Genomic DNA, 55,983 nt, shown 5'->3' on the forward strand with positions numbered 1-55,983 from the left:
CCCTTTCTGAGATCGATCGGTCGCCACGTCGAATCCACGAGGGTGGCGTCGAGCCATTCGGCCATCTCCTCGGCGTTACCGACGGTCGCCGACAGCGCGACGGTCTGGAGGTTCGGGTTGACGCGTCGAAGTTTGGCGAGCGTGACTTCGAGCGTCGGACCGCGGTGAGCGTCGTTGACGAGGTGGACTTCGTCGGCGACGACGCAGGAGAGGTCGTCCACCCACTTCGCGCCATTCCGAACGAGCGAGTCCACCTTCTCGCTCGTGGCGACGATGATGTCCTTCGAGGCGAGCCAATCGCCGTCGCTGTCGTAGTTGCCTGTCGAGACGCCGACGGAGACGCCGTACTGTTCGAACTCCTCGAACTCCTCTTTCTTCTCGCTGGCGAGTGCGCGGAGGGGAACGATGTAGAGGGCTTTGCCACCGCGGGCGACGCTCGAAAGCATGGCGAGTTCGGCGATGAACGTCTTGCCGCTCGCCGTCGGAATGCTGGCGACGATGCTCTCGCCGTCGGTGATTCCCGCCTCGACGGCCTCCCCCTGTGGCGGGTAGAGTTCCTCGATTCCTTGTGCCTGGAAGTGTTCGGGAACGCCGTCCGGCAAGCCCGTCAAATCGGCGACGTTCACGCACGCTCACCCTGCGTGCGCGGTGCGAGTCCGGTCATTACCATCGTTTGGCGCGTCTTACCGTTTAAACTGTCGGGTGCGTACGGTGGGAAGATACTTCGATCAACGACGAGCATCGGTTTCTCTCACCCCCGGCGACCGCTCCGTCATCCCTTTGAGGGCACACATCGGAGGAGTACGTATGAAGATCGAATACGACCGGAACACCTGTACGGGAATGTTCCAGTGTACCGCGGAATGGGATCAGTTCGCGGAAAACCGCGAGGAAGGCAAAGCTGACCTGCTTGACAGTGAAGAAGAGGAGGAAGGTATCTTCGTCCGCGACGTTCCCGAGGGAGAGGAGTTCGACGCCGAGATGGCCGCCCGCGTCTGTCCAGTGGATGCCATCAAGGTGTACGACGACGACGGTGAACAGATCGTCTGATACCGACGGACGGTCACTAGTTAGTTGGAAAATAAAACGATCGAAGGGGAGTGTTTCGAGTGGAAACGAGGGGAGTGCGGCGAGATATTTGTGCAGTCGAAATTTTTGTACCGCGAGATTTGACGGCGGTAGCGGGGTTAGCTATCGAACCGTGCCTGTTGCATGAACGGTTGGATGTCGTCGATATTGCCGAGTCGTGAATCGGACTGGAGGACGGCCTCCGTTTCGTCGATCGGGACCGAGAGGCTGATTTCCTTCGTCCGCCCGTAGCGACCCTTCGAGACGACGACGGCGTTGACGATACCGAGCATGTCGAGTTCGCTGATGAGATCGGTGACACGGCGCTGGGTGAGGATGTCGGCGTCGATTTCCTCACAGAGGTGTTTGTAGACGTTGTACACCTCACCCGTGTTGATGTTGTGGACGCCGTTCTTCTCCAGCGAGATGGTCGAAAAGAGGACGAGTTTCGACTGAGTGGGGAGCGTTCTGACGACTTCGACGACACGGTCGAGTTCGATCTTGTCCTGTGCCTTCCGGACGTGCCCCTCCTCCACGCGCTCGGCCTGGTCACGCTCGGCGAGTTCGCCCGCCGTCCGGAGCAAGTCGAGCGCGCGGCGAGCGTCACCGTGTTCCTGTGCCGCGAACGCAGCACACAGCGGAATCACGTCGTCCGAGAGGGCGTCCTCCTTGAACGCCACTTCCGCACGGTGCTGGAGGATGTCCCGGAGTTGGTTCGCGTCGTACGGCGGGAAGACGATTTCTTCTTCGCCAAGGCTGGATTTGACGCGAGGGTCGAGGAAGTCGGTGAACTTCAGGTCGTTGCTGATACCCATGATCGACACCCGCGAGTTGTCGAGTTCCGAGTTCATCCGCGAGAGGTTGTAGAGGGTATCGTCGCCGGATTTCTCGACCAACTTGTCGATTTCGTCCAGCATGATGACGACGACGCGTTCCTGATAATCGACGGCCTCGAAGAAGGTGTTGTACACGCGGTCGGTCGGCCACCCGGTCATCGGGACGGGCTCGATTTCCTCTGCGTCGGCTTCGAGTTCCTCGATTCGATCCTCGATTTCCGTAAGCGATGAGAAATCGATGTTTTCGAGTTGTTGGGACTCGGCAGCGACGCCATCGCGGATATCCTGTAGCTCTTCGATTCGGCCCTCGATTTCGGCGAGGTTGTTCTCGATGAACTTGTTGGCGAGTTGTGCGAGGACGCGATACTGCGTGTCGGTTATCTCGCAGTTGATGTACTCGACCTCGCAGGGTACCTCGTATTTCTGCGACGTGCGTTCCAGTTCCTGACTGACGAATTTGGCACTCGCTGTCTTTCCGGTACCAGTCTTCCCGTAAATCAGGATGTTCGATGGCGTCTCACCGCGGAGTGCGGCGACGAGGATGGTCGCCATGCGGTTGATCTGCTCTTTTCGGTGTGGTAGTTCGTGTGGCGTGTAGGAAGGTCGAAGTACTTCCTTGTTCTCAAAAATCGGCTCGCCACTGAGCAGGTCGTCGAACAGGCCGTGGTTGCCGTCCTCGTCCGAGTCGTCCAAGACGACATCATCCAAATCGATACCCTCGAAACCACGACTCGTGTGGCCGTCTCGTTCGTTCGGCGAGTCTGTATTTTCGTCTGACATACGTCGGCTGTGTACCCCTTTGTTTCCACTGGAATTGCACGCCGTGCGGAGAGAGACCGGAGGAAGCGGGGAATAGCGTCCCGATTTACTTCCCGGAGAAGCAACAGCGCGTCCAGTTGATGCAGATGAAAAAGAGGTACAGCACAGTACTAAAATCTTTCTCATCGATCGAATGATGGACGAAAAGGGGTTTTTGCCCGTTTCACGCTGAAACGGCATCGTTTCGGCTCGAATTAATGGGACCAGAGACAGAAGAGTTGATAGTTTGAGGGGGTAGTCGGAAGGGTAGATTAGAAGGGTGGATTAGAAGAGTAGATTAAAAGGGTAGATGGGAAAACAAGGTTGAAGAAATAAACAGAATTGGAACAAACTGGGGTGGAGGGGAGAAGGTGAAGGTGGAGAATGGTTAGAGGTTGGAAAAAGGATGGATGCTGAACGACGGAAAGGAATCGGCAAGTCGGTTGAGAGATACAAGGAAAGATAGAGACACCAAGCGGACAATTCGAGGTTCCCTTTTGGAAACGGGTTCGTACCCGTACGTTTCGACTGGAAAAGGAAGGAAAGTTAGAGGAGTGGGATCGGTATCGAAGATAATCGTGGAGATCGGTATCGAATTCAAACGGTGATGAGTCTCGATTCAAACCGCAACCCCTGTGTTTCGGGTGGAACGCGGAGAGGGATCGAGTGGCAAGGAAAGGCAGTATCGAGAAGAGGACATGAAATGGAAGGGTCGGATGGATCGAAAGAGGGTAAAACACAGCTCACGGTCAATGATAACACGTGTCTATGGACCCCCCCACCCCTTCGTTTCGGGTGGAACGCGGTCGAAGGTGGGTGGGGGGAGGGGCTAGTCTAGAACAGGAACCTTTATTACAACGTCTAGCTAACAATATCCGCAAACTAGAGTCTTTACTTTTCTAGAGGAAGGTATTCTTTGTAAGTTACCAGGTTCTGACACCCCACCACCCGCCTTTTCCCGTTTCCACCTGAAACGAAGGGGTGGGGGTGTCCGACACATCGTCAAATAATCATCACCTTCGCCATTCTCTCCAGCGCACTGTTTCACCCAGATGACGATCGGGTTCCTGCCGTTCTCGTCCTTTCCGTCTTCGTGGCTAGTGTCTGACCTCGTCCAATGGTACCATGGCACGTCATATTGCGATCGGTCGGATGCGCCACGCACGAGTCGTTGTCGACCCGAAGACAGATTCATTACCCGAAGAGGGGTTCAGCATCAATCGGCTTCGTCCGGACCACCTACATCACCCCCCACAAGTATCGCAACCCCTCTATTTCCAGTGGAAACCACATCCCGTAGACGAATTTCCGATGTCAGAGGTTTCGTGATGGCAATACAATGTGTCGATCATTTTCCACGCGCGGGAACCACTAACAACACGATCGATCGAACCAAGCATGGACGACCGAACCAAGCATGGACAACCGAACCAAGAGCAACAGCAGAGGTTTGTGCACGTACAAAATCCATATCGGCTGTCATTTGGCCACAATGGAGAGAAAGTTGTTCGAATGGAATAGGTTTTGTTTGGATAGAAAATCAACCATTCCGGCAATTCGCGTCCGTCGATTCCATCGTTTTTCGTTCGCAATCTCCTTCCCGTCGTGCCCTTTTTACACCATTTCTTTCCCACTTCCGTGAGTGAATTGTGTCAAGAGTTGTCTGACATAGGTTTAAGTGAATGGCGTAAAGTTCTACGCGCAACAGCCCCGTACGTCCGGCTCAATCTCGACAACGGTTTGTCTAGAGCGACTAACCGACACTGGGGTCTGGGAGGAAAAAGGATGGGATTGTTTACTGGTCTCAGGCAAAGTATTGCACGTGTGACCGACAAGCTCTTCACATCGGAAGAGCCGAAACGGATCGGTATCTATGGACCGCCAAACGCTGGAAAAACGACGCTCGCCAACCGCATCGCCCGCGATTGGACTGGTGACGCCGTCGGTCCGGAAAGCCACGTTCCACACGAAACACGGCGCGCACGACGGAAGGAAAACGTCGAAATCGAACGCGACGGTCGGAAAGTCACCATCGACATCGTAGACACGCCGGGTGTCACGACGAAAGTCGATTACGAGGAGTTCCTCGACCACGATATGGACAAAGAGGACGCCGTCCGTCGCTCCCGCGAGGCGACCGAAGGCGTCGCGGAAGCGATGCATTGGCTCCGTGAGGATGTCGACGGCGTCATCTACGTTCTCGATAGCTCGACTGACCCGTTCACGCAGGTGAACACGATGCTTATCGGTATCATCGAGAGTCAGGATCTGCCGGTGCTTATCCTCGCGAACAAAACTGACCTCGACGATTCGAGCGTCCAGCGGATTCGCAACGCGTATCCGCAACACGAGACGATTCCACTCTCCGCACTGGAGGGTGATAACATGGATGAAGTGTACACGAAGATCGCGGAGTACTTCGGGTGATCTCAATGCCAGAAGTGAAAAATACAGACGACGGCGTCCAAGTCGACCTCATCGGTGGTGAGCGGATGGCCGGGAAGACCAGTATGGAGAAGATCCGGATGATACTGGACGGTGTCCGTGATGGAAATATCGTTATCCTAGAGGAGGGGCTCTCCCCCGACGAGGAGAGCAAGCTTATCGAGGTGACGATGACCGAGATCAGCCCCGACGAGTTCAGTGGTATCGAAATCGAGACCTACCCGCGCTCGAAGACATCCGATGGTGGCTTACTCGGTCGGTTGATAGGTCGTGAGTCGACCGATTCGAAACTCACGGTTATCGGCCCCGCAAACCAGATCGAGACGCTTCACAAGGACGAGAATCTCATCAGCGCGCTTATCTCCCACAAATAATGCCCCACAAGTGCACGAACTGTGGACGGACGTTCGCTGACGGGTCGAAGGAGATGTTGTCCGGTTGTCCCGATTGTGGTGGCAACAAGTTCCAGTTCCAACCGTCGGGATCCGCCCCGTCTCCAGGCGAAACGAAGGCCTCCACGACGGGTTCGAACCCGAAGGCTGCGGCGGCTACCACCGACAATTCGACGGTAACCGACGACTCGACCGCCACCGACCCTCGATCCGAGACGGGCGCGGTTAGCCGCGCGACGAGTACCGTCAAAGGATGGGTCGGTTCGCGTAACCGCTCTGAACCTTCGGATTCAAGCGCTAACGAGCGACAACAGGGACAACCCGAACGCGAGCAGAAACCCTCTCAGCCGAGCGCGTCCGCACGTTCGACGCCACCTCAAAAATCGCCGACCGATTCTCCGTCCGATTCGTCAGCGGATTCGCCGACCGATTCACCGGCCGATCCAACCGTCGATTCGCAAACGGACTCTCCGTCCGATTCTCCGTCTGATTCGCCAGTCGATTCTCCGTCCGATTCGCCAGTCGATCCAACCGTCGATTCGAGTGAGGATCGGGCACAGGCGAGTGCCCGTTCCGAAATCGTTCCGGAGGACGAACTTCCGGAGCGTCCAGGTGCTGACGGAACGGGGACTGTCATCAAACCACCCGAGGACGACGACCAACCGAGTCTCGACGAACTCCGGGAGGAGCTCAACAGCCAATTCGAGAGCATCAAGGTGGTCGAACCGGGCCAGTACGAACTCAACCTGATGGAACTGTACGAACGTGACGAGTACATTATCGCCATGCGGGAGAACGGTCGCTACGTCATTCAGGTTCCCGACTCGTGGACCGGCCCGGTCGATAGCTGATTCTATTTAACAGCGTGCAATAGCAGGGATGGCGTCTTTGGACGGGCGTGATAGACACTGGTTGTATGAATCCATCCAAGCAACTCGCTCGGAGTCTCCTCTCGGAGTCGAAAGCGTACGGATACACGTTGACCGTTTGGGGCGGCGGCGCGATACTGATGAATCAGTACGGCTCACCGCGAATTCCGGAAATCTTCTGTTACGTCGCCGGTGCGCTGATAGCGTTCGGTATCCTGGCGAGCGTGACGTTCGAGAACCTGTTTTCCGATCCGAACTCGGATCACGACGAACAACTCATCGTCGCCTCGATGGTCCACGTCGTCGCGACGTTCGGCAACTTGCTGTTGGGCTACGGCATTTTGGCGACACTCAATCCGGGATTCCCGTCCGACTGGGGCTTTTTGATCCTCGGATTTTGGGGGACGCTCTGTTACAACCTGCTGCTTCTCCTCGAATCCGGGGTCGCCCGTCTCGTTACCTCGACGGTTGCGAACACCGAAGTCGGCACATAAGGTGTATTGAACCAGCGAACCTCTTTTTTCCAAAGCAACTACCACACCATCTTCCCAATCATCACACTGACCTTTCCGCTCCACTCGAAACGATGGGCCGTTCGATCCGTTCTCACACCTCATTCGTTCGCCGCAAGTTCGTTTCTCGTGAATTCGACACCGAGACGGAATCGACGCGACTGACGACGATCTGGAGTGGAAATGAAGGGGTACCGCGCCGAGTAGCCAGATTTTAAGCGTTCGAGTGGAAACAAACGGGTATGAACACTCCGACAAAAATCGTCCTCGGTACCGTCCTTCTGGCGATACTACTCTCGATCGTGCTCGTCGCACAATACGCGCTCGCGGCGTGATGTTTCGCGAACGTACCATTCCCCAAGACGTGACGGCGGTGCGGGAGGAGTATGCACCGAACGCGCTCGTCTTGGATTGCGAACGCGATTTCGAGACGCTCCCGATTCCGGCACGGGACGACCTCGCGCTCCTGACGGACGAACTGTGCCCGTTTTCGGCACCGGACGAGTGGCTACCCGACGACGCTCCCGAGCTACTACGCCGCTTCGCCGGAAACGACCTCGTGGTCGGCATGCCCGGCGACGGAAGCGTGGCGTGGACCCACCAGACTGACCCACCCGTCGTCTTCGTAAAAGCTCGGGTGCAAGGGTCTCCCGAGGAGTTCATCGATTTCCTGCTCGCGGAGGCGCTGGTCGAAGTCGGACTCGACATGCCCGAGCATTTCCTCGAATTCTTCGAGGAAGAGTACGCCGAATTCGCCGACGCGGTTCCGCTCGACGCGGCGAGCACGTACCAACTCGCCGTCGCTCTCTGTGATGCGTACATCGGTTTGCACACGCGAGAGGTGTTTGCCGATTGGGACGGTTCCCACCCCCGTTTGTTCGAGGCGTGGCAGGACGCGGGCCAGCGAATCGAACCGCGACTGGAAGGCATTACCCGCGAGGTGGCGATGGGACGAACTGACTTTTCGGACGCCGCCGAGTTCGCGTGTAGCGCCGTCAAACACGGTATCGAACCACCCGCTCCGTTCGCCGTCTTCGACACGCAGGCCTATCGCGAACACGGTGCGTCCTTCGCCGTGAAATGGGCCGAGAAGACGTTCGATTCGGAGTAACGAATTCGATCGGTTTCGCTCTGTGGTTTCGGTTCGGGGGATTTTATCCCGTATCCCATTCGAAAAATCCCAAATCGCTATCTTGCGTTTCGTCGCTCCCTCTCTCTATCTCGCCGCTGTTTTCTCTCCTCGCTATCTTTTTTTCAACTAGCGGCCTCGTCGCTATACTCTCTACACTGCATCCTGTCCCTGTTTCCCCGTCCGAACTTGATACGCGTCCTCTACGGGGAGGATGAATACCTTCCCGTCTCCGGGTTCGCCGGTGGTTGCGGCGTCACGAATCGCCTCGGCGACCTCCTCGGCGGGGATATCGGCGACGACGCACTCTACCTTCACCTTTTGGTGTAAGTCAACGACGTACTCCTCGCCGCGCCACTGACCGAGCTTGGCGGGCTGGTTCCCCCGTCCGCTGACGTTCGTGACGGTGAGGCTCGGGGCACCGACTTCGGCGAGTCCCCGTTTCACGTCTCCCAACTTGTCGGGGCGAACGATGGCCGTAACGAGCTTTATCTTTCCGCCGTTCGGTCGTCCACCATCCGTGCGGAGGCTTTCGGGAACGACGCCATGCGTGCCCTCGTGACCGAACTCGGGATAGGTTTCGACACCGTGTTCGCTCGCGTCCAACCCTTCCTTCTCGTGGTGCGGTGTGACACGCGCCTGACCGAGTTTTCGTGCACCGCCGAAGACTACCATGGTCGCTCCGACGATCCAAAGACCGATCACCGCGATGCCGGTCGCTTGCACTGCGAGTCCCGAGAGCACCGCTCCGAGGCTGAAACTCTGCCAGGTCCCGACTGCGACGAGCGGATACACCAACGTCCCGAGGATACCGGCCGATCCGTGTACCGGGAACACCGCACAGACGTCGTCGATTTGGAGCCGTTTTTCGACGAACTCGAACACGAACGGGAGTTGCGCACCCGCCAGCAGGCCGACGATGATCGCACCCGGCCACACGATGTCGTCGGCGATAGCCGTGATACCGACGAGTCCGGCGAGCAAGCCGTTTGCGACGTAGAGGGTATCTACCTTCCCGGTGCGTATCAGGGATACCGCTCCCGCGCCGAGCGTCCCCGCTCCCATCCCGAGCGTCGTGACGAGTGCGACCCGTCCGACCGTTTCGAATGCGGCCAGCGAAATCGTCCCGTTTTTCACCGAAAACACCGTCGCGGCGGTGCCGACGTTGAACCCGTACCATCCGAAGGCGAGGATGAGCGTTCCGAGGGCCGCGAACGTCACCGAGTGACCCGGAATGACGTTCGCGGTTCCGTCCTCATCGAACCGACCGAGACGCGGACCGATGATCCACGCGGCGGTCAATCCGGCGAGGCCACCCATCCCGTGAACGATCATCCCTCCCGCGAAGTCGTGAAACCCGAGCGACGAGAGGAAGCCACCCGCCCACGTGAACCCGACGACGACGGGATAGAAGACCCCCGCGAGAAGGATGGTGTACCCCACGTACGTGCGGAGCTTACACCGACCCGCGACTGCACCGCTGACGATCGTCGCGGCGGTCATAGCGAAGACCGCACCGAACAGCCAGTCGACCCACGTATTGACGTCGGTCGGGGCGAGGATGGCGGCGAACTCACCGACGACCGACCATGCTCCGGTCGCCCCGGTCAGATGACCGACGATACTCGAGAGTGCCGCCCCCACGAGAAAGAAGGTCATCACGCCGACGCTCCACGTCAGGAGGTTTTTCGTCAACTGGTTGGCGACGTTTTTCGAGCGGACCTGACCGGCTTCCAGCATGGCGAAGCCGGCGTGCATGAAGAAGATGAGGAACGTCGCAATGAGCACCCAGAGGAGGTTGATTCCCTGTGCGATGACTTCGAGGTCACTCATCCGTCTTACCCTCTGTCGGGATGATAACGAGATCGTCTGGAAGACTGTCCAGGAATATCGAATATTCTTGCCTGTCTGTGTTCTGTGTCATGGTACAACAGAGCAGGAGTATTCCATATAACGTTGGTTGTCAAAACTTTCGAATTATATGGGCTTCAATTGGACAAACGTCGCTCTTATTATCGCATACAATCGATTTAAGGTTGTAAGACGGTTGGAAATTGGGTACTCGTTGTTCCACTTCTGGACAAACGTTTCACGACCATTCAATATTTGCCGACCGTTTCCGTTCACTTCGACTCGCTCGATGCGCGTGAGATTTGGGGTTATTCGGCCGAAAACGTTCTCTATCGCGGCTTTAGGGGTTTCGGGAGTCTTCGGCTACGCGAGTTCGTCGGCGATGTCCTCCGCGAAGTAGGTCATAATCAGGTCCGCACCCGCGCGTTTGATCGAAAGCAGGGATTCCAACGCTGTCTCCTGAAGGTCGAGCCATCCCTTCTCGCTCGCGGCGTGCAACATCGCGTACTCCCCGGAGACGTTGTATGCGGCGACCGGATGGTCGTACTCCGCCCGAATGTCCCGCACGATGTCGAGGTACGGCAGTGCGGGTTTGACCATCAGGATATCCGCGCCCTGCTCGACGTCGAGTTCGACTTCGCGCATGGCTTCGCGTGCGTTGGCCGGGTCCATCTGGTAGTGCCGTCGGTTCCCGAACGCGGGAGCACCGTCCGCAGCGTCACGGAACGGCCCGTAAAACGCCGACTCGTATTTGGCGGCGTAGCTCATGATGGGGACGTCCGAAAAGCCCGCCTCGTCCAACCCGGTGCGAATCGCGCCGACCATTCCGTCCGTCATGCTACTGGGGGCGACCATCTCCGCGCCCGCCTCCGCGTGCGAGACGGCGACCTTTTGCAGGAGGTCGAGCGTTTCGTCGTTTTTCACCGTGAGTTGCGGGTCGTCGGCGGCGTGGTCCTCCACGATTCCACAGTGGCCGTGGTCGGTGTACTCACAGAGACAAACGTCGGTGATGACCATCGCGTCCGTCTCGTCCGTGATCCGGCGCGTCGCTTCCTGCACGACGCCATCTTCGGCCCACGCGCGACTCCCTCGCTCGTCCTTCGACTCCGGGATACCGAACAGCATCACGGAACGGACACCGGTCTCCAGCACCTCTCGTACTCGTGCGACGCTTTCGTCGATCGGCACGCGTTCGTGTCCGGGCATCGACTCGATCTCGACTCGCTCGTCCGTCGTCGCATCGACGAACACGGGCGCGATGAGGTCGCTCGCGTCGAGGGTCGTTTCGCTGACCAACTCGCGGATTCCGTCACGACGAAGCCGACGTGGACGGTCGGTGAGGTCCATATCCATGCTACCGGCGGAATCCCCAAAACCGCGTCGCTCCGGGAACGGGTCACAACGCATTTAGCCCATCCCGTCAATATCCGTTTTGATGCATATCGCCTCGCTCGTCGCGGTCGAGACGACCTTCCCGTCCCTCCTCATCCTTTCCGTCTTCGGCTTGGCACTGATGTCGTTCACCACGGATTCACGCTCGCTCCGAACGTTCGTCGCCGATTATGGCGTTTTCCTGCTCGCGGGCGGCGTCGCGCTCACGGCTGTCGCCGGAATCCTCCTCTTCCTGTTCGGCGACGAGACGCTCGCGAAACGATGGCTCCACCAGTACGGTCTGTTCGCCCTGTTCTTCATTTTCATCCTAGAAGGGGCGATGATGCTGTACTTCGCCCCGAGCGAAACCGTCGTCCCGATCGGCGTCGCCGTGCTCGCCAGTTCGTCTAGCGATTATCGCATGATCGTTCTCATCGTCGGCGTCGCGGTCGTCGCCTCGACCATCGGTCAGTATGCCCTGTTCCTCCTCGCAAAACGCGGCGGCCGCGAGTACCTCCTGGAAAAACCGTGGTTCCGGATCGACGATTCGTCGCTCGACCGCTTCGACCACTGGTTTCAGCGCTGGGGCCCGGTCGCGATTCCACTGAGCAACACGCTCCCGTTCACCCGCGGTATGTTGACCGTTCCGGCCGGGTTCGGCGAAATGCGGGATCGGAACTTCATCGTCCTCTCCGCCATCGGGTCGCTCTGTTTCGAATCGCTGCTCGCGATTTTCGGACCCAAGGCGTTCGCGGTGGCGATGAACGTCGCCTCCCAGTACATCTGACGACCAAATCCTCCCCCGTCTTTATTCTCTCAGTCTTATCTCTAAACTATCATTTTCTGTCCACAATCCCGACAACTGTCACTCGCTCTAAAACACACCGAGTGGGACGGGCTCGAATAGATATCGTCCCTATCGTACCATGGCGATAGACCTAACAGTACTGAAAGCGTATCTTTATCTGCGCCCGCGTACCGTTTGTCGCGTGCCATGCTACGAGCGCCGCGTGGGCGCACTTTCTCGGAAATCGTTCCCGTCGAGCGTCGAGCATCGCTTCTTTCCATACGGCTCCGTCTCGTGACCGACGAACATCTCCCCATGATGGTATTTCGAAGCGAAAGTATATTCGTCCCGGATTTCGAGGGAGGGATATGGAAACGATACGTGCCACCGAGTATCACGAACTCGTCAGCGTGGACGATCCACGAGTTTCACCTGACGGCGAGCGAGTAGCCTTCGTCCGTTCCGTTCCGAAGGACGACGAGGAGTATGAGGCGGCGGTGTATATCGTTCCGCTCGGTGGTGACGAACCGATGCAGTTCACCATCAGCGAGGGCGTGGACAGTAACCCTCGTTGGAGTCCGAGCGGCGACCGACTCGCGTTCGTCAGCACGCGCGGTGCGGACGACGACCGGCCGCAGCTGTGGGTGATGCCCACGGGGGGTGGCGAGGCCCGACAGGTGACGGACGTGGTGGGCGGCGTCTCACAGTTGGCATGGTCGCCCGACGGGACGAAAATCGCGTTCGTCCAGTCGAACACCGAGGACGACCGCGAGGAGGGGCGAGACATCTCGCTCGACGGCGAGGAGTACGAACCGGAAACGCCCGACCCCCGCGTCATCGACCGGAAAATCTACCGTGCAGCGGAGAACTATTTCGACGGCAAGCGGAGTCACGTCTATCTCGCGGATTTGGACGACGCTTCCGTCGCACGGGTCACGGACGGTGACTTCGACCACGTGGGACCGGAGTGGGGCGACGAGACGACGCTGTACTTCGGTGCGCGGCGTGAAGGCGACCCGGACGACAACATCATCGTCGACATCGTCGCCTACGACACTGACGCCGAGGAGGAGGAGACGCTCTTCCAAACCAGCGCGTGGGGCGCATCACTGACCGCGACGGCAGACGGTCGAATCGCCTACGCCTTCTCGCCCGAGGATAACGCGACGCTTCGACAGACCGAACTCAAGGTGTTCGACCGGAACTCCGGCGAGACGGTCACGCTCACCGAATCGTTGGACAGAACGCTCGCGATTGAACCACAGTGGAACCCGGACGAGGAACTGGTCTACTTCGGCACTCCGGATCAGGGAGATCAGGTCATCTGGCGCGTCCCGGGAGACGGAAGCGACGACCCACAGCGAGTCGTCGGCGACGGGCATATCACCGACTTCTCGATCGGTTCCGACGCCCTCGCGTACACGAAATCCGAGTGGGACCACCCCGGGGACCTGTTCGTCTCGACACCTGGCGGGGCGGAAACCCATCGGCTCACCCGCGCGAACGCCGACTACCTGAACGACCGCGCGGTCAGCCAACCGGAGGAACTCAGTTTCGAATCCGAAGCGGGCATCGAGATTCAGGGCTGGCTTCTCACGCCGCCGGACTTCGACGTCGACGAGCAGTACCCCTTGGTCGTCGAGATTCACGGCGGCCCGCACGCGATGTGGTCCACCAGCGGAACGATGTGGCACGAGTTCCAGACGCTCGCCGCCGCGGGCTACGTCGTCTTCTGGTCGAACCCGCGTGGTTCGACGGGCTACGGCGAGGACCACATGGCCGCCATCGAACGAGATTGGGGCGACGCGACGATGACCGACGTGATGGCCGGGGTCGACCTCATCGCGGAACGCGACTACATCGACGAACACGAGATGTTCGTCACCGGCGGTAGTTTCGGCGGCTACATGACCTCGTGGATCGTCGGACACACCGACCGGTTCAAGGGTGCCGTGAGCCAGCGCGGTGTGTACGAACTCAGCAGTTTCTACGGTTCGACTGACGCCTTCAAGCTCATCGAGTGGGACTTCGGGACGACGCCGTGGGAGGAACCGGAGTTCCTCTGGGAACGCTCCCCGGCCGCATACGTCGAGAACGTGACGACGCCGACCCTGCTCATCCACAGCGACAACGATTTCCGCGTCCCGGTGAACAACGCCGAGATGCTGTATCTCCTGCTCAAGAAAAACGATGTGGAGACGCGCCTCGTGTGCTACCCGCGTGAAGGCCACGAACTCTCACGCAGCGGCGAACCGGGCCACATCGTGGACCGACTGGAGCGGATCGTGCGCTGGTTCGACGGCTACTCCGAGTACAGCGACGCGCCGAAGGCGCTGGAACGCGGCGACGACGGCCTATCCGCCGCCGAGGAAGACGAGGACGAGAACGAGAACGGAGAAACCGGGTCGGATACCGAGGACGAATAACGACAACTGTTGTCGTACTGTGGTGCGTTTCGTCCGGGGGTAAAAACGCTCAAAATCGGACGCTTGCTGTCGATTTTTCACTGGAAACGAAGGGGTTCCAGCTACCGCCGATTGTCCCGATAACCAGCGATATCCCGATAACCATCGATATTGCCATCTTCTTTCGACTATTGACCGCTCCCTATCGGTTCCGTGGTCGGCTTCGTCAGGAAATACAGCGGTTGTTTTCGACCGCAGTCATTCGGTTTCGACACGAAAAGAAGGGGTTAGTCCACGATGATTTCGGAATCCTTCGGCTCGGCATCGGAACTCGGCTTCATCTCGTTTTCGTAGCGGTCTATCCAATCCGCGAAGCATTCGGGACAGAGGCGCTGGCTGTTGATCTGTGAGCGGTCGACTGTCAATCGAACTGTTCGAGCCAGCGCGTCCTGCAACGGCCCTCCACAGTCATCACACGGTTCTGGATCGCTCTCGTCGCTCATGAACGCTCAATGTTGCTCAGAGTATATAAAAATCGGCGGGAATAGGTCGGAAATCAGACGGCTGCCGCGGACTGCGATGCGTTCGTCGCCTGCTGGGGGCGCTGGCTCGACATCGCGGGCGAGTAGTTGGTCCCGTCGTGCTGAGAGGCGGTCGGGTTCGGCACGGCCGCTTGGGAGAAGAACAAGCGGATCTGTCCCAGCCACGGTATCTTCAACTCGGCCGTCCCACGAATCCAGCTCGGTTCTACCGGGTCGCTGATGTTGTACACTTGGTCGTACGCGCCGTTGTTGTCCCCTTTCGTGATGAACCCGGCGTGCGGTGCGGGACAGTAGCGCAGTTGCTCGCAGTTTTCCGCACCGCCGATGTAGTTCTTGTTGGCCTTATCGTACCAGTTCTCGTTCTTGTTCACCCAGAAGCGAGCGCGGTGAATGACCGGCGTCCGATCGCTCTCTCCGAATCTCTTATAGATTATGACGTCCCCGTAATCGTTGAACTTCTTGTAGCCCGTTTGCTGGCCCTCCTGATAAGTGACGACGCCCGTATTCCCGTGTGCCGCACTCGGCGCGAAACGGTGCTGGTCCATGATGAAGATCAGGTCGCCTCGATACATCTGTGGCTGCATACTGCCGCTCTCGACGGCGACCATCGGTGGCCACACGCCGCTGACCGCGAACAGTATGAGGCCGATTGCGACGACGACGGCGGCACTCTCCAACATCTCACGCAGAAAAACGACGGTCCCGTTGTCCGTTTCACGGAACCAGCGAACCCACGCCATCGGTCCTGATTCGTCCGGACCGAATTCCCGCATACCGTCCGACGACGACTCGTCTGGGGGACTCATTACGGCATGCTATTCTTTCACTGATTGTCAACCTTCTGGGTTGGTTCGCTACTCTTTTCCCCCATCCGCGTCTCTGCAGATATGTGCCACTGGAAACCCCGGCTCGCATCGTTCAGGAACTCACGAGCCGCGGGTACAACGCTGATTTGGAGGCAGTCACGCTTCTCGCGTCCGCTCCCGACCCCGGAGCGGCAGTCGAACGTGCAGTCGAATCCGCCCCCGAAGACGCCCTGAAACTCTCCGTCGGACACGTCCGGAGCGTTCTCGATGCCCCCTCGTCAACTGATACCAACCCCTCCGCTTCAGGTGGAACTTCGTCCATCAAATCGATAGCAAACGGGACGGATTCTCCAGTCGAAACGAAGGGGTCCATGTCACGAACTCTCACCGAGCAGTCGGTGGACATCGTCAACGACATGACGGGCGCGAGTACGGGAACCGGCGAATACGACGACTTCGTCACGGTGTTCCGCGACCGCTTTCAACGCCTCTCGGGTAAGCTTCGTGGCCGGGTGAACGCCCGCCCGACGAACGCCGTCGCCAGCATGCCCGGCGGCAGCGACGCCGCCATCGTCGGCATGATAAGCGACATTCGCTCGACGGCGAGCGGTCACTGGTTGGTCGAACTCGAAGACACGAACGGAACGTTCCCGTGTCTCATCATGAAGGACAAGGAGTTCGCGGGCGTCGTGAACGAACTCCTGCTGGACGAGACCATCGCCGTCGAAGGAACCCTCTCTGGTGACGCGGGTATCCTGTTCGTGGATTCGCTTCACTTCCCGGACGTTCCCCGAACGTATCGGCCATCGACCGCCGACCGCCACGTCCAAGCGGCACTCATCAGCGACGTTCACGTCGGGAGCCAGGAGTTCATGGCCGACGCGTGGCATCGGTTCACGAGTTGGCTCCACTCCGAGGAGGCCGAACACGTCGAATACCTGCTCATCTGCGGCGACATGGTCGAAGGCGTCGGTATCTATCCGAATCAGGACGAGGAACTCGACATCATCGACATCTTCGAGCAGTACGAACAGTTCTCGGAGTATCTGAAAGAAGTCCCGGGTGACCTCGAAATCATCATGATCCCCGGCAACCACGACGCGGTTCGCCTCGCCGAACCACAACCGGGATTCGACGACGAACTCCGCTCCATCATGGACGTCCACGACGCGCGTATCACGAGCAACCCATCGACGGTGACCATCGATGGCGTCTCGGTGCTGATGTACCACGGCGTCTCGCTGGACGAGGTCATCGCCGAGATGCCCGCCGAGAAGGCGAGTTACGAGGAACCGCACAAGGCGATGTACCAACTCCTGAAAAAGCGCCACGTCGCGCCGCAGTACGGTGGACACACGCGTGTCGCACCCGAGGACAAGGATTATCTCGTCATGGACGAGGTCCCCGACATCTTCCACACCGGCCACGTCCACAAACTCGGCTTCGGCAAGTACCACAACGTGCTCGCCATGAACTCCGGTTGCTGGCAGTCCCAAACCGATTTCCAGAAGAGCGTGAACATCAACCCCGACTCGGGATACGCACCCATCGTGGATTTGGACACGCTCGACGTCACCGTTCGGAAGTTCGCGTGATCCGTTCGTCCTTCGATTTCCAATCGAAATGGAGGGGGTGGTGTCCATTCTCACACGCATCGATACACTTCGACGGACCGTTCGAGCGGTCGTCGAACGACCGCTGAATGACCGTGGTATCGGCGAGACGATATTCCTCGTTCTGCCCGACCCGTCGATGCCAAACCCGTCTCTTGACGCTTCTACCCGGGACGAACAGATGTCGGATGAATTTGGGTGAGACTTGCGAAAATGTTCTTTTGTTCATCTTCGGAAATAGTAATCGTCGCTAATCATGACTGCACCAGATTCGGATGAGGTAAGCGGGACGGGCGATTCGAGCGCGACATCACGTCGGCGGTTCTTGGCGGGTGCCGCCGTGGCGGGTTCGGCGGTTGCGCTCAGTAGTACCGCGATCGCGATGAAATCGTCGGCGGCGGTCACGTTCGACGACCAAACGACGGGTGGAACGTCGGTGACTGTCAAATCGGCGACGCTCCCCGAGGGTGGGTTCGTCGCCATTCACGACGACCGCCTGCTCGACGGGAAAGCACTGGAGAGCGTCATCGGCGTCTCCGATAAACTCGACGCCGGGGCGCACACCGACATCGAAGTCAACCTGTTCGACGTGGACGGCGCCGACTTCGACGAGAAGATGCTCGAAGATGACGGGACGCTCATCGCCATGCCGCACGTCGATTCGAACGGCAACGGCGAGTACGAGTTCGTCTCGTCCGGCGGGAAAACCGACGGCCCGTACACGAAGGACGACAAGGCCGTCGTCGACGACGCGAAGATCACCGTCGATGACAACCCGATGGCGTCGGTCACCTTCGACGACCAGACCTCCGACGGCACGATGGTCACTGTCGATTCAGCGATGCTCTCCGACGGCGGGTTCATCGCCATTCACGACAGCAGCCTGCTCGACGGCGAGGTCCTCGACAGCGTCATCGGCGTTTCGAGCTACCTCGAATCCGGGTCACACGAGGACGTGTCGGTCTCCCTGTTCAACGTTCCCGGCAGCGACTCGGACATGTCGATGCTCGAAGAGGACGGGACGCTCATCGCCATGCCACATCTCGACTCCAACGGCAACGAGGAGTACGACTTCGTGGAGAGCGAGGGCAAGGCGGACGGTCCGTACACGAAGGACGGCAAGGCCGTCCTCGACGACGCGAAGGTCACCGTCGAGATGGACACGAAGCCGACCGCGGACGTCTGCTTCCGCGACCAGAAGTCCGACGGCAAGCGCGTCTGGGTGAACGAGGCGACCCTCTCGGACGGCGGATTCGTCACCATCCACGACAGCAGTCTCCTCGACGGCAAAGTCCTCGACAGCGTCATCGGCGTCTCCGATAAACTCGACGCGGGTATGCACGAGGACATCGAAATCTCGCTGTACGAAGGGGTTCCGGGCGGCGACTACGACATGGATATGCTCGAGGGCGACACCACGCTCATCGCCATGCCGCACCTCGACACCAACGACAACGGTACCTACGACTTCATCACCTCGGAAGGGGAGATGGACGGTCCGTACACGATGGGCGGCAAGGCCGTCCTCGACGACGCGGCCATCACGGTCTCTGACGGCTGTTAACCACTGCTCACGAGAACTGACGTAGTAACCGGGAAAAATAATCTCCCTTTTTGACGGTCGTTCGGACGATGCCGACGGTTCGTCTCGACTCCGCTTATCGATTCAGCGTGTGAATCGCGTGGCCGAGCGCGTTCTCGGCACACTCCATCACGGCTTCCGAGAGCGTCGGGTGGGTGTGAATCGTCGCGGCGAGGTCTTCGAGCGTCGCGCCCATCTCGATGGCCATCCCGAGTTCGGCGATGAGTTCGGAGGCCTCCGGTCCGACGATTTGTGCGCCGAGGACGAACCCACTCGGTTCGTCGGCGATGATGCGGACGAAGCCGTCGGAGTGGCCCGTCGTGAGCGCACGGCCGCTGGCTTGGAACGGGAACCGACCGACGACGGGTTCGAAGCCCTGCTCTTCGGCTTCGTCCTCGGTCAGACCCACGGTGCCGATTTCGGGGTCGGTGAAGACGGCGGCGGGCATGGCCTGATAGTCGAGCGCCGAGGGTTCACCGGCGATGACTTCGGCGGCGACCTGTCCCTCCTTGCTCGCTTTGTGGGCGAGCATCGGTTCGCCCGCCACGTCGCCGATGGCGTAGATGTTGTCCTTCTCGGTTCGCGCGCGGTCGTCCGTCTCGATGAACCCCATCTCGTTCGTCTCGATGCCCGCGCTTTCGAGGTCGAGCGTGTCCGTCACGGGTCGGCGACCGACCGCCACGAGGACTTTCTCGGCACCGAACTCCGAGACTTCGCCGTCCTCGTCTTCGGTCCTGACCGTGATACCGTCGCCCGACTCCTCCCACTCCTTTGCGGCCTGTCCGAAGTGGAAGTCGATTCCGAGTTCCTCGGCCTTCTTCTTCACGGGTCGTGCGAGGTCGTCTTCGTACGCCGGAAGCACCGAGTCGAGCATTTCGACCACGGTGACGTCCGAGCCGAGTTTGGCGAGGACGCCCGCCAGTTCCATGCCGATGTAGCCTGCGCCGACGATGACGATGCTCTCCGGAACGTCGTCCATCGCCAGCGCCATCCGCGAGTCGAGGACGTGTTCGCCGTCAAACTCGAAGCCGGGAATTTCGATCGGGCGACTGCCGGTCGAGATGATCGCGTGCTCGAACTCGACCGTCTCCGAACCCTGTCCTTCGCCCTCGTGGACGACGCGAACCGATCCGTCGTCCGCGAACTCGGCGCGGCCTTCCATCAGCGTGACGCCGTTCGCCTTACAGAGCTTCTCGACGCCGCCGGTCAACTGGGAGACGACGCCGTCCTTCCACTCGACCATCTCGCCGTAGTTCACGTCGAGTTTCGTGTATATGCCCATGTCCTCGGCGTGACTGGCGTCGTAGGCCAAGTCGGACGCCGTGATCATGGCCTTCGACGGGATACAGCCGTAGTTCAGGCAGACACCGCCGTAGGCGTCCTTCTCCACGAGCGTTACGTCGAGTCCGAGTTGTCCCGCGCGGATCGCGGCAACGTAACCGCCCGGTCCCGCGCCGATCACCAGCACCTCAGTTCCAGTCGAGATATCTCCGACGACCATTATCGGACTAGAGTAGGTACCGGGTAAAAAATCAGGTGGATTAGCTCCGAGCAGTAGACGAACGTGAGCAATCACCACGATTCCACGTCGGGTTCGACAATCCGGGTAAAAATTATACTCCGCTTACAACAACTGATACTATGAACCGGCTTTCTCGCTACGCTATCGGTCTCGTCGTCGGAGCGGCCGTGACCGGCGGTATCGCGCTCCTCCAACCACGGACGCCCGAATCATCGATTCTGCTCGCCGGAATCGCAGTCGTGTACACCGTCGGGACGGCGACGGCAATCCCGTACTGGTCGGCGCTTCGAACGAACGACGGTCCGAACTGGACTCAAGGTGCGTTTACCGGCGCATCGACCTTCGGTTGTCTCATGCTTCTGGACGGCGTCGAACCGACACCGAACCTCGCCGTGGCGGCCCTCGGTTTGGGACTTTCGTGGTTTGGATTCGTCGCCGGAGTCGCGTTCGAAAGCGGTCGTGAAACGTCCGTGTAGCTATCTGTAACTGCAAAAAACGTTCCAGCAGCGCCCGTTCCGACTACTCCAGCAGGAGCAGTCGCGGGTTGTGCAGGTATTCGAGCAGTTGGTTGGCGAACGACGCGACGACCGCGCCGTCGATGATGCGGTGGTCGATGGACATCGAAATCGGGAGCGTGTAGCGCGCTTCGACGTCGTCGTCGACGACGACCGGCCGCTTCTTGAGTTCACCGAGACCGAGGATACCGACCTCGGGGTGGTTGATGATCGGCGTCGCGTACTCGCCGCCGATGGCACCGAAGTTCGTGATGGTGAACGTGCCGCCCTGCATCTCCTCGCGCGAGATGGTGCGGTCGCGTGCCTTCTCGATGAGTTCGTTCATCTCCGAGGAGATCTGGAGCATGTCCTTCTTGTCCACGTCCTTGAGGACGGGAACCATCAGGCCGTCGTCCGTCGCAACGGCGATGCCGATGTTGTAGTAGTTCTTGACGACGATTTCGTCGTTCTCCTCGTCCAGTGCGCCGTTGAGGTACGGGTAGTCCTTCAGCGCGGCCACGATGGCCTTCAGGATGAACGGCATGTAGGTCAGCTTGATGCCGCGCTCATCGGCGACATCCTTGAGTTCGGCGCGCGTCTCGACCAGTTCCGTCACGTCGATGGAATCGTGGTGCGTGACGTGGGGCGCGGTGAACTTCGACTTCTGCATCTGCTTGCCGATGGTGCGCCGAATCCCGCGGTACGGAATGCGCTCCTCGCGCGGCCCGGTCTCGCCCGTCGCGACTGCGGCGGCGTCCGCGGCCTGTGCCTGCTGCTGTGCCTCGGCGTACTCCCGCACCGCTTCGGACGTGACGAACGCCTGTCCGTCACGTTCCTCGGTGGACGGAACGGCGTTGATGTCGATGCCCTGCTCGTCCGCGAGGCGGCGCGTCGCCGGTGCGGCCAGCGTGCGCTCGCGGTCCGCCGATTCGACCTGTGCCGGAGGAGCCGCGGTGGTCGTGGTTGTTGCGGCGCTGCCACCGGTCGTTCCGGTCTCGGTCGTCGTTTCGGATTCGACCGATTCCGCCTCTTCCTCGGTTTCCGATTCCGTCTCGTCTTCGGCGGCCGCTCGAACGTCGTGTTCGCTCACACGACCGCTCGGGCCGGTTCCTTCGACCGACGCGATATCGACGCCGAGTTCGCGTGCGAGCCGTCGGGCACTCGGTGCCGCGAAGACGCGACCGTCCGGCGTTTCCGTCTCTTCGGTCTCCGGGACTTCGGACTCTTCGGCCGACTCCGTCGTCTCCTCGGATTTCTCGCTTTCGGTCTCGCTCGGAGCTTCCTCCTCCTCCTCTTCGCCTTCGACGTTGAACGTGAGAAGCACGTTGCCGACCGGAACGACTTCGCCTTCCTCGGCGAGTAGCTCGTTGACCGTTCCGTCGACGGGCGAGGGAATCTCGACGATGGCCTTGTCCGTCTCGACCTCCGCGACCACTTGGTCCTCGGTAACGGGGTCGCCTTCCTCGACCTGCCAGCTGACGAGTTCGCCCTCCGCAACGCCTTCGCCCACGTCGGGCAGTTTGAATTCGTGTACCATGTCAGAAATTCACCGTGTCGCGGATGCCTTCCTTGATGCGCGTCGGCTCGGGCAGGTAGTAATCTTCGAGGCTGTACAGCGGGAACGGCGTGTCGAAGCCGGTGATGCGCTCGACGGGTGCCTCCTGGTAGAGCAGGGCCTCCTCCTGAATCGTCGCCGCGATTTCTCCGGCGAGGCCGCCCGTCTTGGGTGCCTCGTGGACGACCGCCGCGCGGCCGGTCTTCTTGAACGACTCGACGATGGTGTCCGTGTCGAGCGGCGAAACGGTTCGAAGGTCGACGACTTCCACGTCGATTTCGTCCTCCAACTCCTCCGCGGCTTCCATCGTCGGGCGGGTCATCGCACCCCACGTGAACACGGAGATGTCGGTCCCTTCGCGGCGTACTGCGGCCTCACCCAGCGGAACCTCGTAGGACTCCGTCGGGACTTCGTCGCGGAACGCGCGGTAGATGAGCTTCGGTTCGAGGAAGATGACCGGGTCCGGGTCACGGATGGCCGAGGTGAGCAGCCCCTTCGTGTCGTACGGGGTGCTCGGCATGACGACTTTGAGACCTGGCTGGTGGCTGTAGAACGCCTCCATCGACTCGGAGTGATGTTCCGGCGCTCGGATACCGCCACCGTAGGGCGCACGGACGACCATCGGGCAGGTGAATCGGCCGCGCGAACGCGTCCGAAGACGGGCCGCGTGCGAGACGATTTGGTCGAATGCCGGGTACATGAACCCAGAGAACTGCAGTTCCGGGACGGGTTTCAGGCCGTATGCGGCCATTCCGATGGCGGTTCCGACGATGCCGGACTCCGCGAGCGGCGTGTCGATGACCCGGTCGTCGCCGAACTCATCGTAGAGCCCCTCGGTGGCGCGGAACACGCCGCCGTTCTTCCCGACGTCCTCACCCATCACGACGACGTCCTCGTCCTGCTTCATTTCAGTGTACAGCCCGTCGCGGACTGCCTGCACGAGCGTGAGATTTTCCGATTCGGTAGTTGCCTGACTCATAATTTACTCCTCCAGAAGCGTTTCGTCTCCGTACTGCTCTCGGAGATGCTTGAACGATTCCATCTGTTCGCGAAGCCGCCGTGGCATCTCCGCGTAGACGTTGTTGAATATCTCCACGGCGTCCGGGCGTTCGACGGCTTCGGCCGCGTCGATCGCGTCAGCAACGTCTTGTTTGACGCCCTCGCCGATTTCCTCGACGTCCGACTCGTCCAATCGACCAGTGTTCAGGAGGAACTTCTCCATCCGCGGGATCGGATCCTTCTTCTTCCACTCCGCGACTTTGTCGTCGTCACGGTAGACGGTCGGGTCGTCGGCGGTCGTGTGGGCACCGAAACGATACTGAACCGCTTCGATGAGCGTCGGTCGCCGTTCGCCTTCGCTGGGGTTCTTGGCCTTCTCGACGGCTTCCTTCGTCACCTTGTAGACGGCGAGGGGGTCCATCCCATCGACCTGGACGCCTTCGAAGCCGTAGGCCTGTGCCTTCTGGGCGATGGTCGCACTCGCGGTCTGGCGCTCGCGCGGCACCGAAATCGCCCACTGGTTGTTGTTACAGAAGAAAACCGATGGGGTGTCGAAGACACCCGCAAAGTTCAGTCCTTCGTGGAAGTCGCCCTCGCTCGTCGCGCCGTCACCGAAGTAACAGAGGAAGGCTTTGTCTTCGCCTTTGAGCTTCGAGGCCCACGCCGCGCCGGTCGCGTGCGGGATTTGCGTGGCGATCGGCACCGCGACGGTGAAGATGTTGGCGTCGTCCGGGATGCGGTTGCCCGCTTCGTGGCCCATCCAGTAGAGCATGGTCTGTTTGAGCGAGAGACCACGGACGAGTGCCGCACCGTGTTCACGGTAACTCGGAAACATCCAGTCGTCGTCGGAGAGCGCGGAAACGCTCGCGATTTGTGCGCCTTCCTGCCCCGAGAGCGGCGGGTACGTCCCCATCCGTCCTTGTCGGTTGAGGCTCACCGCTCGTTCGTCGAAGTGACGGGCGAGGCGCATCTGGCGGTACATTTCCACCAGTTCCTCGTCGGAGAGGTCCGGCACCTCCATCCCGTCCAGCACCGTGCCGTCTTCATCCAGTATCTGTACTCGGTCCTGGGGGTCTTGGTGTACGATGCTCACGATCGAACCCATCCTGACATATGCGAAAAAACTCTCGCACGCATTATAGGGTTTTCGTAATTAACTTCCCATAGGAATTCCTTCACACACTATTTTTGAAGATCTGTCCTCCAATGTGTAGTAAAATTTCCCAATTTCCCATTTCCTCCCGAATTAAACTAGAATGCTGGACGTTTATGGTACCGGCCAAATTTACCAGATGCACGGATGTGTCCGTCGATGTGCTGTTTTGTACCCCATCTCCCACCTTATCCACCACCATTCGTAGCGAATCCCAGGGTCCTCTTTGCGGGTCGTTCCCCCGCTCGTCATACCGAGGCTCTTTGAGCCTCGCGGTTCGCGGTTACACCGCTCACTATACGGAGGCCCTCCGGGCCTCCCTCCTCGCCTGCTCCACACTCTTCCCGTCCCGGAGAATCGCATCCACGAACAGTTCGCCTGCCTTGTACGACGACCGAACCATCGGGCCGCTCGCACAGTAGAGGAATTCCAGTTCCTCCTCGGCGACTTCCTGCCAGGTTCTGTATTTCGCCGGATGTACGTACTCCTCGACGTCGAGGTGCATCCGTGATGGCTGGAGATACTGACCGAGCGTGACGATGTCGACGTCCGTCTCTCGTAGGTCCGAAAGCGCCTGATACACCTCGTGGTCGTACTCGCCGAGACCCAACATCAGGCTCGTCTTCGTGTAGATATCCGACTCGCGCGTGACCTGTTCGAGCACGCCGAGACTCTGTTCGTACCCCGCTCGCGGGTCGCGGACGTGCCCTTGCAGGCGTTCTACGGTTTCGACGTTGTGCGCGATCACATCGGGGTCCGCGTCGATTATCTTCCGAACGAGTTCCTCTTCGCCTTGGAAGTCCGGGATCAGTACTTCCACGAGGATTCCGGGATGGCGTTTCTTGATCTCCCGAATCGTCTGTGCGAAGTGTTCGGCACCCTGCCCTTCGAGGTCGTCGCGGTCGACGGACGTGAGCACCACGTAATCGAGACCGATCTCCGCGATGGCGCTCGCCACGTTTGCCGGTTCGTTCGGGTCGAGCGGTTCACCGCCCCCGGTGTCGACGTCGCAGAAGCCACAACTGCGGGTGCACTTGTGGCCCATCAGCATGAAGGTGGCCGTCCCGCCGCCCTCGCTACCTCTTCCGCTCCAGCACTCCCCGAGGTTCGGGCAGTTTGCCTCTTCACAAACCGTGTGCAAATCGTGCTCCCGGAGCGTTTGTTTGATTCCCGTGAACTCCTGTCCCGACGGAGGTCGCATCTTCAACCAGTCGGGTTTGCGCCGCCCACTCATTACCAACGGGTTGGGTCCCCCACGACAAAAGGATAGGGTATCGTCCGGGGACCATGCGTATTCGGCTATCGTGTCCGTCTATTCTCCGTTTTCGGGATGGAAACGTTCGAATACCGTGCACACCCGTGTGACAAGTAGCAAATAACAATGTCTTTGCTCTTCCTAGTAGTTTCGCTATGGCTACGAATCGCGACACACAGTCCAGCGGCGGCATGCGGACGAACGGATTGGATTGGTTCAGTATGCTCCTCGTCATCATCGGTGCGCTCAATTGGGGAATCCTCGGAATCACCGGTTTGACGGGCGCACGAATCAACGTCGTCCGTTGGGTGATGGGGCTATTGTTCTTGCCCAACGTCGCTCAAATCGTTGCGGACCTCATCTACGTCGTTGTCGGTCTCGCGGGACTGTATTTCATCTACACCAGTTATAAAATCGGTCGTGCGAACAGACGGGCACGACAGCAAACAGCACAGCAGACGGAACCACAACAAACCGAGTAACGATTTCGGCTCTCCGCGTTCTTCTTTTATATCCTTTTGCTGCAATATCTATAAATACTATCAAGATTTTATAACTCATATAACGGGATAAACCATGCTAAATGTTTCACGGGAGGAAATCACCGAGGGATCCCTGGTACGGGCCCTCCTCTTGCTCTCTGCACCGCTTATTATGCAGAGTCTCGTCCAAGTCGTTCAACAGATCGCCGATATTTTTTGGCTTGGTCGACTCGGAGAAAATTCAGTTGCCGCTGTCGGGATAAATTTCCCCCTGACGTCGCTCCTGTTTTCGGTTTTCATGATCTCATTCGTCGGAACACAGGTTCTCGTCTCCCAGCATGTCGGAGCGGACGAACAATCGCTCGCCAGAAGGGCAGCGTTTCATGGCATATCACTCGGACTGGCTTTTGGTGTCTCCCTTACCGCTCTCGTATTCGTATTCGGTAGAAGTTTTATCGATCTGTTCGGTGCCGAACCCGACGTCGCGTCGCAAGCCTTCACGTATCTTCTCGTCTTCTCGTTCGGTTTTTCGTTTATCGGGATGAGCGACTCCATCGAGGCGGGGTTTATCGGGTGGGGTGACTCACGCGCTGCGCTTTATATCAACGCCATGGCAGTCGTCGTCAACGTGATTCTCGACCCGATTCTGATCTTCGGTACCGGTATCCCGAACTTCCATGGATGGAACATCGCCGGCGCTGCGTTGGCTTCGGCCATCGGATACGGTTGTTCGTTCCTCTTGGGACTCGGCATGATGATCCGTGGCCGGAACGGTTACACGCTCACACGGGAATCGATGGTCGTTCGAGTGGAAAAGTACCGGGAGTTATTGGATATCGGCATCCCCATGTTCGGTCAGCAGGCCGCTGGACAGGCCGTTCGCGTTCTCATTATCGGTGTCGTCACAGCCGTCGGTGGTCCTGCGGCCGTCTCCGCATACACCATCGGTGCGACCATCTCCAGCATCGCGTTCATCCCGGCGGGTAGCTTCAAAAAAGCCGCTCAGAGCATCATCGGACAAAACATCGGTGCCGAGAATCCCATGCGCGCGAACAGGACGACGTGGGTCGGCGTCGCCGTCTCCGTGGTCGGTCTTTCGATAATCGGCGTGATTCAGTGGTTTATACCCGGTCTTCTGACGAACTTGTTCGTCCCCGATATCTCCCCGGCTGCGTACCAGCTCACGGTCGATTACCTTCGAATCCTCGTCTTCGGCTACTGGGCAATCGGCGCGATGAATGTCTTCAGTGCCGGGTTCAACGGTATCCGCGAGACCAAAACGACGATGATCGCCGATATGATCAAATACTGGGTGATTCGCCTCCCGATCGCTGTTATCGGTGTTTTCTGGCTTCACTACGACGTACATGCCGTCTTCTGGGCCGTCACCATCTCGAACTGTGTCGCCGCGGTTGGATTCGGTGCGTACTACTACTACCGCACAACCGACGGTATGACCCAGCGCGCAGTGCGGGACATCAGCGGTACCGTGGACGATTGAGACGTTCGTTTTACGCCGTTTTTATAGTGATGACTCCCATGTCACTGTATCGTCATCACTCGCCGGTTGAAAGGGGAAAGAATGGGAGCGCGGAGCGTGTAACCGCGTCCGAAAAGAACCACCCAGACTACTTAAAGACACGGTGGGTAGAGTGAAAGTGAAATCGGTAGCAAGCAGCGAGGAGATCCCGTTGTCTGACGATTGGCAGACACCGACGTCTGACGGTCGTCGTACATAAATCATTTGGTCGTTCGCACGTGGACATTTTGCTCCCCTATGAACCGCCGAACTCGGCTTTCGAACGCATCATTCCCCGGCCACGAAATCGGCTCTTCGACGTCGAGTTTCGCCGGGTCACCCACGTACACGTTGATTCCGTCCTGAACCTGAACCCGGCAGTAGAGACCATGTGACACTCCCTCGTAGTTGTCCATGGCTTGGATGTCGCTCGTCTCTAGCAATCGCCCCTCCGTCACGCCACCCGGGACGAGCGTCGGATAGCGCCCTTCGACGCGATGTAACCCGACGAGTGTGGCCTCTCCGACGAATTCGAACTGCTCGACCACGGCCCCTGCACGGTCGGGGTCGGTCAACGTCCCATAGACGAATACCCTCATGAGGTGGTCCACGGAGAATCGTGAGTTAGTCCTGCTGGCTAGCTTCGCCGTTCACGATGGTTACTACCGAAATCTGAAAAAGGGAAAGTGGTAGGACGATTGAGAACAATAGTCATCCCATATGACCGACTCGAATTTCGATACGACCGGTATCGATGGCCCGCACGCGGGGCAACCCGTCGTCACCTCGGGTGCGCCGCTTCCCGATGCAACGGCGGCGATGGTGCTGGTCCACGGTCGGGGTGCAACCGCTCGAAGTATTCTCGAACTCGCGAACGAGTTCGAGTACGACGAAGTCGCGTTCATCGCGCCACAAGCAGCACACAACACGTGGTATCCGCAGTCGTTTCTCGCACCGCTCGAATCGAACCAACCACATCTCTCGTCTGCGTTGGAACTCCTCGGAACGATAGCTTCCGACGTCGAATCCGCCGGGATATCGTCGGACCGGACGTTCTTGCTCGGGTTCTCACAGGGCGCTTGTTTGGCGAGCGAGTTCGTCGCGCGGAACGCACGCGAGTACGGTGGCGTCGCAGCGTTCAGCGGTGGTCTCATCGGACCGGAAGGCACACCACGCGAGTACGAAGGCTCGCTCGACGGCACTCTCGTCTACCTCGGCTGTGGCGACCGTGATCCACATATCCCCGTGGAGCGTGTTAACGAAACCGAGGAGGTACTGACGGGATTGGACGGTTCCGTTACCGAGCGCATCTTCGATGGGATGGGACACGGTGTCGTCCAGGAAGAAGTCGCCCACGTCGACCGGATGCTCAACAGTCTTCTCGACGATTAACCGTTCTCGACGATACCGTCCATACCGATAGACCGCTTGCTTCGGGAGTGACCACTGTGACCATCGACCGCTCATTGACGGTTCGCCGTCCGAGCGACGACCACTGTGGTTACTGGTCGAAGTCATCCATCTCGAAAAGGTATCCGCAAATCGGTAACCGGCGCGATATCTGCGTGATGTCTGCGCGTCGTCAGCGATCGTCGACCCGTCTTATCGCTCGTCGATGGGGACGAATTCGAGGTCCTTGTCGCCGATGTACTTCGCACGTGGGCGGATGAGGCGGTTGTCGTCGTACTGCTCCAGCACGTGTGCGATCCAGCCACCGACACGCGAGAGCGCGAAGATGGGCGTGTAGATGTCGATGGGGATTCCCATCTGGTAGTACGTCGATGCCGAGTAGAAGTCCACGTTCGGCGCGAGGCCCTTCTCTTCTTTTATGTACTCCTCGATGGCGACGGACATCTCGTACCATTTCGTGTCGCCTGCGGCCTCGCCGAGTTCCTCGCTCTGCTCGCTGAGGATTTTCGCGCGGGGGTCCTTCACGTTGTAGACGCGGTGGCCGAAGCCAGCGACGCGTCGTCCCTCGTCGAGTGCGTTGTCGATCCACTCGGTGGCACCCCGGTCGCTGTCGTCGACCTCCTTCAGCATCCGCATGACGTTGGCGTTCGCGCCGCCGTGAAGCGAACCGGAGAGCGTTCCGATAGCGCTCGTCACGGCGCTGTGCAGGTCCGCGAGCGTGCTCGCCGTGACCATCGCCGAGAACGTCGAGGCGTTCAGGCCGTGGTCCGCGTGGAGCACGAGCGCTTGGTCGAACACGTCCGCGAGCACGTCGTCCGGTTCCTCGTCGTTGAGCATGTAGAGGAAGTTCGCCGCGTGTCCGAGGTCGGTCCGGGGTTCGACCGGTTCGTCCCCGTTTCGGATGCGCGCGAACGCCGCGAGAATGGTCGGGACTTTCGCGGTGATACGACGACCCTTCCGGAGGTTCGCCTCGCGGTCTGCCGGGTCGCTTTCGGCATCGTCGGGGTCGTACGTCGCCAGCATCGAGACGGCGGTACGGAGCGCTCCCATCGGTTCCGAGTCCGATTCGGCGAGTTCGCGGACGGTCTCCATGACGCCATCGTCCACATCGCGCGCCTCGGACATCTCGTCGCTGAACGCGTCGAGCTCGTCACGAGTCGGCAGTTCACCGTGCCAAAGGAGATACAAGACTTCCTCGTAACTCGCGCCACGAGCGAGGTCTTCTATCGTGTAGCCACGGTAGATGAGCTTTCCTTCGTCACCATTGATGTGACTCAGTGCTGACTCCGCAACGACAACGCCCTCCAAGCCTTTTTTAACCTCGTCTGCCATATCATGATGATTCTCGGGGTAGGCGCAAAAGGATTATCTTTCGTGGTCGTTCCACCGAGACCGCCACGAGAGCTGTCACGGCGGTTCGTGAACGGATTTGTCTGGAGTGTTATGGTTGTGATATTCGTGGCCGTTCTATCTATCAGATAAAGATCAATTCTTCATCGATTGTCACGGGATTCTGGCCGCGTTTCGACGACGTGCGGTCGTTTCGGAGACGGTCCCGCTTCAAAACACGAGTCGCAACACGCCGATGACGACACCGGCGGCGACGAGGCCCGCTCCCCAGAGCATGGAACCGCCGGGGGCGGCACCGATGAGAAACGAGACGATACCGGAGATGATGAGCGAGACGCTCGCGTGGCTTCGTAGTGACATGGGATTTCATTGGTGGTTCACTTAAAAAATCGGCTGGCACAATACGAAAGCAATTCAAGTAGGGTCGTCTTTCCTCGCCGGATTCACCGGACGAAGCGACACTTCCTCCGAGTCGTTCACTCGTCCGAATCGCTTCCGGCGAGCAGGTCGCTCGCCGAGAGGAGCGCTTCCATCTCGACGTCCGCGTCGGCCAGATTCTCGCGGCCGCCTTCCTCCCGGTCAACGACGACGAGGATTTTGTTCACTTCTGCACCGGCGTCGCGCAGAGCCTCCACGGCGTCGACCGCGCTCTGACCCGTCGTGACGATGTCTTCGAGAACGACGACTTCCTCGCCCTCGTCCAGTCGGCCTTCGACGAGGTTGGCCGTGCCGTACTCCTTCTGTTTCTTTCGAGCGATGACGTAGGGAGTGTCCGTCTCGACGCTCGTCACGGCCACGAGCGGAACCGCACCGAGAGCCACGCCCGCCAATTTCGTCCCGTCGAGGCGCTCCGCGAAGGCTTCCGCGATGAGCGAGAGACAGTGCGGGTCGGTCTCGAAGAGGTATTTGTCCACGTAGTAGTCGCTCGTCCCGCCGTGGGAGAGTTCGAATTCGCCGTACTGGACGGCGTCCGCCGCACGCAAGGCCTCGATGAGTTCCTGATTCGCCATGTGCGAGTCGGGGCGGCGAGGCGGGTTAAAAGTAGTACTTTTCCGGCGCTCTCACGGTCGGTTCGTCCCTACCACGGTTCGTTCTTGAGTCCGAGCGCGTACGCGATGCCGTTCGTCACGAGGTGGAGGAGCGGCGTCAACACGAACACGACGACGAGGACGGGGAGTGTGAACGTCTTCGTGGTCCACGTCGGCGCGGCGAACAGGGTGAGCAGGAGCGACATCACGACGAAGTCGAGTTGGTCGATGCCCGGGAACGCCGCGCCGCGCTCCCGTCCCGTCCGTCGTTTCAGGAAGGACGCGGTCATGTCCCCCAGCATCGCACCCGCAGGGAGGGCGATGATGGCGGCGGGAGGAAATTGGTCGGGAAGAGCCACGCCCAGCGCACTCGCCACGGGGGAATGAATCGCGTTGAGGATCAGCGCCAATATCGCTCCGGCGACGATTCCCGTGGCCGTTCCGCGCCACGTCTTACCGTCGCCGAGCAGTCGCTTGCCGTTCCACGTCCGTCCGCCGTCGATAGGCGCACCGCCGCCCGCGAGCACCGCGAAGTTGTTCGGCACGTAGGCGGGCAACATCGCCCACACCGCGACGACGATAGTTTCGAACACGTCCACGCCGGAACCAGTCATATCGGGATAGATACTCTCCGGGTCTTAAGTCTCCATGGTCTGGAGCGGAATCGATGGCGGTGGATTCCGGTAGTTGCCGTGAGTACAATATACAATGATAAGGTACGGGGGCTCAAAGTACAAGCCATGATACCACCGATTGCCAGTCGGTTCGTGGCTGGTGAAACGCCAGCGGAGGCGCTGGAATACACGCGGGATCTGAATCAGCGGAACGTTAGCGTTATCCTGAACCTCCTCGGCGAGCACTACCACGAACGGGGTCCGGCGGACGAGGACGCCGAGGTGTATCTTCAACTGCTCGAAGACATCGAGCGCTCGGACCTCTCGGCTTGCGTTTCGGTCAAACCGTCGCAGGTCGGCTTGGACGTCGGTACGAACGTCTACCACGAGAACATGGAGCGAATCGCGGACGCGGCCGACGACACGTTCGTCTGGATAGACATGGAAGACCACACGACGACCGACGCGACCCTCGACATCTTCGAAGACCTCACCCGCGAACACGACGGTGGCATCGGTGTCTGTGTGCAGGCGAACCTCAAACGAACAGAAAAGGACCTCGAACGCCTCGCCGACCTCCCCGGCAAAGTCCGACTGGTAAAAGGTGCCTACGACGAACCGCCGGAACTCGCGTACAAGCAAAAAGAGCGCGTCAACGCCGCCTACCGCGAATATCTGGAGTTCATGTTCGAGGAGTTCGACGACGGAATCGCCGTCGGAAGCCACGACCCCGCGATGATAGAGTACGCGAAGGAACTCCACGAGGAACACGGTACGGACTTCGAAATCCAGATGCTGATGGGTGTGCGCGACGACGCACAGTACGAACTCGCACAGGAGTACGAAGTCTGGCAGTACGTTCCGTACGGTGGCAAATGGATGTCGTATTTCTACCGCCGTGTGATGGAACGTAAGGAGAACCTGTTGTTCGCGGCGCGTGCTGTCCTCGGCAGATAGTCAAAAACGTTGCAACTAGTTTATATTCCTGCAACCAAACGCTACACCCAAATGTCTTCGTGGAAACGTGACGCCGCCAGCGGTCTCATCGTTTTGGCCCCCCTATTGGTCTCTGCGTATATCATCGCGTGGCTGTTCATGAAAATCGCCGGGTTGCCGTTCCTGGTGGGCCTTAGCAGCTTCGCTTACTTCGGTGGAGCCATCACTATTCCCGGCGTTCTCGTCCGCGTCGGCATCGTTCTCGCCGTGTTCACCGCGCTCGTCTTCAGCATCGGCTATCTCATGCGGACGACGCTGGGAAGCGTTATGGAAAACACCATCGACGGCATCATGAACCGTGTCCCCGGTCTTCGGATCGTCTACAACGCATCGAAGATGGCCGCCGAAACCGCGCTTTCCGACACCAACCAACTCCAGAAACCCGTCAAAATCGAGACGTGGAACGGTCTCCGCATGACCGCGTTCAAAACCGGGAAACAAGCCGAAGACGGCCGCGAACTCCTCTTCTTGCCGACTGCCCCGAACATCACGACCGGATTCGTCATCGAAGTCGAACCGTCCGAGATCACCGAGACGGACGAAACCGTCGAGGACGCCCTCACCCGAATCCTCAGCGCCGGATTCGGCGAAAACAGCAACGAGGGGATTCCGATAAACGTCACCGACGAAGCGAGTGACAGACAAGAAACCCCGCCGTCGCCCTGAGTCCCACGACACCGTTCTCTCTTCGTCTCGAAACGTGACACTGTCGAGTAAAATCTGCCATCCTTTTGGGGATCGAACGAGTGTCGTTTCGTATGGAATGTCCCGAGTGTGATGGCGAGCGACGATCCTTCGCCGTCCCGTCCGAACTCCGTGAGAACGTTCCGTTCCGATCGGATTCAGTCCTCCTCTGTACGCGTTGTCTCGCCTTCGAACCGACCGACGACCCCGAAGCGGAACCGTCGAACTACGCCACGATCAGCGACGAACTCCCGGACGACCCGAACACGGCCGCAGCGATGGCTCTCGCAACCGCTTTCCTCTCCTCGCTCGCGCTCCATCGTCAGCATATCGACGCGCTGTTCGACTACGTGGAAGCGAACGGAGTCGATCCACTGCTCGTCCTCGACCGACTCGCTGACGACCCGGAACTGCAACCGAATTTCGACATCGAATCGCGTCGCCAACAACTGCTCCAACTGCGGGACTGATCCCTTCAAGCCTCAACTTTCATCATCCCGACCCACAATTAGGGAGATATGCCGAACGATTGCATCTTCTGTCAGATCGTCGCCGGAGACATCCCGAGTAAAACCGTGTACGAGGACGACTCCGTCCTCGCGTTCCTCGACGTGAACCCGCTCGCGCCGGGCCACACGCTCGTCATCACGAAGGACCACTACGAGACGTTGGGTGACCTCCCCGAGGACACAGCAATGGACCTCTTTTCGGCGCTCCACGAACTCACGCCCGCCGTCGAGACCGCAGTGGACGCCGATGCGAGTAACGTCGCGTTCAACAACGGGGAAGCATCGGGACAGGAGGTTCCGCACATCCACGGACACATCATCCCGCGGTTCGAGGACGACGGCGGCAAGCCGATCCACGCCGTCGCGGGGGACCGCCCGGACCTCTCCGACGATGAACTAGACGAGATCGCCGACGACATCAGCGGCAGTCAATAACTGTATCTTTTTATACCATTACGGATATATTTCGATTCGAACACGTGAAACGAACTGCCGCATTCGTCGGTGCGACCGGTGGAGCAGGGACCACACGCCTCTGTCTCGAAACGGCCGCCATCCTCTCTCACGTCGGACACGACGTGGTAATTCTGGATGCCGCCTTCGGCACGCAAGGATTGTCTCGCTACGTTCCCGATCGCATCGATACCGACATCACCGCACTGCTGATCGACGACGACCACGGAACGGACGGGGAGTTCTCCGACGCGCTCATCGACCATCCGGTCGAAACCACAGGTCGGCTCTCACTGTGTCCAGCGTATGCACCCTTCGAACGCATCGCTCGCGCCAAAACTGTAGACGCCGCTCAAGCGTTGGAAACACTCGTCGAACGGGCCTGCGACGACTTCGATCACGTCATCATCGATACTCCTCCTGTCGCCGGGAACCAAGCTGTCGCGGCCGTCAACGCGGCTGACACCGTCGCCGTCGTCGCCCCGGCGTCCCGACGCGGAGCGGATGCAGTTCAGGGAATTCGCGGCCGTCTCGCCGACCTCGGCACGGACGCGGACACCATCCTCGCCAATCGCGTCGAATCCCCGGACGAGGACTATTTGGGTGATGTTCCGACGATTCCGAGGGACGACGCAACCACAGTCGAATCGATTCCAGCGAGCGCGCCCGAACTCGACACCTCGTTTTCACCTGCAATCGTCGCTGCCACTGAAGCCGTGTTCGACACGTCGCTCGATGTCGAATTTCCGGAGGAGGGATTGCTCGACATCGACCCGGACGACTACCTTCCGGAGTCACTCCGGCAATAATTCCATCGTCGAACGGATCGCCAGCGGATTCTCACAGCAAGTCGCCGACGTCGCTCATCGTCTCGGCTAACACGTCCCTCTTTTCCACGCTAGCGTGTCTGTCGAGCGCCAACGCGCTTTCGACCGTTTCCGCCGCTCCGTCCAGCGGCTCGTGCGTTTCGATGAACGTCGCCAGTGCGAACTCGGTTTCGCTCGCTCCCGAGAGCGTGAACGCTTCCGACCGGGAGAGGTTCGCTGAAAGCCAGTCCCGAACGAGTTCGTGACCCATCGACGAGAGTGGGGAAACCCCGTTCACGCCGAGCAAGTGAAGCGTCTTTGCCGCCGTCATGGGGGCGACACCAGCACGCCGAGCGCTTTCACCGACCGATGCTCCCGCAGCGTGTGCTTCCACGATGCATACCGCCATTTCCGTCTCGCACGGCAACGCATCACTGAACGCCGCCAACCGATCGTGGAGGTCCCGTTCCGTGTCATCCACGGTTGCGACGCCGTGATTCTTCTGCTTGGCCGTGACCTCAAGCCCGGCGGCGATATCCGACAGCGCCATGTGTACTCCTCGTCCCTCCCTCGACTTTAACGTTTGTGACAAGTATCATATTTGGTAATTACGTCCCGCAACGTACCGGTAACCGGTACGTTCCTCCCGTCCAAATCGGGTTCGTTTCCCGAATTCGACGTTCGTTTAAATACCATCTCGGACGAAGTTTCACTTGTGATGAGTACGACACAACACCTCACTGAAGCGTGTCCCGAATGTCATAGCCGAGTCCGCACGCGCGGTTCGGAAACCGTCTGCACCGAATGCGGCCTCGTCGTCGCCGAGGACAACCTCGACCGTGGCCCGGAGTGGCGGTCGTTCGACGACGACGACACCGACCGTAAGCGCACTGGCGCGCCGCTCACGCGTTCCCGCCACGACCGGGGACTGACGACCGAGATCGGATACAAAAACAGCAGCGTCCGGCTGACGGGCCGCAAACGACGCCGCGTGATGCGCATGCGTCGCCAGCACAACCGCGCCCGAATCTCCTCCAAGGCCGAGCGAAATCGCGTCTACGGCTTCACCGAAATCCGTCGGCTCGTCGGTGCGCTCCAACTGTCCGCGAACATCCGCGACCGCGCTTGCGTGCTGTTCGAATCCGCGCAAGGTGAAGACCTGCTTCGCGGGCGTTCGATAGAGGGCTTCGCCTCTGCGGCGGTGTACGCGACGTGCCGAACGTCGGCCGTCTCCCGTACGCTGGACGAAATCGTCGAGCGTGCCCGCGCCGACCGCTCGGAACTGACTGCGGCCTACGACGCACTGAACCGAGAACTTGGTCTCCCCATCGGTCCGATCGACCCGCGCGAGTACCTGCCGCGATTCGCCAGTCGACTCGACCTCTCGATGGAGAGCGAACGACGCGCCGAAACGCTCGTCACGAAGGCGGAACGGAAGGACCTCATCAGCGGTCGCAATCCCAGCGGTGTGGCCGCCGCGTGTCTCTACGCAGCGGCCCGCAACTGTGACGAACGTGTCACCCAACGTGCCGCCGCAGAAGTCGCCGACGTAACGCCCGTCACGCTCCGCTCGACGTATCACGACCTCCGGGAGTAAATCACCCGTCCGAGTTCCGCGAACCGTTCTCTTGTATCGCTTTCCGGCGTAGCGGTTGCTACAGGGCGGCCGTGCCGCTGTGCGTCCGCAATCACGGTCGATTCCGGGAGCGTCGTCACTGGCGCGCCGAGCGTCCGTTCGACGATTTCGGTCGGTGGATCGTTCCGCACGCGATTCAGTACGACGCCGCACAATCCTGCACCGAGTTCCCGCGCGAGCACCTTCGTTCGAACCGCGTCCGCCAACGCGAACCGTCGCGGAACCGTCACGAGGACACAGCTATCCGCCGCAACCAACGGAAGTCCCGCGTCGGCCGACATCCCTGCCGGACAGTCGATTATCACGAGGTCATATTCGTCGGCGACCTGCTCTACCGCGCTGACGAACCCCGTCACGTCACATGCGCGCGCTCCCGCCAGCGTGCGGCCACACGGGAGCATCGACACACCACCGACGGTCGAAATCGCCTCCAGTGGCTCCGCCCGCCCGGCGAGTACGTCGTGTAAATCCGGGCCGTGGCACGTCGGCAAGTCCGCCATTGCGAGGTCGGCATCGACCACGACACCGCCGAGTTCTGCTCCGAGATTCAACGAGACAGTCGATTTCCCGACGCCACCTTTGCCTCCCGTTACCGCCAAGATCATATCTTCCTCTCGACGGAATGCGTCTCCCGTGCTGCTGCAATCCGTTCCCGTACTGTACCGACCCGTTTCGCAACCGAATCGAGCGTTCGTCCATCGGCTTCGAGTTTCCGTCTCAACTCCTGCTCACGAGTCTGCTCGTTCACATTCTTCGCCCCCATTTTTCCCTCGTTGGCTTCGTATCGCTCCGTTCGCGTCTCGATACCCGATAGCCACGCCTCGACGGCGTCGGGGAGTTTCGTCGGGTGTGGCATCGGTACCACGTCCGCAGGTGGTCGAGCATCACCGAGTGCTCGGATGACACCCGTCGCTGTCGGTTCGATTTCTAGTTCCCCATCGATCATCCCTCGCTCCGTGTCGCTCACCGATGTTTCCGTCCTCGGCGCTCGTTCGGTCCACACGATTTCCGCAGGCGGTGAATCTTGATTTGGACCGGTCGCTACCGCGTAGCCAAGGGCGCGCCGTTCGTCCGCCGCGACGACGCCTTCGAACCCGCCTTCGTCCCACCCTGCTTCCGGAACGCCGTTCCGTCGCGGCGGTCGAATCTCACCATCGAGTCGGTTCCCGATACGAATTCTCACGGGAACCGTCGTCGTGTTTTCGACCACCAGTTCGACCAGTGTGACGGTTTCGACCCTCCCGTTCTCCTCGTTTACCGTCCAGTGAAGCGTCACCATGCCCCGGGTTGGTCCCGTCTTCGTTCTTAAACCTGTAGTACGGGAGCATCGAGACACTCAGCGGCGCTTTTTGACGTGTCGAAGCGGTCACACGCCAGCACGATGGGTGCTCGAACTCGCGCCACGCGAGCGATTGCAAGCGCGGCAGTCACTGGATCCCCTTCGAACGTTCCCGGATCGGTCGTTCGGCCACGTCCCGGAACTGCTTTGATCGCTGAATCGAACCGCTCGTGAATCCGTCGAACCAAGTGGCGACGGGCACTCCGTTCGAGGTTCTCCTTCCGGTCGCGGAGACGCAATCGTTGTTCCCGAGCATTCCTTGCGGCTTGTTGTCGTTTTCGGGCCGCTTCGAGGGTCTGCTCGGCGGCAATACGTTTCGTCTCCAGTTCGGCTAACTCCCGCGTCATTCTCTGGAGGTCGGATTCAGCACTATCGAAATCCCCCTCGACCTCCCGAAGGGCCTGTACGCGTCCACGAAGTGCCGCGACCTGTTCTCGTAACCTGGTTTCCGATCCGCTCGCGTCCGCAACCCGTCTCCGCTCCGGGCGAAGCGAGACATCGCCGATATCGAGCGAGTACATCCGTTCTTCGATGTGTTCTATCTCTTCGTCCTGCGGTGCGTTCACACCGAGCGAACGGGCGGCGGCGGCCAATGCTGGTCGAGGACGAATCGACATCCCTGACTCGATACAACCGATGTACTTGTGTACCGGACCCGGGTCTCCACAGATAATACTGATTCCCCCCGTTTCGGTGCCCGACCGAACTGCCGCTACGATGTCCTCCGGCGCTACCGAGCCTCCCGAGAGGTCGATTGCCCGCCCCCGAAACGTCTTCTTCTCCGTTTCGACGTTCATAATTCCGCGTTTCGCATCGAATCCGGCGACGGATGTTCGGTTCCCACGGCGAACTTCTCGTACGGCGTGCTCGGCTTGTCGCGCTTTTCGTACGCGCTTGCGGCCGAACGGACCGTCTCCGGCACGTCACGAAACTCGTTCAACGGTTCGGTGCGTTCCAGTTGTACATCGGCTCCGTGCTTCTCGTACAACCGAAGCGCGAGGAACGCACCCAACTCCGTCGATTGCAGGAGCGCTGCCCGACCAAATCGTCTGACGACGCACGTTTCATGCGTCGTACAGACGTTCCGGAGTGTCTGCCGAGCGGCACGGGAGTACGTAATTATCAGCAACACACCATTCGTTGGTAGATGATGTGTTTTAAAATTAACTACCGAGTTCTCACGTTCCACTCGTTGCCATCGAATTCGACAACGGCGTCGAACAGTGTTTTCAGCGTATTGATGGTTTGTGAGTCGTGGGCGTCCGGGTCGAGATGGAAGTGTGCGGTCACGTCCGCGGTAGTGAATCGACCGGTGAGGACGTGCAGAAACTTGTAGACGGTTTGAACGTCGGAATACTGGAGCAGTGCTGTCAACGAGTGAAAACAGGCAACGGTTTTGTTACCGTCTCCGTGCCATTGTTGGAGCACTTCGCTGATTTTGATACCAAGCCCGGTCAAATCACCGGGATTCGAGAGCGTGTCGATAACTGCGTCGGTCGGCGTTTCCCCCATCGATGCCGACGTTGCAACCGATCGTACCGTCTCGCCGACACTAAGGAATCGGAGGTTCGCGGGACGACCACCCGCATGAGCGAGCCAATCCTGTAGACATGCATCCGGTGAGCGTGTAAAACTAACCCAGAGGACGTCCTCCTGTTCCGGCGGTGTCTCCGTGAGCATGTCGATACATGCTTCGTCGGTTTCCGAACGCATGGAGGGCGCGAGAACGAGAATACTGGCTTCGTCATCGAGCGCTGCCGAAACCCTACTCATCTCGGGTTGTCCTCGACGACGTTGTGCGTGCTCGCTACGTTGTCCATCCCGTACCATCGCTCGTGTATCATAGAGCCACCTGCATTATTATGGATTTGATAAACTCCCCGACATCTGTCGACCATGTCTCATTTGATACACCTCCACACACACGCAGTTGTTACTGTTCTACTATATCCAGAGCATGTTTATCTAGTTTTCCATCTATACTATATTATCGGCTATTGACACCCTTGATATCGAATTCCACCGTCTCGTCGTCGAGTAGTTCGGCTACCCGCTCGGTTGCTTCCGTTTTCGATTCCGCGACGACGGTGATCCCCATTGCACGTTCGTCGCCACACGCTCGATACACGGACAGATCACGTTCTGCTTCGAATTCGGTAGCGTACGTTTGCAAGACCGTCAGTACTCGTCGCTGCGTCTCACGTAACTCGTCCTCTCCGGATTCGAAATCCGAAAGTGCATTCTCTATATTTCTGAGTGCGGAGATTCGGTCCATCTTACGTCGTTCGAAGGTGGTTCGTCGATGGCTCGTAGACCTCTCCTTTCTGTTTCAGTTTGTCGATCTCGTGTTCCGCCTTCGACGGGTCCATGTTGATCTCTTCCGCCCTGTCGAGGACGACATCGACAGGTGCGCCATCGTCGTACTCCTCCTCGATACTTGCGATGAGCTGTTTGATGTTCTTGATCCTGTCCCGCTGTGTTTTCGAGGTTCCCGTTTCAACCACGTCGGCGTCGAACTGCCCGGTTTCGGGGTCCACGCCGATATCTTGCAGGCACGACCGAACGATTTCGATGACGCGATCCGCGTCCTTCCCTTCGACGGTGTCCGACAACCGAACGCGAGCACTCGCTTCTGCGAGCCGAACTAATGCCTCCAATTTCCGGGCAGTAACCGGAATCGGGGCGTCCTCGTCCGTACCTTTCGAGCGCAAATCGACGTAGAAATCGCGAATCGCTTCGCGTGCCTCCGCACTCATCGTCGGATAGACGTTCGATTTCGAATAGGCGATGTACTTCCGCAGGAGTTCGGCGTCGATGGCCGGAGCCACTTCCTCGGTCTGGCTGTTGACCTGCTCTTCCGTGATGTTCGGCGCGTTGATTTCGGTTCGCTGTGTGTTCAACTCGCCAGCGAAGTTGGTTTGGAGGATGTGTTCTGCGAGCCGTGAGTCGTGATCCGGGTCCGGTTTGTCCGTCACCGTGAAGATGAGATCGAATCGCGAGATGAGCGCCGGTTCGAGGTTGATTTGCTCACCGATGGATTCGTACTGGTCGAACCGCCCGTACTTCGGGTTCGCTGCGCCCAGAAGCGAACAGCGGGATTTTAACGTCGCGTTAATCCCGGCTTTGCTCACGCTGATCTTCTGCTGTTCCAGTCCCTCGTGCATCGCGGAGCGGTCCTCCGGACGCATCTTGTCCAGTTCGTCCACCGCCGCGATACCTTTGTCCGCGAGGACGAGCGCACCGGCTTCGAGCGTCCACTGCTGGCCGTCCCCGAAGTCGTCGCGGACCGCCGCTGCAGTGAGACCTGCCGAGGACGAACCTTTCCCGGAGGTGTAGACGGATCGTGGCGCGATATGTTGAATATATGATAGCATCTGGCTTTTTCCCGTACCAGGATCACCGATTAAAAGCATGTGAAGGTCGCCACGAATCCGCGACCCGTCGGGGAGGTGTTTGGTCACACCGGAGAACAACTGGAGGATCATCGCCAACTTCTCCTGCTCGTAGCCGTAGATGGCCGGGGCGATGGAATCGACCATCTGTTCGTAGATGTCTCCCTCGTTCGAGAGTTCGATAATTTCTTTTTTGTCCTCGTCGGTGATGTCCATGTCCTCGAACTCCTCGTCTTCGATTTCGACCGAGACGCCGTCCATGTAGACGTCGAAGACGGCGGACTTCTCTTGGCCGCTCCCTTGCTGTTCGAGGTGGAGTATTCCCGTCACGATGACGTGGTCTCCGGGGGAAACCTGTCCCGTGATGTCGTCCTCGATGTGGATGTCGATGCTCTGTGGAGTTTCACCGCCGCGAAGCCCTTCCGGACTCTCTTGGACGCGAATCTTCTGCGAGTCGATGAACTCGGACTGGTCGAAGTTGATGCGGAACGGGCCTTGCCGTTCACAGCCCTGACACTCGTGTGGTTCCTGGAAATCGCCACCCGCTTGCGGGATGTAGGTAAGGGTTCCACAGCGTTGGCACTCGAAGGCGGCCTCCTGAATCTTCGGCCGTACACCGGTCGCTTTTCGAACGATCCCTTGCACGCTCACCATCGTGTTGACGTGCCGGGCACGGATCGCGCGGATATCCGTGTGTTCCGGCAGTCCACGAAGGCGGACGTGCGCTTGCCCGAGACTCACGTCTACGGGAAGGTCGTACAGACGGAGCGCTTCCTCGGCGTACTCCTGTAACTGCTGTGGTTGGGCGAGATAGTCGTCGGCGATGTCCGCATCGTATCGGTAGAGGTCGTCCCAATCGACGTGCAACGAACGCTTTTCGTTGGGATACTGCTGGGCCAGATCCCCGATCTGGTCGCTGTAGTATCGCCGATAGAACTGCTCGAACCGATCTATCAGTTCCGTATTTTCCGCGCGAGCCATTCATGGGTCTTTGGTGCTCGATCGGGTAAGAAGTTTCGCAAATTACCGTCAAGCGTGAGCCACCGGTACCGACTCGAAATCCCGGACTAGCTTCGGAATCGATCCGGGGAGATATACCACGTTTTCGGTCCCGACTCGAACACGAACGACCTCCTCCTCCGCTTCCATCCCGCACAGCAGTCGGCTCACGCTCGACCGCGACCACTCTGTTTCGGTGATGATCTCCTGCTGACGCATCTCGCCGTCCCGCGCCGCCAGCAACTCCACGACGTGTGCCTCCGGTGTCCGACCCGTTTCGAACGCGAATTCCTCCATCGTCCGCCGTCCCTCTCGTTCTTCCTGCTCCGACTCCTCGCTCCTTTCACTCGCGCCCCTCTCGCCGCTCGGCAGCCTTCGCTTCAACCACCCCATGATGACTTCATCGATCCCTTGTCGTGGTCCAACAATTCTCATACTCGACACTATTACACATTACCAAAGTATAAGTTATATGGTGTTTTTATCAATCATCCGTCCGGCAATTCTATCTCGCATAACTACCGCCGCAGAACACCCGACTTTCATAAACAACTTGCATGTGCAACCACACGTGGCACCTCCCCATGAACGCAACCCCCACAGGCATGTTTGGACCACTCGGACCACTCACTGTCGGCAAGAAGGCCGCCAAGTTCGGTTATCGTCGCTTCGGTAAGAAAGGTGCCGTCGTGTTCGGTATCGGTGCCGTCGGCGGCTATCTCGTCCTCAGAAAGAAGGTCAAATCGATGCTGAAAGGAGAAGTGACTGATTCCAGTTCATCCGGCGAACAGACTGGAAAGAGCGAAGGGACAGCATAAGCTTCAACTCTTTTTCTTGCATCCCTCGCGGCGTTGCCGTTCGCATCGAGGCGCTTTGCGCCTCGCAGTCGCTCACGGTATAGCCGTCCAAGAATGGGATCGCCCGGATTTGAACCGGGGTTATCGGCACCCAAGGCCGAAAGGATACCAAGCTACCCCACGATCCCGTACCTTTCAGTAGCGCACTCCCCCTGTAAAGCGTTTCGTTTGGCTTTCGATTATTCGTCCTCGCCGAACAGTTCGAGGTCGGCGACGATTTCGAACGGTTCCTTGTCCTTTCGGATACCGTCGAGGATTTTGAACGCCTCGTCGGGCGCGAGGAAGTGACTCGTGATGACCCGTCCGAGGTGGGTCGGCGAGAAGCCGTGGATGAACTCGTATTCGAGCAGTTTGCCGAGCGCGTGCTTCGTCGGGACGTCGCCGATCATCCGGTCGTTCAGACGCTTCGCGGCCTTCCCGCCGACCGTGATGTTCGCCAGCGTCTCCTCGATCGCGGAACTCTCGTCGTAGAGCGTGTGTACGTCCTCCATCTCGCCCTTGAGGAGCTTGAACGCCACCTCGTCCTCGGACATCTCCATGCTGTTGTGATAGCTCCCGTCCGGTTCCACGAGGACGTAAACTTTCCCGCGGTCGTGATAGTCCGGTCGCCCCGCACGGCCGAGCATCTGGTGGAACTCCTGGACGGTGAGCCACTCGATTCCCATCGCCAACGAGTCGAAGATGACCTGCGAGGCCGGGAAGTCGACCCCGGCGGCGAGTGCGGCCGTCGTAACGACCGCCGCGAGGTCCTGCTCCGCGAACATGCGTTCGACCTTCTTGCGCCGTCCGTAATCCAGTCCGGCGTGGTACGGCGCGGAGTTGTACTCCAACTTTCTGGAAATCTCGTGACAGCGCCGCCGCGAGTTGGTGAAGATGATGGTCTGGCCGCGATACCCCTGTGAGGATTCACGGTCGAACTCGCGCTTGACGAGTTTGTTCTCCGTGACCGGTTTCTCCTGCCCGCTGGCGAACGTGACGTGGCGCTCCAGCGCGACCGGGCGCTCCTCGAACTCGACCAAGTTCGCTCGCAACCCCTGGGCCAAATCCTTTGGATTCCCCACGGTTGCGGAGAGATACACCCACTGTGCGCCGTCGTAGTCGTCGTGCTGTTCGGCTCGTTCCTCGCAGTAGTATTTCAGCCGCGAGATGAGGCCGTCGAGACGGTGACCGCGCTCCTGCTCTTGCAAGGTATGGACTTCGTCGATCACCACGGTTCCGATGTCGCCCAGGTTCCGTCCGGTGCGGAGCGCGTGGTCGATTCCCTCGTAGGTTCCGACGATGATGTCCGCGCTCGGGTCGAAGTGGTTGCCGTCGTCACGCACCCGACTCGCACCGACGCGGATGGTGACGTTGGCGAGGTCGCCGTACTCCTCCTTGAAGTCCTCGTGCTTCTGGTTCGCCAGCGCGACGAGGGGAACGAGAAAGAGCATTTTGCCTTTCCCGTTCAGCATGCGGTCGAGCCCCGTCATCTCGCCGACGAGCGTCTTTCCGGTCGCCGTCGCGCTGACGACGAGTTGGTCGTCCCCGTCGAGGAGGCCGTTCTGTACCGCGAGGCTCTGGACGGGGAGCAGGGTATCGAATCGCGATTCGAGCAGGTTCTGGATGCCGGGGTGGAGGCTGAGCGAATCGGTCCGCTCCAGTTCGATGTCCTCGACGTTCGCGCTTATCTCGTCGAACTTCGTCAGGTCCGGGTCGAGTCGTCCTTTGAGCAGGTTCGTAATCCGTTTCAGGTCCTGTACTTCCAGCAGGAGGTCTTCGAGTCGGTCCTGTGCGGCACCGGTCAGGTTCCCCCTGAACGAGAGTTCCCGCTCCAGTTCGCGGGTCGCACAGTCGGGACAGATGTACTCGTCGCCCGTATCGATGGCCGTCTCGCCGTTGATCGGCGAATAGCGTCCTTTGTTGGCACACAACCGACACGTCCGCACCGCCTTCGCGTCCAGTTGGTAGCCGTCGAGCATTTCCTTCAGTTCGTTCCGGGCTTCGGACGAGGTCTGTTGTGAGATTCGGATTCGGTTCGCGTTTCGCGCGAGTTCGACGAACTCGTCGGGACTGCGCGGCTTTTCGCTCGATCCGTCCTTCAACAGAAACCGGGCGGGCCGTGGCCCCGCATCCGTCTCCTTCAGTTCGAGGATGGCGCGGAACTGTCGCTCACCGTCCCGTCGGGCGACCACCTGATAGCCCCTGTCCGTCTCGTGGCAGAAGAGCGTCTCCACCTGCTGGGCCTGCTTCGACACGAGACATGCTACACACCGGAGCTATTTCAGCGATTCGAACGACACGGCGACACACGATCGAAAAATCGCCGTGATAGACCGTGGCATCACTCGAAGAAACGTGACCCTACCGACCTTCAATCGGACAATAACGGCACTGTAACGTCGTTATTCGCTCAATACCGTTTCACAACCGGCTCATAACAAAGCCGGTCCGACCGGTAGCCGTGGACAGAGCGCAGTAGCGCTGCAAGGTAGCATATGAAAGGCACGCAAGAAGAAGAACTCCCACGGCGTTTCGACGAGGACGTTGTCCTCGAAATCGAAGACGGTTCCGACCGAAAGCGACCGCTCGTTCGAATGACCGATACACAGCAAGACGCCGCGTGGGTATCGGCGTCCATCGACGCCGTTATCTCTCTCTCCGAATATCGTTAAACGAGTTTATCGTTAGACGAGTTGAATCTCGTCGTCCCCGTTCGGCACCGCACAGATGAACGCACCGGGTTCGTCGCTCTCGTTTCGATACCAGTGAACTACTTCCGCCGGAATCAACAGTGAATCCCCTGCGCTGACTTCGTACTCCTCGTCACCGATGCCGACGACGTACTCGCCTTCCAGCACGAACTGTTCGTGTTCGACTTCGTTCGTGTGTTCGGGCACGGTCGCGCCGGGTTCGAGCGTGAACCGCCGGATGGCGAAGTTCGGCGCGTCCTGTTCCTCGCCGATGAGCACTCCTTTCGCCATGCCGTCGGCGGCCCCGACGGGTTCGTAGTCGATGTCGTCCGCGTTTCGCACGATAGGTTCGGACATACTCGCCCGTTCGAAGGCGATGGGCTAAGGTTTTTGCACCGCTTCCAGTTCCTCGTTCGACACGAACTCGCCGTCGGGCGTCACTCGACCGGATGCCAGCGCACAGTATTTCGCGCCGACGCCCCGTGAGGAGAGCGGGCCGCGTCGGATGCAGCGGAAGCCGACGTTCTTCGCCGCGTTGTAATCGTCGTTGGCCTCGTTGCCGCATTTCAGACACTCGAACCGGTTGTTCTCCACGTCCCGATTCTGTGGGTGTGTGAATCCGCACGACGTACAACGCTGACTCGTGTATTCGGGATTCACCTGTACGACCGTGGTGTCCCGCTCGGCCGCTCGATACGCGACGAACTCGAACAGCCGTTCGAACGTCCGGCGATGGAACCGAGTCGCCTTCTCCAGCGTCTCCTGTGTCCCTTCGAGTTCGCCGAACGCGATGACCGAACAACCGTGTTCCTCGGCTTCAGAGACGATACCGCCCGCGACCTCGTGGAGTTCGTTCCGGGCAAAATTCTGCATGCGTTCGCTGGCCCGTCTGAGCGTTCGTCGTGCGCTTCGGGTGTCCGTCTCGCGTAGATCGGCACGGAGGTCGGCGAACTCGGCGTGTCGGTGGGCGAGTTCCCCACCCGAGAAAAAGCGCGCCGTGCTCGTCACGGCGAGATTTTCGACGCCGAGGGAAACGCCGAGGACGGTCGAGTCCTCCGTCGGCAGTTCGACTTCGGGACGCGGGCGTCGGAAGCCGAGATGCAAATCGAAGTTCCCGTCGCGGTAGTGAAGCGTGCTCTTCGCCGGTTCCCATCGATCGTCGTTCAGATACTGCGACTGGTAGCTTCCCTCCGGCATCACGAGGCGACAGCGAACCCGGTCGCCGGTCGTGGTCAGACTGATGTTTCCGTCGTCGAACAGCGTCAACGTCCGACTGTCGTAGACGACGGTCGGGCTGGTGAACTCCGGCTTCTCCGCGTCGTCACCGCGCTCGAGCGCGCGCTTGATGGCTTCGGCGGCGCGGTGGGTGGCGAGGACGGCGTGCTGGCTTCCCAGCTCGGTACGCTCACGCAACGGTTCGTACGCCAGTTGCTGGACTTCGTTCCGCGTGTGACAGACCCCCCACGCGAAGTTGACCGCGATCTGGCACCCGCGTTTCCACTCGCGCACCATCGACAGCAGTCGCTCGTGGTCGTCTGCCTCGACCGCGAGGCGCGTTACCGCCGTTCGCCTGAAATACTCGGAACCGCTCACGCTCTTTTCTCCCCAGAGCGCCCCCTTGAATACTTCGGGACGTCTCTCCCCGCTCCGAGACGAAGTTTAAGGCGTCTCAGATGCAATATTCCCCCATGAGAAGTTTCAAAATCGGGAGCGCGTTCGGCATTCCGATACAACTCGACCTCACTTTCCTGCTCATCCTCCCCATATTCGCGTGGCTCATCGGAACGCAGGTTTCGTACTGGGTCACCATCCTGAACGACCTCTGGAGCCTCGGATTAACCGCCGCCCCGCTCTCGTCGGGAATGATGCCGTGGTATCTCGGCGTCGCCGCTGCGATCGGTCTGTTCGCGGGCGTCATCCTCCACGAACTCGGCCACTCCGTCGTTTCGATGCACTACGGCTATCCCATCGACTCCATCACGCTGTGGATCTTCGGCGGCATCGCGCGGCTCACCGACCAACCGGAGGAGTGGTCCGAGGAGTTCTTCATCGCCATCGCCGGTCCGGTCGTCAGTATCATCCTCGGCGTTCTCTCGTTTGCCGCGCTCTTCGCCGTCCCCTCGGGCTTCGATGCCGTTCGGTTCGTCCTCGGCTACCTCGCGCTAATGAATATCGTCCTCGCCGCCTTCAACCTGCTTCCCGGGTTTCCGATGGACGGCGGACGCGTCCTGCGCGCGCTCCTCGCGCGAACGCGCCCGTTCGCACAAGCGACGCAAATCGCCGCCGAGGTCGGCAAACTGTTCGCCATCCTGTTGGGCATATTCGGCCTGTTCGGCGGGAATATCATCCTCATCGGTATCGCGTTCTTCATCTACATCGGCGCGACCAGCGAGGCTCAACAGTCGGTGCTCTCGGCGACGTTCCGCAACGTTCGGGTTCGTGACGTGATGACGACCGCGGACGACCTGCACACGGTTTCGCCGGACACGTCCATCGCCGAACTCCTCGAAACGATGTTCCGTCAGCGCCACACCGGCTACCCGGTCATCGAGAACGGCGAACTCGTCGGCATGATAACGCTGGACGATGCCCGGAGCGTGCAGCAAGTCGAGCGCGACGCCTACACGGTTCGGGACGTGATGTCTACCGACGTGAAGACGATTCCCGCGGATAGCGACGCGATGGACGCGTTCGAAACGATCCAGCAGAACAACATCGGTCGGCTTCCCGTCATCGATAGCGACGGCGACGTGGCCGGAATCATCTCTCGAACGGACCTGATGACCGCGTTCAACATCATCAACAAGAGCGGGCGTTCGGAGGACGAGTTCGCCCTCCGCGAACAGCCATCGTAGGCTTCGAATCCCCGCTGAACACTGTTTGCCGTCGCGTTTATCCCCGTTCCTCGCCGAGTAGTAGGTATGTGTGGACGCCTTTCGCTCTTCGCGCCGCAGGACGAACTCGAAGACCGGTTCGATGCCACGCCGGTCCGGGAAATCCGTCCGCGGTACAACGTCGCGCCGGGGCAGGAACACCCCGTCGTCCGCAACGACGCGCCCGAGGAAATCAGCTTCCCGACGTGGGGATTGGTTCCCCACTGGGCCGACGAGTTCGGCGGCGGACACATCAACGCCCGCGCCGAGACGCTTTCGGACAAGCCGAGCTTCCGCGACGCCTACCGCGAACGTCGGTGTCTCGTTCTCGCCGACGGCTTCTACGACTGGAAGAAGACGCCGACTGGAAAGCAACCGTATCGAATGACCAGAACGGACGGAAAGCCGTTCGCGATGGCTGGATTGTGGGAAAATTGGAAAGACGGTGACGACAAAACTTCGTTCACCGTCGTTACCACGGAACCCAACGATGTCGTCGGCGAAATCCACCATCGCATGCCCGTCATTCTCGCACCCGAGGAGGAGACGACGTGGCTCGACGGCGACGAGGACGAACGACGATCCGTGCTAAATCCCTTCCCGGCCCGAAAAATGCGCTCCTATCCGGTCTCCACGACGGTCAACAACCCGGCCAACGACTCGCCGGACATCGTGGAGGAAGTCGTCGCCGATGAGGACGCACAGACGGGATTCGGGGATTTCGCCTAATCGAGCCGAAAAACCCGCGATTCGGTCGAAATCAGTTCTTTCCCCGCACCGTCGAATGTCGCTTTCGACTGTCCATGTCCGACCGGGAGGACGGCATCGTGGAGTACATGTCCGTCGCACCGCCTCCACCGGGGTCACCGTCGTCCTCTTCATCCTCCGCTTCGTCGGCATCGTCCTCCGCTTCCTCATCATCCCCTTTGAGCCTGCCGAACAGGGAACTGAACTCCTCGACGGCGTCCTCGGTCGAGAGGAACTCTCCGTTTTCCACATCCTCGTGTTCACTACCTTCTTCGTCCTCACTCCCTTCCTCGTTGGCTCCCACGTCGCCCTCGTTTTCCGTCTCGTCCGAACTTCCCAGCGAGAATACCGACGACAGCAGGTCGCTCACGCTCCTGCTGCCGTCGTCCTTCGTTCCATCCCCGCCGATACGTTCGAGGCGATCGAGTCGCTCTTCCGCGTCGAGGTTCGACCATTCGTCCGAGAGGTCGGCCATCTCCAACAGGTGTCGAAGCGAGAGCACTGCGTCGGCGTCGGCGTCCTGCATCAGCATCGGGAGGTCCGCTGGCGTCACGTCCGCCGAGTCGTGCTCGAATCCGGACGCCGTGAGCAGTTCGCCGAGCGATGCATCGGACACCGCTTCGGCGACTGCATCGGTACGCTCGCGAACGGATTCGGCCGTTTCATTCGGTAACTCGTCGCCGTCGGCGGCGTCGAGCGCCGACCGGATCTCCTCCATCCCGTCTTCGAGGCGTCGTTCGAGGTCTGGGTCGTCGTTTGTCATCGTTTCAGTGGGCGTTCGTGGGGTATCTTCGGTCGCAGTGCGTTTTATTCCTCATCGCCGGTGCCGTTCTCGTTCGCTCCTTCTCCTTCTTCGCCATCCTCCGCGTCCGCCGCTTCGTCTTCCTCCCCGTCGTTGAACTGCTCGACGATGGCATCGACCATCTCGTCGCGGCCTAGATTGGCCTTCACGTCGACTTCCTTCGCGACGGACTGCAGTTCGGAGTAGTCCATCGTTTCGAGGAGTTCCCGGTAGGTCTCCTCCCGAATGGCTTGCACGTCGTCCGGGTTCAAATCGACATCGGCGGCATCGGTACCTCCCTCGTCGGACTCCTTTTCATCGGATTTCTTTTCGTCGGACTTCTTTTCGTCGGACTCCCCGTCTTCGTCTTCACCCTCGCCGAGCGACTCCACCACTTCCTCGGTGGTCTCCTTCGCATCGTCCAGCGTTTCGGTCGATTCCCGCTTTTCGACGTACTCGCGAAGCGAACTCTCGATAGGGTCCCGAAACTGCGGCTTGCGCAGCGTCTTGCCGAGGGCCACGACGAACGCGCTGGCGAGACGGCCGAGCAGTGACGGGTTCTCGTCATCGCTTCCCTGAAACGGTAGCTTGGAGAGAAGCTGACCGGCCGCGACGCGGCCGAGTTTGCGGCCCGCGAGCGCGCCGACGGATTCGCCGAACGACCGCCCCAGCGATTGCCCGTCGACTTGGTCGCCGACGCTCTCGCCTTTCACCAGCGAACCGACGTCGACCTGGTCGGACAGTTCGTCGGTGATCGCTTCTTTCGGGTCGGGTGTGTCGCTCATTCGGTCTCACCACCGTCGTCCGCGTCGTCTTCGCTTTCGCTCTCGGATTCATCGCTCGTTTCGTCCCCGGCTTCATCGTGCTCTTCAGTATCGGTCTCCTCGCCGTCGTCCGCTTCGCTCTCGGATGGGGTATCGAGGAGCGAGTCCAGCAGCAGACCGCCGAGAACCCCGCCGAGCCACGCACCGAGGTTGCGGCCGACGAATTCCCCGATAGTCGAACCCAGCGACTCGACGGAGGCGTCGTCTGCCACCCCAGCATCGAGCGACGTGTCCGCGAACACCTCGTCCATATCGATGTTCCGGATGGCATCGCCGACGTCGAGCGACGAACTCTCGTCGCTCATGCTCCGGACTCGTCCCCGGACTCCTCCTCGGAGTCGTCGCCGAACATCTGATCGACGATTTCCTTGAGGAGCGTCGTGAGCAGTTCGTCGAGCGGGATGTCGGACAGCGCGTCGCGTATCGACTCACCGGCCGACTCCATCGCCGACGAAACGCGACCCGAACCGTCCTCGGAGTCCTCGTCGGAGTCCTCGTCGCCGCCGAGTAGCCCCCCGAAGAGGCTCCCGCCGATCAGGTTCTCCAGCAACCCGCCCGAGCCACCGCCGAGCAGGTTCCCGACGCCGGAGAGCAAGTTCCCCAACAACCGACCGGGACCGCTGACCGCGGAGACGTCCAACTCGACTTCGTTGAGGTCCACTTCGAGACCGAGGAGGTCGAGAAACAGCCCTTCGAGGTCGAGATACAACACGGTCGTCCCATCGTCCTCCCGATAGCCGTACTCTCCGTTCTCCCCGTCCCCTTCCGAGTCGCCTTCGTCCCCTTCTCCGTTCCCCTGTGATTCTTCCGTCCCCTCCTGTGACTCCTCGGACTGCTCTTCGCTCCTCTCCGACGATTCCTCTTCGTTTCCTTCTTCGGTCGTTTCCTCGCTTTCTTCCTCCTCCCCACCGTCGGTCAACAATCGCCCTTCGTTCCGGGCGTGCTCGTTGGCGTCTTCGTCGGCACGGAAAGTGTCATCCTGATCGGCTGTTTCTGTCATGGTAACCAACGTAAATTGAATCCCGATGGTTTTACTAAGCCATTCTGGCCTTTCGCCGAGGGGTTCGGACGCTCTCTGGCGGTTTTAGGTGCAAATTCGAACGCTCTCAGAATGGTATATTCACTCGCTATTTGGATAAATAAACACGAGTCCTAACCTTGGCCGGAATGTTCCTCGAATTCCCCTCTCGTTCTGCGTTTCTCCGAACGAGCGCGCTCGCTTCGGTAATTCAGATTGACAGATTCCGAACAAAACTCGTTTACGGTGTGCTGTCATCTCACATACTGCCCTGGCGGTACCAATGATTCAGCTCATCGACATCGACGTAGAACACACGATGGCGGAGTACGCGACGGATACGGTGCTGCGAAATTCCGTCGAAGCGATGCAAAACGCGGTCACCGACGACGTCGCCGCGCTCGACGGTCGCACCGTTTGGATGGTGAATTCGACGGCAAGCGGCGGGGGTGTGGCGGAGATGATGCCGAAACTGGTCAGCCTGTCCCGTGCGCTCGGTGTCGATGCGAAATGGGCGGTCATCGACGTTGACGAGCCCGTATTCTTCGAGTTCACGAAGGGGATTCACAACCTGCTCCACGGTGCGGGTAACCCCGAACTCGTGGACCACGAACGGGAGGTTTACGAGGCGACGAGTCGGTCGGTGGCCGACGAACTCGCGGATCGTATCGCTCCGAACGACGTCCTCGTCGTTCACGACCCACAACCGCTCGCGGCGGGTGCGATGGTCGTCGAAGAACTCGACGTTCCCGCCGTCTGGCGCTGTCACATCGGATCCGAGGAGCACTCGGAGAAATCACGGACTGCATGGGAGTTCTTGAAGCCGTGGATCAGCGACTACGATCGCACCGTCTTCACGCTTCCAGCGTACGTTCCCGACTTTCTGGCAACCGATGCGGACATCATTCCTCCCGCAATAGACCCGTTCAGCGCGAAAAACCGCCGTATGAAGCCCCAAGAAGTCGCCACCGTGCTGGCACGGGCGGACCTCATCGACACCGGTCACCCGGTCGAGCAGTTCGGCCAACCCGCCCGGCGATTGCAGGCCGACGGCTCGTTCGCTCCCGCGACGGAACCGGCCGATATCGGCTTGCTCTTCCGTCCGACCATCTGCCAGATTTCGCGATGGGACAGCCTCAAAGGGTTCGTCCCGCTGCTGCGTGGCTTCGCCGAACTGAAGCGCGACGCCCGGTCGGCGGCCGACTCCTCCCGCTCGGACGACCATCGGGAGCGAATCGAGAACGCACGACTCCTCCTCGTCGGTCCCGACCCGTCGTCGGTCGCCGACGACCCGGAAGGGCGGACGGCGCTCGAAAACTTGGAGGAGGAGTGGCTCGCCCTCGATCCCGAACTACGGGACGATGCCGCCGTCATCGTCATGCCGCCCGACCAGCACGAGAGCGCGCTCGTCATCAACGCCCTCCAGCGGTGCTCGACGGTCGTCGCCCAGAACTCGCTCCAGGAGGGATTCGGTCTCACGGTGACGGAAGCCATGTGGAAGCGGGCGGTACTGATGGGTTCCGATACCGGTGGCATCACCGCACAAATCCGTGACGGCAAGGACGGTCGGTTGGTGCCGGATTCCGGCGACCCGGCATCGGTCGCCGAAACGCTCGATTCGGTGCTCGAAGCCGCCGACAAATGGGACGACTGGTCGTACAGCGCCCAGCGGCACGTCACGGACAACTACCTCGTGTTCGAGCAGGTGACCCGTTGGTTGGAAACCCTCGGACTGCTCGTCCGTTAGAGGACGAACAGCAGCGGGATGAACACGACGAATCCGACGATGACGCCAGCCGACAGGTACCACGTCGGGTTCGAGAGGCTTTCACCGGCCTCCAGTCCTTCCGGCAGTACGTCGCCGATGACGAGGTACAGCATCGATCCTGCCGCGAATCCGTATCCGAACCCGAGGAACTGCTGTGCCAATCGGACGAAGTAGAACGCGATGACTGCCCCGATTGGCTGTGGAAGACTCGTGAAGAACGCGGCTCCCCACATGCGTCCGTTTCCGATACTGTCCACGTCGTTTATCGGAATCGCGGTCGCCAACCCTTCCGGGAAGTTGTGAATCGCCAGTGATCCCGTGATGGCGATGGCAACGAGGGGAACGGTAAACCCGAGGATGTGAATCCCGCCCGTGTGATTGAGTTCGGCGAAGGAGACGCCGATGGCGAGTCCCTCCGGGAAACTGTGGACGAACAGGACCAGCAGGATGTTGAGGATGGTCTGGAAATCCCCCTGCGCGATGTCTTCCGGTTGGAAATCCGGTCCGTAGTGGTCCACCACGTAGTGTGCGAAAATCACGAGGAGGATTCCACAGGCGATGCCCGCACCGACGAGCAGCCACCCGCTGTTTTTCTTGTACGCTTCGAACAGCAGTCCGAACACCGACGCGGACGCCATCAATCCGCCAGCGAACCCCCAGAGGCCAACGTCGAGCTTGTCCCCGATATCATCGACCCAAAACAACGGAACTGCCCCGAGACTCGTCCCGAACGCCGCGACCAGTCCTGCGACGAAGACGAGTACGTACGGTCCCCAGTTCATGTATATTCGTTTGAACTACGCACTTGTAGGGCTTTCTGCCGTTTTTGGCCGACCTAAGATTTCTACCGGGTGATTAGGGATTTTCGATGATTGGATTTGTTTGGTTGGCCGAAAAATCGGACGCAGTATCCTGGATAGGAAGATTCCGAATCGAGAGGCCGTGAGACCCGTGATATCGGACATTCGGAGAATGGCAGAACTTCTTGCCCACAACGGCTATCTGAGATGGTTGAGTACGTCTTTTGCGATGTCCGAAAAAACGCTCCACGAGGAAAAGCTGTCGCGCAAAGAAGCCGCAGACCGACTGGAGGCCATCGCGGACCAACTCCGTGGCAAGGATGAGGCCAACGTGGACGTCGGCAACAAGACCGTCACGCTCTCGCCACGGAAGAAGATTGGCTACGAAATCGGAATTCGGGAATCCTCGTCCGTCCTCCGTGGTGACCGCGAGACGGTCACGATA

General features: G+C 59.7%; 59 protein-coding genes and 1 tRNA gene (2 of these 60 running past the window's edge). 26 read left to right on the forward strand and 34 right to left on the reverse strand.

The window, feature by feature from the left end; all coding sequences use genetic code 11:
* Positions 1-626 carry the beginning of an ATP-dependent DNA helicase gene (locus NKF25_RS00315; RefSeq protein WP_253224766.1) on the reverse strand. 1,633 nt of this gene lie to the left of the window's left edge, so only the first 626 of its 2,259 coding nucleotides appear in the window; it begins with the start codon at positions 624-626; the stop codon falls past the left edge of the window.
* Positions 627-807: 181 nt separating this feature from the next.
* Between NKF25_RS00315 and NKF25_RS00320 the strand changes: the two genes are divergently transcribed.
* Positions 808-1,050, forward strand: coding sequence for a ferredoxin (locus NKF25_RS00320; protein WP_253224767.1), 243 nt, complete (start codon positions 808-810; stop codon positions 1,048-1,050).
* A 137-nt stretch (positions 1,051-1,187) separates the two neighbouring features.
* Here NKF25_RS00320 and NKF25_RS00325 read toward each other — a convergent pair whose 3' ends face one another.
* Entirely contained in the window at positions 1,188-2,684 is a 1,497-nt protein-coding gene (locus tag NKF25_RS00325; protein ID WP_066139759.1) for an orc1/cdc6 family replication initiation protein, read from the reverse strand.
* Positions 2,685-4,487: 1,803 nt separating this feature from the next.
* On the opposite strand from NKF25_RS00325, the gene NKF25_RS00330 reads away from it, so the two are divergent.
* From NKF25_RS00330 to NKF25_RS00350, 5 genes are all read left to right on the forward strand, one after another.
* The gene (locus NKF25_RS00330) at positions 4,488-5,129 is read left to right on the forward strand and encodes an Era-like GTP-binding protein (RefSeq protein WP_231186207.1); all 642 of its coding nucleotides are present in this window, start codon (positions 4,488-4,490) and stop codon (positions 5,127-5,129) included.
* A gap of 5 nt (positions 5,130-5,134) precedes the next feature.
* The gene (locus tag NKF25_RS00335; protein ID WP_253224768.1) at positions 5,135-5,521 is read left to right on the forward strand and encodes a DUF2073 domain-containing protein; all 387 of its coding nucleotides are present in this window, start codon (positions 5,135-5,137) and stop codon (positions 5,519-5,521) included.
* Complete coding sequence (locus NKF25_RS00340; RefSeq protein WP_253224769.1) at positions 5,521-6,390, forward strand: Zn-ribbon containing protein; 870 nt, start codon at positions 5,521-5,523, stop codon at positions 6,388-6,390. Before NKF25_RS00335 ends, NKF25_RS00340 begins: the two co-directional genes overlap by 1 nt.
* A 65-nt stretch (positions 6,391-6,455) precedes the next feature.
* Entirely contained in the window at positions 6,456-6,902 is a 447-nt protein-coding gene (locus tag NKF25_RS00345; protein ID WP_253224770.1) for a hypothetical protein, read from the forward strand.
* A gap of 352 nt (positions 6,903-7,254) precedes the next feature.
* The gene (locus NKF25_RS00350) at positions 7,255-8,031 is read left to right on the forward strand and encodes a hypothetical protein (protein WP_253224771.1); all 777 of its coding nucleotides are present in this window, start codon (positions 7,255-7,257) and stop codon (positions 8,029-8,031) included.
* Positions 8,032-8,202: 171 nt separating this feature from the next.
* On the opposite strand, the gene NKF25_RS00355 is transcribed toward NKF25_RS00350, so the two are convergent.
* Positions 8,203-9,882 (reverse strand): ammonium transporter, encoded by a 1,680-nt coding sequence (locus tag NKF25_RS00355; protein WP_253224772.1) that lies wholly within the window; start codon positions 9,880-9,882, stop codon positions 8,203-8,205.
* A gap of 381 nt (positions 9,883-10,263) precedes the next feature.
* Complete coding sequence (gene hemB / locus NKF25_RS00360) at positions 10,264-11,247, reverse strand: porphobilinogen synthase (RefSeq protein WP_253224773.1); 984 nt, start codon at positions 11,245-11,247, stop codon at positions 10,264-10,266.
* 88 nt (positions 11,248-11,335) lie between these two features.
* Between hemB and NKF25_RS00365 the strand changes: the two genes are divergently transcribed.
* Together NKF25_RS00365 and NKF25_RS00370 are read left to right on the forward strand one after the other, a co-directional pair.
* Positions 11,336-12,058: a VTT domain-containing protein gene (locus tag NKF25_RS00365; protein WP_253224774.1), complete on the forward strand. Its 723-nt coding sequence runs from the start codon at positions 11,336-11,338 to the stop codon at positions 12,056-12,058.
* A 368-nt stretch (positions 12,059-12,426) separates the two neighbouring features.
* Positions 12,427-14,484, forward strand: coding sequence for a S9 family peptidase (locus tag NKF25_RS00370; RefSeq protein WP_253224775.1), 2,058 nt, complete (start codon positions 12,427-12,429; stop codon positions 14,482-14,484).
* Between the two features lie 266 nt (positions 14,485-14,750).
* Here NKF25_RS00370 and NKF25_RS00375 read toward each other — a convergent pair whose 3' ends face one another.
* Together NKF25_RS00375 and NKF25_RS00380 are read right to left on the reverse strand one after the other, a co-directional pair.
* A complete protein-coding gene (locus NKF25_RS00375; protein ID WP_253224776.1) occupies positions 14,751-14,966 on the reverse strand; it encodes a hypothetical protein in 216 nt (71 codons plus the stop codon).
* A 53-nt stretch (positions 14,967-15,019) separates the two neighbouring features.
* The gene (locus tag NKF25_RS00380) at positions 15,020-15,811 is read right to left on the reverse strand and encodes a S26 family signal peptidase (protein ID WP_253224777.1); all 792 of its coding nucleotides are present in this window, start codon (positions 15,809-15,811) and stop codon (positions 15,020-15,022) included.
* Positions 15,812-15,894: 83 nt separating this feature from the next.
* Here NKF25_RS00380 and NKF25_RS00385 point away from each other — a divergent pair, with 83 nt between their 5' ends.
* Both NKF25_RS00385 and NKF25_RS00390 read left to right on the forward strand, forming a co-directional pair.
* Positions 15,895-17,406, forward strand: a complete 1,512-nt coding sequence (locus NKF25_RS00385) for a DNA-directed DNA polymerase II small subunit (protein ID WP_253224778.1) — start codon at positions 15,895-15,897, stop codon at positions 17,404-17,406.
* A gap of 274 nt (positions 17,407-17,680) precedes the next feature.
* On the forward strand, positions 17,681-18,988 hold the full coding sequence (locus tag NKF25_RS00390; RefSeq protein WP_253224779.1) for a twin-arginine translocation signal domain-containing protein: 1,308 nt from the start codon (positions 17,681-17,683) through the stop codon (positions 18,986-18,988).
* Between the two features lie 94 nt (positions 18,989-19,082).
* Here NKF25_RS00390 and lpdA read toward each other — a convergent pair whose 3' ends face one another.
* On the reverse strand, positions 19,083-20,507 hold the full coding sequence (gene lpdA, locus NKF25_RS00395; protein ID WP_253224780.1) for a dihydrolipoyl dehydrogenase: 1,425 nt from the start codon (positions 20,505-20,507) through the stop codon (positions 19,083-19,085).
* Between the two features lie 140 nt (positions 20,508-20,647).
* Between lpdA and NKF25_RS00400 the strand changes: the two genes are divergently transcribed.
* Positions 20,648-21,004 (forward strand): hypothetical protein, encoded by a 357-nt coding sequence (locus tag NKF25_RS00400; protein ID WP_253224781.1) that lies wholly within the window; start codon positions 20,648-20,650, stop codon positions 21,002-21,004.
* A 43-nt stretch (positions 21,005-21,047) separates the two neighbouring features.
* On the opposite strand, the gene NKF25_RS00405 is transcribed toward NKF25_RS00400, so the two are convergent.
* The 4 genes from NKF25_RS00405 to lipA all read right to left on the reverse strand — a co-directional run bounded on the left by NKF25_RS00405 (position 21,048) and on the right by lipA (position 25,963).
* Complete coding sequence (locus NKF25_RS00405) at positions 21,048-22,559, reverse strand: 2-oxo acid dehydrogenase subunit E2 (protein ID WP_253224782.1); 1,512 nt, start codon at positions 22,557-22,559, stop codon at positions 21,048-21,050.
* 1 nt (position 22,560) lies between these two features.
* Positions 22,561-23,556, reverse strand: coding sequence for an alpha-ketoacid dehydrogenase subunit beta (locus NKF25_RS00410; protein WP_066139787.1), 996 nt, complete (start codon positions 23,554-23,556; stop codon positions 22,561-22,563).
* Between the two features lie 3 nt (positions 23,557-23,559).
* Entirely contained in the window at positions 23,560-24,669 is a 1,110-nt protein-coding gene (gene pdhA / locus NKF25_RS00415; protein ID WP_253224783.1) for a pyruvate dehydrogenase (acetyl-transferring) E1 component subunit alpha, read from the reverse strand.
* Between the two features lie 355 nt (positions 24,670-25,024).
* Entirely contained in the window at positions 25,025-25,963 is a 939-nt protein-coding gene (lipA, locus tag NKF25_RS00420; protein ID WP_066139791.1) for a lipoyl synthase, read from the reverse strand.
* A 176-nt stretch (positions 25,964-26,139) separates the two neighbouring features.
* On the opposite strand from lipA, the gene NKF25_RS00425 reads away from it, so the two are divergent.
* Positions 26,140-26,466: a DUF378 domain-containing protein gene (locus NKF25_RS00425; RefSeq protein WP_066139794.1), complete on the forward strand. Its 327-nt coding sequence runs from the start codon at positions 26,140-26,142 to the stop codon at positions 26,464-26,466.
* Positions 26,467-26,638: 172 nt separating this feature from the next.
* Complete coding sequence (locus tag NKF25_RS00430; RefSeq protein WP_253225574.1) at positions 26,639-27,967, forward strand: MATE family efflux transporter; 1,329 nt, start codon at positions 26,639-26,641, stop codon at positions 27,965-27,967.
* A gap of 239 nt (positions 27,968-28,206) precedes the next feature.
* Here the strand turns inward: NKF25_RS00430 and NKF25_RS00435 are convergent, their stop codons facing one another.
* The gene (locus NKF25_RS00435; RefSeq protein ID WP_253224784.1) at positions 28,207-28,584 is read right to left on the reverse strand and encodes a gamma-glutamylcyclotransferase family protein; all 378 of its coding nucleotides are present in this window, start codon (positions 28,582-28,584) and stop codon (positions 28,207-28,209) included.
* A gap of 121 nt (positions 28,585-28,705) precedes the next feature.
* On the opposite strand from NKF25_RS00435, the gene NKF25_RS00440 reads away from it, so the two are divergent.
* On the forward strand, positions 28,706-29,377 hold the full coding sequence (locus NKF25_RS00440) for a dienelactone hydrolase family protein (RefSeq protein WP_253224785.1): 672 nt from the start codon (positions 28,706-28,708) through the stop codon (positions 29,375-29,377).
* A 210-nt stretch (positions 29,378-29,587) separates the two neighbouring features.
* Here the strand turns inward: NKF25_RS00440 and citZ are convergent, their stop codons facing one another.
* From citZ to NKF25_RS00460, 4 genes are all read right to left on the reverse strand, one after another.
* Positions 29,588-30,727: a citrate synthase gene (gene citZ / locus NKF25_RS00445; RefSeq protein ID WP_253224786.1), complete on the reverse strand. Its 1,140-nt coding sequence runs from the start codon at positions 30,725-30,727 to the stop codon at positions 29,588-29,590.
* 228 nt (positions 30,728-30,955) lie between these two features.
* Positions 30,956-31,105, reverse strand: coding sequence for a hypothetical protein (locus NKF25_RS00450; protein WP_190303682.1), 150 nt, complete (start codon positions 31,103-31,105; stop codon positions 30,956-30,958).
* A 116-nt stretch (positions 31,106-31,221) separates the two neighbouring features.
* Positions 31,222-31,755, reverse strand: coding sequence for an orotate phosphoribosyltransferase (gene pyrE / locus NKF25_RS00455; protein ID WP_066139809.1), 534 nt, complete (start codon positions 31,753-31,755; stop codon positions 31,222-31,224).
* Positions 31,756-31,823: 68 nt separating this feature from the next.
* On the reverse strand, positions 31,824-32,372 hold the full coding sequence (locus NKF25_RS00460) for a CDP-2,3-bis-(O-geranylgeranyl)-sn-glycerol synthase (protein ID WP_253225575.1): 549 nt from the start codon (positions 32,370-32,372) through the stop codon (positions 31,824-31,826).
* A gap of 141 nt (positions 32,373-32,513) precedes the next feature.
* On the opposite strand from NKF25_RS00460, the gene NKF25_RS00465 reads away from it, so the two are divergent.
* The 5 genes from NKF25_RS00465 (at position 32,514) to NKF25_RS00485 (ending at position 35,838) form a co-directional block, all read left to right on the forward strand.
* Entirely contained in the window at positions 32,514-33,344 is an 831-nt protein-coding gene (locus NKF25_RS00465) for a proline dehydrogenase family protein (protein ID WP_253224787.1), read from the forward strand.
* Positions 33,345-33,395: 51 nt separating this feature from the next.
* Positions 33,396-34,049 (forward strand): DUF502 domain-containing protein, encoded by a 654-nt coding sequence (locus tag NKF25_RS00470; RefSeq protein WP_253224788.1) that lies wholly within the window; start codon positions 33,396-33,398, stop codon positions 34,047-34,049.
* A gap of 92 nt (positions 34,050-34,141) precedes the next feature.
* The gene (locus NKF25_RS00475; RefSeq protein ID WP_253224789.1) at positions 34,142-34,537 is read left to right on the forward strand and encodes a DUF6276 family protein; all 396 of its coding nucleotides are present in this window, start codon (positions 34,142-34,144) and stop codon (positions 34,535-34,537) included.
* A gap of 48 nt (positions 34,538-34,585) precedes the next feature.
* Positions 34,586-35,011 carry an HIT family protein gene (locus NKF25_RS00480; protein WP_253224790.1) on the forward strand — a complete coding sequence of 142 codons (426 nt, stop codon included), beginning with the start codon at positions 34,586-34,588 and terminating at the stop codon, positions 35,009-35,011.
* Between the two features lie 44 nt (positions 35,012-35,055).
* Positions 35,056-35,838 (forward strand): AAA family ATPase, encoded by a 783-nt coding sequence (locus NKF25_RS00485; protein ID WP_253224791.1) that lies wholly within the window; start codon positions 35,056-35,058, stop codon positions 35,836-35,838.
* Between the two features lie 31 nt (positions 35,839-35,869).
* On the opposite strand, the gene NKF25_RS00490 is transcribed toward NKF25_RS00485, so the two are convergent.
* Positions 35,870-36,385, reverse strand: a complete 516-nt coding sequence (locus tag NKF25_RS00490) for a hypothetical protein (RefSeq protein WP_253224792.1) — start codon at positions 36,383-36,385, stop codon at positions 35,870-35,872.
* 168 nt (positions 36,386-36,553) lie between these two features.
* On the opposite strand from NKF25_RS00490, the gene NKF25_RS00495 reads away from it, so the two are divergent.
* Complete coding sequence (locus NKF25_RS00495) at positions 36,554-37,432, forward strand: transcription initiation factor IIB family protein (protein ID WP_253224793.1); 879 nt, start codon at positions 36,554-36,556, stop codon at positions 37,430-37,432.
* Here NKF25_RS00495 and NKF25_RS00500 read toward each other — a convergent pair.
* From NKF25_RS00500 to NKF25_RS00535, 8 genes are all read right to left on the reverse strand, one after another.
* On the reverse strand, positions 37,414-38,076 hold the full coding sequence (locus tag NKF25_RS00500; RefSeq protein WP_253224794.1) for a P-loop NTPase: 663 nt from the start codon (positions 38,074-38,076) through the stop codon (positions 37,414-37,416). The two genes, NKF25_RS00495 and NKF25_RS00500, sit on opposite strands and share 19 nt — an antisense overlap.
* The gene (locus tag NKF25_RS00505; RefSeq protein WP_253224795.1) at positions 38,073-38,750 is read right to left on the reverse strand and encodes a hypothetical protein; all 678 of its coding nucleotides are present in this window, start codon (positions 38,748-38,750) and stop codon (positions 38,073-38,075) included. The genes NKF25_RS00500 and NKF25_RS00505 overlap by 4 nt, the downstream gene beginning before the upstream one ends.
* Positions 38,751-38,776: 26 nt before the next feature.
* Entirely contained in the window at positions 38,777-39,607 is an 831-nt protein-coding gene (locus NKF25_RS00510) for a hypothetical protein (RefSeq protein ID WP_253224796.1), read from the reverse strand.
* Complete coding sequence (locus NKF25_RS00515; RefSeq protein WP_253224797.1) at positions 39,604-39,942, reverse strand: hypothetical protein; 339 nt, start codon at positions 39,940-39,942, stop codon at positions 39,604-39,606. Before NKF25_RS00515 ends, NKF25_RS00510 begins: the two co-directional genes overlap by 4 nt.
* 35 nt (positions 39,943-39,977) lie before the next feature.
* On the reverse strand, positions 39,978-40,583 hold the full coding sequence (locus NKF25_RS00520) for a hypothetical protein (RefSeq protein ID WP_253224798.1): 606 nt from the start codon (positions 40,581-40,583) through the stop codon (positions 39,978-39,980).
* A 214-nt stretch (positions 40,584-40,797) separates the two neighbouring features.
* Positions 40,798-41,085 carry a hypothetical protein gene (locus tag NKF25_RS00525; protein WP_253224799.1) on the reverse strand — a complete coding sequence of 96 codons (288 nt, stop codon included), beginning with the start codon at positions 41,083-41,085 and terminating at the stop codon, positions 40,798-40,800.
* 1 nt (position 41,086) lies between these two features.
* Positions 41,087-43,183, reverse strand: a complete 2,097-nt coding sequence (locus tag NKF25_RS00530; RefSeq protein ID WP_253224800.1) for a minichromosome maintenance protein MCM — start codon at positions 43,181-43,183, stop codon at positions 41,087-41,089.
* A 48-nt stretch (positions 43,184-43,231) separates the two neighbouring features.
* The gene (locus tag NKF25_RS00535) at positions 43,232-43,636 is read right to left on the reverse strand and encodes a helix-turn-helix domain-containing protein (RefSeq protein WP_253224801.1); all 405 of its coding nucleotides are present in this window, start codon (positions 43,634-43,636) and stop codon (positions 43,232-43,234) included.
* Between the two features lie 149 nt (positions 43,637-43,785).
* On the opposite strand from NKF25_RS00535, the gene NKF25_RS00540 reads away from it, so the two are divergent.
* Positions 43,786-44,019 carry a hypothetical protein gene (locus NKF25_RS00540; RefSeq protein ID WP_223301715.1) on the forward strand — a complete coding sequence of 78 codons (234 nt, stop codon included), beginning with the start codon at positions 43,786-43,788 and terminating at the stop codon, positions 44,017-44,019.
* 94 nt (positions 44,020-44,113) lie between these two features.
* Here the strand turns inward: NKF25_RS00540 and NKF25_RS00545 are convergent.
* Positions 44,114-44,186, reverse strand: a tRNA-Pro gene (locus tag NKF25_RS00545).
* 51 nt (positions 44,187-44,237) lie between these two features.
* Positions 44,238-46,292 (reverse strand): DEAD/DEAH box helicase, encoded by a 2,055-nt coding sequence (locus NKF25_RS00550; RefSeq protein WP_253224802.1) that lies wholly within the window; start codon positions 46,290-46,292, stop codon positions 44,238-44,240.
* Positions 46,293-46,532: 240 nt separating this feature from the next.
* On the opposite strand from NKF25_RS00550, the gene NKF25_RS00555 reads away from it, so the two are divergent.
* On the forward strand, positions 46,533-46,709 hold the full coding sequence (locus NKF25_RS00555; RefSeq protein WP_253224803.1) for a hypothetical protein: 177 nt from the start codon (positions 46,533-46,535) through the stop codon (positions 46,707-46,709).
* 12 nt (positions 46,710-46,721) lie between these two features.
* Here the strand turns inward: NKF25_RS00555 and NKF25_RS00560 are convergent, their stop codons facing one another.
* Together NKF25_RS00560 and NKF25_RS00565 are read right to left on the reverse strand one after the other, a co-directional pair.
* A complete protein-coding gene (locus NKF25_RS00560; protein WP_253224804.1) occupies positions 46,722-47,084 on the reverse strand; it encodes a cupin domain-containing protein in 363 nt (120 codons plus the stop codon).
* Between the two features lie 24 nt (positions 47,085-47,108).
* Positions 47,109-48,320, reverse strand: a complete 1,212-nt coding sequence (locus NKF25_RS00565) for a transposase (RefSeq protein WP_253224805.1) — start codon at positions 48,318-48,320, stop codon at positions 47,109-47,111.
* Between the two features lie 95 nt (positions 48,321-48,415).
* On the opposite strand from NKF25_RS00565, the gene NKF25_RS00570 reads away from it, so the two are divergent.
* Entirely contained in the window at positions 48,416-49,582 is a 1,167-nt protein-coding gene (locus NKF25_RS00570; RefSeq protein WP_253224806.1) for a M50 family metallopeptidase, read from the forward strand.
* Positions 49,583-49,648: 66 nt separating this feature from the next.
* Positions 49,649-50,329, forward strand: coding sequence for an SOS response-associated peptidase (locus NKF25_RS00575; protein WP_253224807.1), 681 nt, complete (start codon positions 49,649-49,651; stop codon positions 50,327-50,329).
* A 31-nt stretch (positions 50,330-50,360) separates the two neighbouring features.
* On the opposite strand, the gene NKF25_RS00580 is transcribed toward NKF25_RS00575, so the two are convergent.
* The 4 genes from NKF25_RS00580 to NKF25_RS00595 are packed head-to-tail and all read right to left on the reverse strand — an operon-like array spanning position 50,361 to position 52,952.
* Entirely contained in the window at positions 50,361-51,110 is a 750-nt protein-coding gene (locus NKF25_RS00580; protein ID WP_253224808.1) for a hypothetical protein, read from the reverse strand.
* Positions 51,111-51,154: 44 nt separating this feature from the next.
* Entirely contained in the window at positions 51,155-51,913 is a 759-nt protein-coding gene (locus NKF25_RS00585) for a hypothetical protein (protein ID WP_253224809.1), read from the reverse strand.
* Entirely contained in the window at positions 51,910-52,257 is a 348-nt protein-coding gene (locus tag NKF25_RS00590) for a hypothetical protein (protein WP_253224810.1), read from the reverse strand. The genes NKF25_RS00585 and NKF25_RS00590 overlap by 4 nt, the downstream gene beginning before the upstream one ends.
* On the reverse strand, positions 52,254-52,952 hold the full coding sequence (locus NKF25_RS00595; protein ID WP_253224811.1) for a hypothetical protein: 699 nt from the start codon (positions 52,950-52,952) through the stop codon (positions 52,254-52,256). The genes NKF25_RS00590 and NKF25_RS00595 overlap by 4 nt, the downstream gene beginning before the upstream one ends.
* Before the next feature lie 301 nt (positions 52,953-53,253).
* Here NKF25_RS00595 and NKF25_RS00600 point away from each other — a divergent pair, with 301 nt between their 5' ends.
* A complete protein-coding gene (locus tag NKF25_RS00600; RefSeq protein ID WP_253224812.1) occupies positions 53,254-54,717 on the forward strand; it encodes a glycosyltransferase in 1,464 nt (487 codons plus the stop codon).
* Here NKF25_RS00600 and NKF25_RS00605 read toward each other — a convergent pair.
* Positions 54,714-55,520 carry a ZIP family metal transporter gene (locus NKF25_RS00605; RefSeq protein WP_253224813.1) on the reverse strand — a complete coding sequence of 269 codons (807 nt, stop codon included), beginning with the start codon at positions 55,518-55,520 and terminating at the stop codon, positions 54,714-54,716. The genes NKF25_RS00600 and NKF25_RS00605 overlap by 4 nt on opposite strands.
* 247 nt (positions 55,521-55,767) lie before the next feature.
* Here NKF25_RS00605 and NKF25_RS00610 point away from each other — a divergent pair, with 247 nt between their 5' ends.
* Positions 55,768-55,983, forward strand: partial view of an amphi-Trp domain-containing protein gene (locus NKF25_RS00610; protein ID WP_253224814.1) — the 5' portion only. 24 nt of this gene lie beyond the right edge of the window; only the first 216 of its 240 coding nucleotides appear in the window; the start codon lies at positions 55,768-55,770; its stop codon lies beyond the right edge, outside the window.

The organism is Haladaptatus sp. AB643 (genome assembly GCF_024136975.1).
In the GTDB taxonomy this organism is placed as follows: Archaea; Halobacteriota; Halobacteria; order Halobacteriales; family Haladaptataceae; genus Haladaptatus.

Bases quoted from the DNA above. Each gene is read 5' to 3' on its own strand.
- NKF25_RS00345 (WP_253224770.1), top strand. From the start codon at position 6,456: ATGAATCCATCCAAGCAACTCGCTCGGAGTCTCCTCTCGGAGTCGAAA.
- NKF25_RS00350 (WP_253224771.1), top strand. From the start codon at position 7,255: ATGTTTCGCGAACGTACCATTCCCCAAGACGTGACGGCGGTGCGGGAG.
- NKF25_RS00570 (WP_253224806.1), top strand. From the start codon at position 48,416: ATGAGAAGTTTCAAAATCGGGAGCGCGTTCGGCATTCCGATACAACTC.
- NKF25_RS00390 (WP_253224779.1), top strand. From the start codon at position 17,681: ATGACTGCACCAGATTCGGATGAGGTAAGCGGGACGGGCGATTCGAGC.
- NKF25_RS00325 (WP_066139759.1), bottom strand. From the start codon at position 2,684: ATGTCAGACGAAAATACAGACTCGCCGAACGAACGAGACGGCCACACG.
- NKF25_RS00595 (WP_253224811.1), bottom strand. From the start codon at position 52,952: ATGACAGAAACAGCCGATCAGGATGACACTTTCCGTGCCGACGAAGAC.
- NKF25_RS00580 (WP_253224808.1), bottom strand. From the start codon at position 51,110: ATGACAAACGACGACCCAGACCTCGAACGACGCCTCGAAGACGGGATG.
- NKF25_RS00510 (WP_253224796.1), bottom strand. From the start codon at position 39,607: ATGAACGTCGAAACGGAGAAGAAGACGTTTCGGGGGCGGGCAATCGAC.
- NKF25_RS00605 (WP_253224813.1), bottom strand. From the start codon at position 55,520: ATGAACTGGGGACCGTACGTACTCGTCTTCGTCGCAGGACTGGTCGCG.
- NKF25_RS00540 (WP_223301715.1), top strand. From the start codon at position 43,786: ATGAACGCAACCCCCACAGGCATGTTTGGACCACTCGGACCACTCACT.
- NKF25_RS00450 (WP_190303682.1), bottom strand. From the start codon at position 31,105: ATGTCACTACGAAGCCACGCGAGCGTCTCGCTCATCATCTCCGGTATC.
- hemB (WP_253224773.1), bottom strand. From the start codon at position 11,247: ATGGACCTCACCGACCGTCCACGTCGGCTTCGTCGTGACGGAATCCGC.
- NKF25_RS00425 (WP_066139794.1), top strand. From the start codon at position 26,140: ATGGCTACGAATCGCGACACACAGTCCAGCGGCGGCATGCGGACGAAC.
- NKF25_RS00520 (WP_253224798.1), bottom strand. From the start codon at position 40,583: ATGAGTAGGGTTTCGGCAGCGCTCGATGACGAAGCCAGTATTCTCGTT.
- NKF25_RS00435 (WP_253224784.1), bottom strand. From the start codon at position 28,584: ATGAGGGTATTCGTCTATGGGACGTTGACCGACCCCGACCGTGCAGGG.
- NKF25_RS00380 (WP_253224777.1), bottom strand. From the start codon at position 15,811: ATGAGTCCCCCAGACGAGTCGTCGTCGGACGGTATGCGGGAATTCGGT.
- NKF25_RS00585 (WP_253224809.1), bottom strand. From the start codon at position 51,913: ATGAGCGACACACCCGACCCGAAAGAAGCGATCACCGACGAACTGTCC.
- NKF25_RS00330 (WP_231186207.1), top strand. From the start codon at position 4,488: ATGGGATTGTTTACTGGTCTCAGGCAAAGTATTGCACGTGTGACCGAC.
- lipA (WP_066139791.1), bottom strand. From the start codon at position 25,963: ATGAGTGGGCGGCGCAAACCCGACTGGTTGAAGATGCGACCTCCGTCG.
- NKF25_RS00365 (WP_253224774.1), top strand. From the start codon at position 11,336: ATGCATATCGCCTCGCTCGTCGCGGTCGAGACGACCTTCCCGTCCCTC.
- NKF25_RS00410 (WP_066139787.1), bottom strand. From the start codon at position 23,556: ATGAGTCAGGCAACTACCGAATCGGAAAATCTCACGCTCGTGCAGGCA.
- lpdA (WP_253224780.1), bottom strand. From the start codon at position 20,507: ATGGTCGTCGGAGATATCTCGACTGGAACTGAGGTGCTGGTGATCGGC.
- NKF25_RS00340 (WP_253224769.1), top strand. From the start codon at position 5,521: ATGCCCCACAAGTGCACGAACTGTGGACGGACGTTCGCTGACGGGTCG.
- NKF25_RS00560 (WP_253224804.1), bottom strand. From the start codon at position 47,084: ATGTCCGAACCTATCGTGCGAAACGCGGACGACATCGACTACGAACCC.
- NKF25_RS00335 (WP_253224768.1), top strand. From the start codon at position 5,135: ATGCCAGAAGTGAAAAATACAGACGACGGCGTCCAAGTCGACCTCATC.
- NKF25_RS00490 (WP_253224792.1), bottom strand. From the start codon at position 36,385: ATGGCGCTGTCGGATATCGCCGCCGGGCTTGAGGTCACGGCCAAGCAG.
- citZ (WP_253224786.1), bottom strand. From the start codon at position 30,727: ATGGCAGACGAGGTTAAAAAAGGCTTGGAGGGCGTTGTCGTTGCGGAG.
- NKF25_RS00500 (WP_253224794.1), bottom strand. From the start codon at position 38,076: ATGATCTTGGCGGTAACGGGAGGCAAAGGTGGCGTCGGGAAATCGACT.
- pyrE (WP_066139809.1), bottom strand. From the start codon at position 31,755: ATGGCGAATCAGGAACTCATCGAGGCCTTGCGTGCGGCGGACGCCGTC.
- NKF25_RS00465 (WP_253224787.1), top strand. From the start codon at position 32,514: ATGATACCACCGATTGCCAGTCGGTTCGTGGCTGGTGAAACGCCAGCG.
- NKF25_RS00355 (WP_253224772.1), bottom strand. From the start codon at position 9,882: ATGAGTGACCTCGAAGTCATCGCACAGGGAATCAACCTCCTCTGGGTG.
- NKF25_RS00525 (WP_253224799.1), bottom strand. From the start codon at position 41,085: ATGGACCGAATCTCCGCACTCAGAAATATAGAGAATGCACTTTCGGAT.
- NKF25_RS00535 (WP_253224801.1), bottom strand. From the start codon at position 43,636: ATGAGAATTGTTGGACCACGACAAGGGATCGATGAAGTCATCATGGGG.
- NKF25_RS00530 (WP_253224800.1), bottom strand. From the start codon at position 43,183: ATGGCTCGCGCGGAAAATACGGAACTGATAGATCGGTTCGAGCAGTTC.
- NKF25_RS00375 (WP_253224776.1), bottom strand. From the start codon at position 14,966: ATGAGCGACGAGAGCGATCCAGAACCGTGTGATGACTGTGGAGGGCCG.
- NKF25_RS00470 (WP_253224788.1), top strand. From the start codon at position 33,396: ATGTCTTCGTGGAAACGTGACGCCGCCAGCGGTCTCATCGTTTTGGCC.
- NKF25_RS00575 (WP_253224807.1), top strand. From the start codon at position 49,649: ATGTGTGGACGCCTTTCGCTCTTCGCGCCGCAGGACGAACTCGAAGAC.
- NKF25_RS00590 (WP_253224810.1), bottom strand. From the start codon at position 52,257: ATGAGCGACGAGAGTTCGTCGCTCGACGTCGGCGATGCCATCCGGAAC.
- NKF25_RS00600 (WP_253224812.1), top strand. From the start codon at position 53,254: ATGATTCAGCTCATCGACATCGACGTAGAACACACGATGGCGGAGTAC.
- NKF25_RS00405 (WP_253224782.1), bottom strand. From the start codon at position 22,559: ATGGTACACGAATTCAAACTGCCCGACGTGGGCGAAGGCGTTGCGGAG.
- NKF25_RS00480 (WP_253224790.1), top strand. From the start codon at position 34,586: ATGCCGAACGATTGCATCTTCTGTCAGATCGTCGCCGGAGACATCCCG.
- NKF25_RS00370 (WP_253224775.1), top strand. From the start codon at position 12,427: ATGGAAACGATACGTGCCACCGAGTATCACGAACTCGTCAGCGTGGAC.
- NKF25_RS00430 (WP_253225574.1), top strand. From the start codon at position 26,639: ATGCAGAGTCTCGTCCAAGTCGTTCAACAGATCGCCGATATTTTTTGG.
- NKF25_RS00400 (WP_253224781.1), top strand. From the start codon at position 20,648: ATGAACCGGCTTTCTCGCTACGCTATCGGTCTCGTCGTCGGAGCGGCC.
- NKF25_RS00505 (WP_253224795.1), bottom strand. From the start codon at position 38,750: ATGGTGACGCTTCACTGGACGGTAAACGAGGAGAACGGGAGGGTCGAA.
- NKF25_RS00555 (WP_253224803.1), top strand. From the start codon at position 46,533: ATGAAAGGCACGCAAGAAGAAGAACTCCCACGGCGTTTCGACGAGGAC.
- NKF25_RS00320 (WP_253224767.1), top strand. From the start codon at position 808: ATGAAGATCGAATACGACCGGAACACCTGTACGGGAATGTTCCAGTGT.
- NKF25_RS00440 (WP_253224785.1), top strand. From the start codon at position 28,706: ATGACCGACTCGAATTTCGATACGACCGGTATCGATGGCCCGCACGCG.
- NKF25_RS00475 (WP_253224789.1), top strand. From the start codon at position 34,142: ATGGAATGTCCCGAGTGTGATGGCGAGCGACGATCCTTCGCCGTCCCG.
- NKF25_RS00495 (WP_253224793.1), top strand. From the start codon at position 36,554: ATGAGTACGACACAACACCTCACTGAAGCGTGTCCCGAATGTCATAGC.